The sequence below is a fragment of the Gordonia polyisoprenivorans NBRC 16320 = JCM 10675 genome, assembly GCF_000241325.1.
Lineage (GTDB): Bacteria > Actinomycetota > Actinomycetes > Mycobacteriales > Mycobacteriaceae > Gordonia > Gordonia polyisoprenivorans.
The window spans coordinates 170,272-227,393 of the sequence record NZ_BAEI01000087.1 but is presented as its reverse complement, the minus strand read 5'-3'; the positions used below and the strand labels follow the sequence as shown (position 1 = coordinate 227,393).

52 protein-coding genes (2 of these 52 only partly in view) are annotated in these 57,122 nt (G+C 66.8%); 23 read left to right on the top strand and 29 right to left on the bottom strand.

Features of this window, described 5'->3' with window-relative positions; all coding sequences use genetic code 11:
• Positions 1-414, bottom strand: the 5' portion of a protein-coding gene (locus tag GOPIP_RS24595) for a DUF2505 domain-containing protein (protein ID WP_006372564.1). It extends 81 nt beyond the left edge of the window; the window shows 414 of its 495 coding nt (coding positions 1-414); it begins with the start codon at positions 412-414; the stop codon falls past the left edge of the window.
• A 68-nt stretch (positions 415-482) separates the two neighbouring features.
• On the opposite strand from GOPIP_RS24595, the gene GOPIP_RS24590 reads away from it, so the two are divergent.
• Positions 483-1,562: a UDP-N-acetylmuramate dehydrogenase gene (locus tag GOPIP_RS24590; protein WP_006372563.1), complete on the top strand. Its 1,080-nt coding sequence runs from the start codon at positions 483-485 to the stop codon at positions 1,560-1,562.
• Positions 1,563-1,974: 412 nt separating this feature from the next.
• Here the strand turns inward: GOPIP_RS24590 and GOPIP_RS24585 are convergent, their stop codons facing one another.
• The 3 genes from GOPIP_RS24585 to GOPIP_RS24575 all read right to left on the bottom strand — a co-directional run bounded on the left by GOPIP_RS24585 (position 1,975) and on the right by GOPIP_RS24575 (position 6,333).
• Positions 1,975-3,264 (bottom strand): HNH endonuclease signature motif containing protein, encoded by a 1,290-nt coding sequence (locus tag GOPIP_RS24585; RefSeq protein ID WP_006372562.1) that lies wholly within the window; start codon positions 3,262-3,264, stop codon positions 1,975-1,977.
• A gap of 518 nt (positions 3,265-3,782) precedes the next feature.
• Positions 3,783-4,997 (bottom strand): DUF1501 domain-containing protein, encoded by a 1,215-nt coding sequence (locus GOPIP_RS24580; RefSeq protein ID WP_006372561.1) that lies wholly within the window; start codon positions 4,995-4,997, stop codon positions 3,783-3,785.
• Between the two features lie 31 nt (positions 4,998-5,028).
• Entirely contained in the window at positions 5,029-6,333 is a 1,305-nt protein-coding gene (locus GOPIP_RS24575; RefSeq protein ID WP_035728810.1) for a DUF1800 domain-containing protein, read from the bottom strand.
• Between the two features lie 185 nt (positions 6,334-6,518).
• Between GOPIP_RS24575 and GOPIP_RS24570 the strand changes: the two genes are divergently transcribed.
• Genes GOPIP_RS24570 through GOPIP_RS24560 form a run of 3 tightly spaced genes read left to right on the top strand, consistent with a single transcriptional unit; the run spans position 6,519 to position 9,359 of the window.
• Positions 6,519-7,238 (top strand): DUF5666 domain-containing protein, encoded by a 720-nt coding sequence (locus GOPIP_RS24570; RefSeq protein ID WP_006372559.1) that lies wholly within the window; start codon positions 6,519-6,521, stop codon positions 7,236-7,238.
• A 58-nt stretch (positions 7,239-7,296) separates the two neighbouring features.
• Positions 7,297-7,962 carry a response regulator transcription factor gene (locus GOPIP_RS24565; protein ID WP_006372558.1) on the top strand — a complete coding sequence of 222 codons (666 nt, stop codon included), beginning with the start codon at positions 7,297-7,299 and terminating at the stop codon, positions 7,960-7,962.
• The gene (locus GOPIP_RS24560; protein ID WP_006372557.1) at positions 7,959-9,359 is read left to right on the top strand and encodes a sensor histidine kinase; all 1,401 of its coding nucleotides are present in this window, start codon (positions 7,959-7,961) and stop codon (positions 9,357-9,359) included. Before GOPIP_RS24565 ends, GOPIP_RS24560 begins: the two co-directional genes overlap by 4 nt.
• Here GOPIP_RS24560 and GOPIP_RS24555 read toward each other — a convergent pair.
• From GOPIP_RS24555 to GOPIP_RS24515, 9 genes are all read right to left on the bottom strand, one after another.
• Positions 9,304-10,395: an alpha/beta fold hydrolase gene (locus GOPIP_RS24555; protein WP_006372556.1), complete on the bottom strand. Its 1,092-nt coding sequence runs from the start codon at positions 10,393-10,395 to the stop codon at positions 9,304-9,306. The genes GOPIP_RS24560 and GOPIP_RS24555 overlap by 56 nt on opposite strands.
• Positions 10,396-10,434: 39 nt before the next feature.
• On the bottom strand, positions 10,435-11,376 hold the full coding sequence (locus GOPIP_RS24550) for a MerR family transcriptional regulator (protein ID WP_035728809.1): 942 nt from the start codon (positions 11,374-11,376) through the stop codon (positions 10,435-10,437).
• A gap of 93 nt (positions 11,377-11,469) precedes the next feature.
• Positions 11,470-11,904, bottom strand: coding sequence for a hypothetical protein (locus tag GOPIP_RS24545; protein ID WP_006372554.1), 435 nt, complete (start codon positions 11,902-11,904; stop codon positions 11,470-11,472).
• On the bottom strand, positions 11,901-13,091 hold the full coding sequence (locus tag GOPIP_RS24540; RefSeq protein WP_006372553.1) for a globin domain-containing protein: 1,191 nt from the start codon (positions 13,089-13,091) through the stop codon (positions 11,901-11,903). Before GOPIP_RS24540 ends, GOPIP_RS24545 begins: the two co-directional genes overlap by 4 nt.
• A gap of 54 nt (positions 13,092-13,145) precedes the next feature.
• Positions 13,146-13,628 (bottom strand): RrF2 family transcriptional regulator, encoded by a 483-nt coding sequence (locus tag GOPIP_RS24535; protein ID WP_006372551.1) that lies wholly within the window; start codon positions 13,626-13,628, stop codon positions 13,146-13,148.
• 183 nt (positions 13,629-13,811) lie between these two features.
• Positions 13,812-14,126: a DUF2516 family protein gene (locus GOPIP_RS24530; RefSeq protein ID WP_006372550.1), complete on the bottom strand. Its 315-nt coding sequence runs from the start codon at positions 14,124-14,126 to the stop codon at positions 13,812-13,814.
• A gap of 39 nt (positions 14,127-14,165) precedes the next feature.
• A complete protein-coding gene (locus tag GOPIP_RS24525) occupies positions 14,166-15,326 on the bottom strand; it encodes a histone H1-like repetitive region-containing protein (RefSeq protein WP_006372549.1) in 1,161 nt (386 codons plus the stop codon).
• Between the two features lie 61 nt (positions 15,327-15,387).
• Positions 15,388-15,906, bottom strand: a complete 519-nt coding sequence (locus tag GOPIP_RS24520) for a helix-turn-helix domain-containing protein (RefSeq protein ID WP_006372548.1) — start codon at positions 15,904-15,906, stop codon at positions 15,388-15,390.
• 105 nt (positions 15,907-16,011) lie between these two features.
• Positions 16,012-17,346, bottom strand: a complete 1,335-nt coding sequence (locus GOPIP_RS24515; protein ID WP_014358936.1) for a DUF445 domain-containing protein — start codon at positions 17,344-17,346, stop codon at positions 16,012-16,014.
• A gap of 52 nt (positions 17,347-17,398) precedes the next feature.
• Between GOPIP_RS24515 and GOPIP_RS24510 the strand changes: the two genes are divergently transcribed.
• From GOPIP_RS24510 to GOPIP_RS24485, 6 genes are all read left to right on the top strand, one after another.
• Positions 17,399-18,232 carry a TetR/AcrR family transcriptional regulator gene (locus GOPIP_RS24510; protein WP_244421216.1) on the top strand — a complete coding sequence of 278 codons (834 nt, stop codon included), beginning with the start codon at positions 17,399-17,401 and terminating at the stop codon, positions 18,230-18,232.
• The gene (locus tag GOPIP_RS24505; RefSeq protein WP_006372545.1) at positions 18,229-19,014 is read left to right on the top strand and encodes an SDR family NAD(P)-dependent oxidoreductase; all 786 of its coding nucleotides are present in this window, start codon (positions 18,229-18,231) and stop codon (positions 19,012-19,014) included. Before GOPIP_RS24510 ends, GOPIP_RS24505 begins: the two co-directional genes overlap by 4 nt.
• Positions 19,015-19,071: 57 nt before the next feature.
• The gene (locus GOPIP_RS24500; protein ID WP_006372544.1) at positions 19,072-19,947 is read left to right on the top strand and encodes a PPK2 family polyphosphate kinase; all 876 of its coding nucleotides are present in this window, start codon (positions 19,072-19,074) and stop codon (positions 19,945-19,947) included.
• A 595-nt stretch (positions 19,948-20,542) separates the two neighbouring features.
• Positions 20,543-21,817, top strand: coding sequence for an HNH endonuclease (locus GOPIP_RS24495; protein ID WP_006372543.1), 1,275 nt, complete (start codon positions 20,543-20,545; stop codon positions 21,815-21,817).
• 611 nt (positions 21,818-22,428) lie between these two features.
• Complete coding sequence (locus GOPIP_RS24490; protein ID WP_138944171.1) at positions 22,429-23,544, top strand: DUF3089 domain-containing protein; 1,116 nt, start codon at positions 22,429-22,431, stop codon at positions 23,542-23,544.
• Between the two features lie 107 nt (positions 23,545-23,651).
• On the top strand, positions 23,652-24,101 hold the full coding sequence (locus GOPIP_RS24485; protein ID WP_244421213.1) for a MarR family winged helix-turn-helix transcriptional regulator: 450 nt from the start codon (positions 23,652-23,654) through the stop codon (positions 24,099-24,101).
• Here the strand turns inward: GOPIP_RS24485 and GOPIP_RS24480 are convergent.
• A complete protein-coding gene (locus tag GOPIP_RS24480; protein WP_006372540.1) occupies positions 24,042-25,280 on the bottom strand; it encodes a benzoate/H(+) symporter BenE family transporter in 1,239 nt (412 codons plus the stop codon). The two genes, GOPIP_RS24485 and GOPIP_RS24480, sit on opposite strands and share 60 nt — an antisense overlap.
• 29 nt (positions 25,281-25,309) lie before the next feature.
• Between GOPIP_RS24480 and GOPIP_RS24475 the strand changes: the two genes are divergently transcribed.
• The gene (locus tag GOPIP_RS24475; RefSeq protein WP_035728807.1) at positions 25,310-25,909 is read left to right on the top strand and encodes a helix-turn-helix domain-containing protein; all 600 of its coding nucleotides are present in this window, start codon (positions 25,310-25,312) and stop codon (positions 25,907-25,909) included.
• A gap of 34 nt (positions 25,910-25,943) precedes the next feature.
• Here GOPIP_RS24475 and GOPIP_RS24470 read toward each other — a convergent pair whose 3' ends face one another.
• The 4 genes from GOPIP_RS24470 to GOPIP_RS24455 form a co-directional block, all read right to left on the bottom strand.
• Positions 25,944-26,717 (bottom strand): hypothetical protein, encoded by a 774-nt coding sequence (locus GOPIP_RS24470; RefSeq protein ID WP_006372538.1) that lies wholly within the window; start codon positions 26,715-26,717, stop codon positions 25,944-25,946.
• Positions 26,718-26,917: 200 nt separating this feature from the next.
• Positions 26,918-27,802 carry a 3-hydroxybutyryl-CoA dehydrogenase gene (locus tag GOPIP_RS24465; RefSeq protein WP_006372537.1) on the bottom strand — a complete coding sequence of 295 codons (885 nt, stop codon included), beginning with the start codon at positions 27,800-27,802 and terminating at the stop codon, positions 26,918-26,920.
• Between the two features lie 183 nt (positions 27,803-27,985).
• Positions 27,986-29,272 carry an isocitrate lyase gene (gene aceA / locus GOPIP_RS24460; RefSeq protein WP_006372536.1) on the bottom strand — a complete coding sequence of 429 codons (1,287 nt, stop codon included), beginning with the start codon at positions 29,270-29,272 and terminating at the stop codon, positions 27,986-27,988.
• Positions 29,273-29,765: 493 nt separating this feature from the next.
• Positions 29,766-30,566, bottom strand: coding sequence for a hypothetical protein (locus GOPIP_RS24455; RefSeq protein ID WP_006372535.1), 801 nt, complete (start codon positions 30,564-30,566; stop codon positions 29,766-29,768).
• A 92-nt stretch (positions 30,567-30,658) separates the two neighbouring features.
• On the opposite strand from GOPIP_RS24455, the gene ramB reads away from it, so the two are divergent.
• From ramB to GOPIP_RS24440, 3 genes are read left to right on the top strand one after another with little or no spacing between them, the layout of a single operon-like run.
• Complete coding sequence (gene ramB, locus GOPIP_RS24450) at positions 30,659-32,095, top strand: acetate metabolism transcriptional regulator RamB (RefSeq protein ID WP_006372534.1); 1,437 nt, start codon at positions 30,659-30,661, stop codon at positions 32,093-32,095.
• A gap of 45 nt (positions 32,096-32,140) precedes the next feature.
• Positions 32,141-34,339 (top strand): sensor histidine kinase, encoded by a 2,199-nt coding sequence (locus GOPIP_RS24445; RefSeq protein WP_006372533.1) that lies wholly within the window; start codon positions 32,141-32,143, stop codon positions 34,337-34,339.
• A 1-nt stretch (position 34,340) separates the two neighbouring features.
• Positions 34,341-34,988: a response regulator gene (locus GOPIP_RS24440; RefSeq protein WP_035728805.1), complete on the top strand. Its 648-nt coding sequence runs from the start codon at positions 34,341-34,343 to the stop codon at positions 34,986-34,988.
• Between the two features lie 2 nt (positions 34,989-34,990).
• On the opposite strand, the gene GOPIP_RS24435 is transcribed toward GOPIP_RS24440, so the two are convergent.
• From GOPIP_RS24435 to GOPIP_RS24420, 4 genes are all read right to left on the bottom strand, one after another.
• Positions 34,991-36,238, bottom strand: coding sequence for an arginine deiminase (locus GOPIP_RS24435; RefSeq protein ID WP_006372531.1), 1,248 nt, complete (start codon positions 36,236-36,238; stop codon positions 34,991-34,993).
• A gap of 63 nt (positions 36,239-36,301) precedes the next feature.
• The gene (locus GOPIP_RS24430; RefSeq protein ID WP_006372530.1) at positions 36,302-37,819 is read right to left on the bottom strand and encodes a basic amino acid/polyamine antiporter; all 1,518 of its coding nucleotides are present in this window, start codon (positions 37,817-37,819) and stop codon (positions 36,302-36,304) included.
• Entirely contained in the window at positions 37,816-39,330 is a 1,515-nt protein-coding gene (locus GOPIP_RS24425; RefSeq protein ID WP_006372529.1) for a Na+/H+ antiporter NhaC family protein, read from the bottom strand. The genes GOPIP_RS24430 and GOPIP_RS24425 overlap by 4 nt, the downstream gene beginning before the upstream one ends.
• 144 nt (positions 39,331-39,474) lie before the next feature.
• Positions 39,475-39,942 carry a MaoC family dehydratase gene (locus GOPIP_RS24420; protein ID WP_006372528.1) on the bottom strand — a complete coding sequence of 156 codons (468 nt, stop codon included), beginning with the start codon at positions 39,940-39,942 and terminating at the stop codon, positions 39,475-39,477.
• A gap of 25 nt (positions 39,943-39,967) precedes the next feature.
• Between GOPIP_RS24420 and GOPIP_RS24415 the strand changes: the two genes are divergently transcribed.
• Positions 39,968-40,504, top strand: coding sequence for a carboxymuconolactone decarboxylase family protein (locus GOPIP_RS24415; RefSeq protein ID WP_006372527.1), 537 nt, complete (start codon positions 39,968-39,970; stop codon positions 40,502-40,504).
• Positions 40,505-40,516: 12 nt separating this feature from the next.
• Entirely contained in the window at positions 40,517-41,164 is a 648-nt protein-coding gene (locus GOPIP_RS24410; protein ID WP_006372526.1) for a class I SAM-dependent methyltransferase, read from the top strand.
• Here the strand turns inward: GOPIP_RS24410 and GOPIP_RS24405 are convergent.
• The 5 genes from GOPIP_RS24405 to GOPIP_RS24385 form a co-directional block, all read right to left on the bottom strand.
• Positions 41,115-42,257 carry an LLM class flavin-dependent oxidoreductase gene (locus tag GOPIP_RS24405; protein ID WP_006372525.1) on the bottom strand — a complete coding sequence of 381 codons (1,143 nt, stop codon included), beginning with the start codon at positions 42,255-42,257 and terminating at the stop codon, positions 41,115-41,117. The genes GOPIP_RS24410 and GOPIP_RS24405 overlap by 50 nt on opposite strands.
• Positions 42,254-43,294, bottom strand: a complete 1,041-nt coding sequence (locus GOPIP_RS24400) for an ABC transporter substrate-binding protein (RefSeq protein WP_006372524.1) — start codon at positions 43,292-43,294, stop codon at positions 42,254-42,256. The genes GOPIP_RS24405 and GOPIP_RS24400 overlap by 4 nt, the downstream gene beginning before the upstream one ends.
• Positions 43,295-43,395: 101 nt before the next feature.
• On the bottom strand, positions 43,396-44,148 hold the full coding sequence (locus GOPIP_RS24395; protein WP_006372523.1) for an ABC transporter ATP-binding protein: 753 nt from the start codon (positions 44,146-44,148) through the stop codon (positions 43,396-43,398).
• A 14-nt stretch (positions 44,149-44,162) separates the two neighbouring features.
• Complete coding sequence (locus tag GOPIP_RS24390) at positions 44,163-45,017, bottom strand: ABC transporter permease (RefSeq protein ID WP_035728826.1); 855 nt, start codon at positions 45,015-45,017, stop codon at positions 44,163-44,165.
• Positions 45,018-45,190: 173 nt separating this feature from the next.
• Positions 45,191-46,072, bottom strand: a complete 882-nt coding sequence (locus tag GOPIP_RS24385) for a DNA-3-methyladenine glycosylase family protein (protein WP_006372521.1) — start codon at positions 46,070-46,072, stop codon at positions 45,191-45,193.
• Positions 46,073-46,235: 163 nt separating this feature from the next.
• On the opposite strand from GOPIP_RS24385, the gene GOPIP_RS24380 reads away from it, so the two are divergent.
• Complete coding sequence (locus tag GOPIP_RS24380) at positions 46,236-46,997, top strand: hypothetical protein (protein WP_035728803.1); 762 nt, start codon at positions 46,236-46,238, stop codon at positions 46,995-46,997.
• A gap of 30 nt (positions 46,998-47,027) precedes the next feature.
• Here GOPIP_RS24380 and lpdA read toward each other — a convergent pair whose 3' ends face one another.
• Entirely contained in the window at positions 47,028-48,413 is a 1,386-nt protein-coding gene (lpdA, locus tag GOPIP_RS24375) for a dihydrolipoyl dehydrogenase (RefSeq protein WP_035728824.1), read from the bottom strand.
• Positions 48,414-48,543: 130 nt separating this feature from the next.
• On the opposite strand from lpdA, the gene GOPIP_RS24370 reads away from it, so the two are divergent.
• The 4 genes from GOPIP_RS24370 (at position 48,544) to GOPIP_RS24355 (ending at position 54,665) form a co-directional block, all read left to right on the top strand.
• Positions 48,544-49,125: a TetR/AcrR family transcriptional regulator gene (locus tag GOPIP_RS24370; RefSeq protein WP_006372517.1), complete on the top strand. Its 582-nt coding sequence runs from the start codon at positions 48,544-48,546 to the stop codon at positions 49,123-49,125.
• Entirely contained in the window at positions 49,122-50,372 is a 1,251-nt protein-coding gene (locus GOPIP_RS24365) for an NADH:flavin oxidoreductase (protein WP_006372516.1), read from the top strand. The genes GOPIP_RS24370 and GOPIP_RS24365 overlap by 4 nt, the downstream gene beginning before the upstream one ends.
• 390 nt (positions 50,373-50,762) lie before the next feature.
• Positions 50,763-52,043, top strand: a complete 1,281-nt coding sequence (locus tag GOPIP_RS24360; RefSeq protein WP_006372515.1) for an HNH endonuclease — start codon at positions 50,763-50,765, stop codon at positions 52,041-52,043.
• Between the two features lie 531 nt (positions 52,044-52,574).
• Entirely contained in the window at positions 52,575-54,665 is a 2,091-nt protein-coding gene (locus GOPIP_RS24355) for a prolyl oligopeptidase family serine peptidase (RefSeq protein ID WP_006372514.1), read from the top strand.
• 4 nt (positions 54,666-54,669) lie between these two features.
• Here the strand turns inward: GOPIP_RS24355 and GOPIP_RS24350 are convergent, their stop codons facing one another.
• Positions 54,670-55,173, bottom strand: a complete 504-nt coding sequence (locus GOPIP_RS24350; protein ID WP_006372513.1) for a nucleotide exchange factor GrpE — start codon at positions 55,171-55,173, stop codon at positions 54,670-54,672.
• 77 nt (positions 55,174-55,250) lie between these two features.
• On the opposite strand from GOPIP_RS24350, the gene GOPIP_RS24345 reads away from it, so the two are divergent.
• Positions 55,251-56,927 (top strand): Hsp70 family protein, encoded by a 1,677-nt coding sequence (locus GOPIP_RS24345; protein ID WP_006372512.1) that lies wholly within the window; start codon positions 55,251-55,253, stop codon positions 56,925-56,927.
• A gap of 5 nt (positions 56,928-56,932) precedes the next feature.
• Positions 56,933-57,122, top strand: the beginning of a protein-coding gene (locus GOPIP_RS24340) for a hypothetical protein (RefSeq protein WP_006372511.1). Its footprint extends 1,748 nt past the window's final position; 190 of the gene's 1,938 nt are visible here — the first part of the coding sequence; it begins with the start codon at positions 56,933-56,935; its stop codon lies off the right edge, out of view.

The window sequence follows — 57,122 nt, the reverse complement described above, 5'->3', positions numbered from 1 at the left end:
CTCGATCTTGCCGCCAACGAAGGGAATCCCCACCTTGGCGGTGCCCGTGTACTCGACGCCGGCCGGGTCACCGGAAACCACCAGAGCGCCCTCGACGTCGGCCGGAGCGCCCGACACCGAGGCGTGCATCGTGCCGTTGACCGCGTCCTTCGCCCGGGTGAAGGTCATCGTGCGTGGGATCTCGAGGTCGCCGGGACGCACCTTGGTGACCACCGACGGCAGTCGATCCTCGGGCACCCCTTGGAGCATCTTCACCGTCACCGTGGTGCCGTCCGACGAGAAGGACTCGAGCCTGCCGTGGCTGGAGTTGGTGGCTTCGAGCAGGTCGTGCCAGTACTGCTCGGTCGACACGATCTCCCAGTACCGGTCGGCAGAGAACGGATAGGACACCGAGTGCTTCAGCGGGCTCGCCATGGGATGAGAGATTACTCGACGCCACCGACGTCGGCTGTCGTGCGCCGCCTCGGGTTACCGTTGGCCCCGTGACCGAGACTTCGCTGCAGCCCGGAGTGCCGCTGGCCGGCCTGACCACCCTGCGGGTCGGCGGCCCGGCGCGGGCACTGCTCCGCTGTGAGGACACCCGATCGGTCGTCGAGGAGATCCTCGCCGCCGACGCCGTCTCCGAGCCGGTCCTGGTCATGGGTGGCGGATCGAACCTCGTCATCGCCGACGCGGGCTTCGCCGGAACCGCCATCCGCATCGAGAGCAGCCGTATCGAGTTCGGGACCGGCCGCGAATCGGGCCGGGCCCATGTCACCGCCGACGCCGGGGTCACCTGGGACGATCTGGTGGCCGCGACCGTCGAGGCCGGTTTCGGTGGGCTGGAATGTCTCTCCGGGATTCCTGGATCGACCGGTGCGACGCCGGTACAGAACGTCGGCGCCTACGGCGTCGAGGTCGCCGACGTGCTGCGTGAGGTCCAGGTGCTCGACCGTCGTTCGGGGACCCTGCGATGGGTGGCCCCGGGTGAACTCGGCCTGGCCTACCGCACGTCGCGACTCAAGCATCGCGACGAGATGGTCGTGGTTGCGGTGTCGTTCTGGCTCAACGACGATCGCGCCAGTCAGCCACTGCGGTATCGCGAACTGTCCGCCGCCATGGGCGTCGAGCCGGGTGGCCGCGCCGACGCCGCGGCGGTCCGTGAGGCCGTCCTGGCGCTGCGTGCGGGCAAGGGCATGGTGCTCGATCCCGACGACCACGACACCTGGAGTGCCGGTTCGTTTTTCACCAACCCGATCGTCGGGGCCGACGACGCGCCGGCCATTCTCGACCGCATCGCCGGCCGGCTCGGTGCCGACGTCGCCGTCCCCACCTATCCGGCACCGGATGGCGTCAAGTTCTCCGCGGGCTGGCTCATCGAGCGCGCCGGCTACGCCAAGGGCTACCCCGGCCCCGACGCTCCGGTGCGTCTGAGTACCAAACACACACTGGCCCTGACCAATCGCGGTGGCGCGACCACCGAAGAACTCCTCGCTCTCGCCCGCGACGTGCGCGACGGCGTCGCCGACACCTTCGGTGTCACCCTGCACCCGGAGCCGGTCTTGGTGAACTGCGCGCTGTAGTACCCCGCCCGACGATCGACCCCGCTGGTCGAGGTGCGAAGGAGCGATAACTCCGTAGCCTCGAGACCTCTTGCGCCGATATACATCCGGACCACCGTGGCCCGAATCCAGCACCGGTGCAGGCGGTCTCGAGGATCGCCGCACGCGGCTCGCACCTCGACCAGCGGGGGAAGACGACTCGCCATCGAAGAATGCTCCGCCCGCCTCGCCCGACGGCCATCCCATCCCGATGGTCGAGGTGCCGAGGAGCGCCAGCGACGAGCCTCGAGACTCCTTGTGTCGAAAGGATTCCGGGCCACCGGCGGCGCGACACACCTCGACCATCGGGTGGGTTTCGCTATAGAGTTCTCAAACAACAGATGCGGTCCCGGCCAGGCCGGGTGCAGGGAATCAGGTAGTGGGACAGCGTGGGTCAGGCTGCGGTGTCGTCGAGTCGCATGGTCCGTCGGTGATACGACGGTATCGGTCGTCGTTTCGGGTCGATGCTGGCGGGTGGGATCAGCCAGGGGTGCCGGTCGAATCCCATGATGATGTCCCAGCCATGGTGATGCACATCGTCATGGCAGCTGGTGCACAGTAGGCAGCCGTTGTCGAGGTCGGTGGGACCACCATCAACCCAATGGTGCAAATGATGTCCTTGGCAGCGTCCGGCGTGGGCACCACACTTGATACATCCACGATCACGCACCAGCAACGCTTTGCGTTGTCCGGGGGTGAAGAAGCGTTTCGCCTCCCCAACACTGAGCGGTACCCCGTTGGGATCGAGCATGATCTTGGTGATCGTCGTGTCACACGACAACAACTTGGCAGTCGCTTCGGTGATCGCACCCATGTTCTGCAAATCCCCACCGAGCGCGGGGTTGTCCGCCGACCAGGTCCACAACAGTCCGCTGGTGGGTTTCGCCGAGAACGTGGTGTCCGCCAAACCTTGTGCCGCCAACTCCACGATCGTTTCGAACGCGGCCGCGCAGATCTGTTCGGGTGTCCGCGGATCCGGGGATCCGTCGGGCTGAGGCTTGGGCGCCGACAAGGTTTCCATCAAAGTTCTGGTTTTCTCGCCGGCGACGATGTCGAGGTTCGCCGAGATCTCCAACCGGCCGTCGTCGGTGATGCGGTCGGTGTAGGAGTTGATCGACTTGTCCTCGGCGGCCGGCAACCCGCCCGGTGTTTCGGCCGCCAACTCGTTCCCCAACTGCCGCGCGTAGAGGTTGATCTCGGCGGGGGTGAAACCGGCGAAATAGTGCGACAAGAGTTTCCGCAGGTATTCACAGCGCTGCGCGGTGTCCATAGGTTCGGGGCATCGGGTGTCGATGTGCGCCAACCCGCGGACGATGGCATCGGTGTGTTCGGAGGAGATGGACCCGTCCGCGGCATGCGCCAACAACAGATCGACATCGGTGGTGGCCGAGATCCGCACGTATCGACTTGCGACGGCGGGTGCGAAACCCATGCTGATCAACAACTCCCGAAGCCGGGTGGTCTTGTGATCGGCGACACCCAAGCGATCCATCTCGCCGGTGAGGGTGGTGGCATGGTGATCAACCAGATTACGCAGAAAGAGGACTTGTTTCATCGCACCGAAGGCCTGGGGTCCGGTCATGTCCGGATTCCATTGCAGGTCGCTGAGTCGGGCGACGATGTCGGCGAAAACTGCTTCGGCGTCGACGGTTCCAGCGTCGGGAGCTTCAGTGGTGTCGATCATGGGCCCCTCCCCAGTGGCTGATCGGTGCGATGTATCCAGTCTACAGGAAAGTATGTTCGATGCAAGGGATACTTTCGATCAATTCTGCTTGTGGACAACTTGTTTCGGAGCTGAAGTCTTGTCGGTGGGATGTGGTAAGCGGTGCAATTTCGCCGTGTGAGTATCCGATGTGGTTGGGAGTCCTGTTGTCTTGCCGGGTCTCGAGGCCCGGCGCCGGGGCGCCGTGCACCTCGACCATCGGAGGAAAGGTTCTCGACCATCGGGAGTAATACGTACGCGGCTCCAATGTGCGGGCGCGGCTGGTGCAGCGGGGGCGTCCACAAGTTCGGCTCGCGTTGGGTCATGTGACGGTGGATGTGGTTGGGATGTTTGTTGTCTCGCCGGGTCTCGAGGCTCGCCACACGCGGCTCGCACCTCGACCATCGGGAGGGAAGGGTTCTCGATCATCCGGGGAAAGGGTGGTCTCGAGCAGGACGGTCTCGACAAGTACTCGAAACCCCCTGTGTAGGCAACCCCACCTACAGGAACCCGACCGCCCGCCGTCCAGTCCCCACCGACGGCGTCGGGTCGGTGCCGAGGCCGGTTCCCAGGAGTTCGGCGTAGATGTCGCGGAAGTCCGTGGTGGCCTTGAGATCTCCGTCGTCCAGATCGGTCAGACTCGGTTCGTCACCGTAGAAGCCGCCGCGGACGGGAGAGCCGGCGACGAAGACCGGGCCCGCGGTGCCGTGGTCGGTGCCCTGAGAGGCGTTGGCGCGCACGCGACGACCGAACTCCGAGTAGGCCATGACGATGACGTCGCGGCCGCGCGGGTCACCGGCCATCCGGGTGAGAAACGACGACAGGGCCGAGTCGACCTCACCGAGCAGATTCTGCTGTGTCTCGCGTTCGTCGGCGTGTGTGTCGAATCCGCCGATGCTCACCGAGTACACCTTGGTCGGCACTCCGGCGCTCACGCACCGGGCGACGGTATCGAGTTGTTCGGCAAGCGCTTTGCCCTCTGCACCCGCCGAGCCGGTCGTCCCCTTCGACGCCCGCACCCCACGCAGCGCCGACGCCGCCTTGTTCTCGGCGGCGTAAGAAGTGCAGACCATCTGTTCGGCGGGACTGTCCGGCGCCGACGGTGCTCCCAGTTGCGCCAGCCGTGCGACGACCGGCGCGGCGAGCGGGCTACCCGTAGGGTCGAGTGCGGCTGCCGTCGACTTCGCACCGATCGACAGCATCGGCAGCACCGGCCCGATGTTGAGGGCGCGCAACGGATCATCGCCCGTCGCGTCGAGCCATCGTCCTATCCATCCGCTCGGTACCGCCGACCCCGGCGACGCGGTCTGCCAGATGTCCATGGAGCGGAAATGACTGTGGTCGGGCTGCGGGTACCCGACGCCACGCACGATCGCCAGGGTCCCGTCGCCCCACGCGTTATGCAGTCCCTTCATCGCCGGGTTCAGCCCAAGCGAGTCGTCGAGGTGCAGCACATCCTGTGGGGCGTAGGCGAGTTCGGGCCGGTTGTCGTGGTAGGCGCTGTCCGCGTACGGGATCAGCGTATTGATGCCGTCGTTCCCGCCGTACATGGTGAGGATGACCAGCACGCCGTTGCCCACGACTCGTGGATGGTCCACGCTCGCCCGGTGCAGGTCGTCCCAGGTGACGGTGGTAACCCCGCCCGCGGCGCCGAGTGCGGCCAGCACACCGGTGCCGACGAGGAATGTGCGGCGATTGACGTCGATGGTCTTCATGTGCTCCTGCCTCGGATCGCGCGAATGGTGTTCAGACGGTCAGGTATTCGGGGCTGTTGAGGGCGATCGCGGTGAGCGTCACTGGATTCTTGACCGACCCCTGCATCACCTTCACGGTCCGGTCGGAGAATCCGCCGACACCGAGCAGATGCGCCGCGGCGTCGATACGCTCCCCCGCGGCGGCGTCGTGGATGGTGGTGACCTGCGCGTCACGGGCCAGGCGCATCGCTGTGTTCCAGCGTGTTTCGGCGCCGGCGGTCGACAGCCATGCCTGCCCGGACGGCCAGCCCCCGACGTCGGGTGGGTAGAAGGGCTGCTGGCCCAACGTCTTGAGGGTGGAGGTTGTTCGTTTGAGTTCGGAAGCACCTGGTTTCGGCTGTAGCGCCCTGGTGGCGCCGATGAGCCACTGCACGGGGGAGGCCACTCCCGAGGAGTTGCCGAGCTCGGGGTCGGTAACGATCGCGGCGACCAGACCGCGCAGATCACGGTCGGGGCCGTACGCCGAGGTCAACCGGGTCAGCGCGGCCGCCGACGGCGGCGTGTCCCCGGCCAGGTGCTGCCACACCCTGGTGGCGACGTAGCCGGCGGAGGTCGGGTGATCGAGCACTGCGTCGCAGAAGCTCGCGGCGTCCAGATCGCCGGTGACGCCCAGGACGGTCTTGGTGCCCGAATCATGCAACGTCGGCTTGAGTACCGTGCCCCCGCGATTGTCCGGCCGCCACCCGGTCAGGGCCCGTGCACCTTCGCGGACGTCGGTCTCGGTGTACCCGTTGCCGTGTCCGAGGGCGAACAGTTCCATGAATTCGCGGGCGAGGTTCTCATTCGCGGCACCCTTGACGTTGCTGGCGCCGTCGAGCCAGCGCAGCATCGCCGCATCGGTCAGCATGGTGTAGGCCAGCGGACGGAACTGTCCGAGCCCCATCGTGCGCAGCTTCTCGTTCTGGGCGAGCATCTCCGCGGCAGAGCCGACCTTGGCGATCGACGTGGCGAAGTGGTTGTGCCACATGAAGGTCAGTTTCTCGCGTTCGGGCACCTCGGCGGCGATCATCCGATGTGTCCACCAGGTCACCAATTGCTTTGTCTGCGCCGAACGTTCGGATCGGACGTGCTTGCGCACCGCGGCCGACGCGCTGCGCGGCACCCGCGCCACGATGCCGAAGTGCGGGGCCGGGGTGGCATCGACCCCACGATCGGGTGCGGGGGCGGGTGTGAGCACGCGCTGGAGGTAGGTGTCGATTCCCGAGGCCACCACGGCGTCGACCTGGGTTCCGGTCGCACCGAACCCCAACCGCCGCACCACTCTCGCCGCCGCCATCCAGTCGGCCGATTGCGTCATGGCTGCCAGTCTGGCCAACCCCGGCGCCGGGAACCAGGCCACGCCGCCGGTCCTTCAGGGAGTCTTCAGCACGACCCTCGCAGATCCGGCATCCCGCCCGGCGACCGGCAAACCGTCGGTCCTGTCGTGGCAACCTTCAGAAAGCCTTCAGTTGCCCCGTACTCCCCCGCCCTACGGTGGTCGCCATGTCAGACACCGAGAACCCGCAAGAACCCGGCCGGCAACCGCACGAGGCCACGCCCGACGATCCCACCACCCAGTTCGGTACCGAACCGATGTCGCAGGGGGCGAACCCGACGACTCCGATCGCACCGAGCCCGGGGCAGCCGGGCCCATACGCCGGCCCACCACCCTCCGGACCGCCCCCTTCCGGGCCACCGCCGTCGATGCCACCGCAGGGGCAACCGGGCACTCCCGGTCCGGCACCCAAGCCGTCGTTCTGGCGTAGTCAGCGCACCGCGCTGGTCACCGGGGTCGCCGCCCTCATCATCGGCGGTCTCATCGGGGGCGGTATCGGATGGGCGACCGGACACGACGACTCGCACACACAGCCTGTCGCAGCCACCGCCCAGCACGGCAAGAAGACCCGCCACGAGGCCACCTCCGCGGCGAGCCGACGCGGGGTGACCGGCCAGATCACCGCGATCAACGGCCAGACCTGGACGGTGCAAACCCGCGGCGACAAGACGGTGACCGTCGACATCACCGGCGACACGCATTTCGGGACCGAACGGAAGCCGCAGCAGCAGAGCGACTTCGCCGTCGGCGACCGGGTCGTCGTCGCCGGGACCCGAAGTGGCGACACGGTCACCGCACGGATCGTCGCGAAGCGTCCGACGCCGGCCGGCACTGCGACGCCGCAGACCAGTGGTGCACCGGCCCCGACCTCGGCGCAACCGAGTTGACCGGTACGGGGGTCGACGATGACCGAGACGTGACCGCGGGCTGGCAGAATCACATGACATGAGCGCCACGGTCCTCGTCATCGAGGACTCGACCCCGATCCGTGTCGCGGTGGCCGCGGCACTGACCGAGGCCGGGCATCGGGTCCTCGCCCGCCCCGACGGTTCGCGACTCGAACACGATCTGGCACAGGCGCGCCCCGACGCCGTCCTGCTCGACGTCATGCTGCCCGGTTCGGACGGTTTCACCCTGCTCGACGTGGTGCGGCGGCGCAGCGACGCCGGCATCATCATGGTGACCGCCCGCGACGCCGTCGCCGACCGATTGCACGGCCTCACCGAGGGCGCCGACGACTATGTGGTCAAGCCGTTCGAGATGGCGGAGTTGGTGGCGCGCGTCGGCGCGGTGCTGCGCCGACGTGGCGGGCGCACCGACATCCTCTACGTCGATGACCTCGAGATCGACCGCGACGGCGGGACGGCGACCCGCGCTGGCGAGCGAATCGCTCTGACGCCCACCGAGTTCCGGGTACTCACCTACCTCGCACAGCGCCGCGGCCGGGTGGTCACCAAAACCCAGATCCTCACCGGCGTCTGGGGTTACGACCACTACGATCCGAATCTCGTGGAGGTCAACGTCAGTGCGTTGCGCCGCAAGCTCGAGGCCCACGGTCCGCGACTGTTGCACACCGAACGCGGCCGCGGCTACACCCTGCGCCCGTCATGACGACGATCCGTACTCGACTGACCGGCAGCTCGTTGCGCAGCCGGGTGACGGCTCTGGCCGTCGTGGTGCTCGCGGTGTCGTTGGTCGCGCTGATCGCCATCGGCAGCGCACTGTTCGCCGTGGCGGGCCATCGCGCCGCCGGGGCGCTCCTCAGTGATCGGGCCACCCTCGCCCAGCAGTACGCCCGGACCTCACGCACGCCGGAGATCTTCCTGCAGCGCATCGAGGGCCGCTCGGTGCGGGCCCGACTCGAACTCGCCGACGGTGAGGTGTTCGGCCGCCCGACCCGCGACGCGGTCGCCCGCCGCACCATCACCCTCAAGGCGCCCAACTCATCCTGGGCCGACGGCGCGACGCTGACCCTCGCCGTCGACGGCGATCTGCTCGGCGGGGTGCAGTCACGGCTGCTGATCGGGATGGCGATCACCGGTTCGGGGGCGCTCGTCCTCACCGCGTTGCTGCTGTGGTTCGGGATGCGTTATGCCCTGGCGCCGTTGGACACCATGACCGATGTGGCGCGCTCGATCGCGCGTGGCCGACGCGGTGAGCGCCTCGCCCCGACCCGGACCGACACCGAGTTGGGGCGTACCGCAGCGGCATTCGACGACATGCTCGACTCGTTGGAGGGTGCCGAGGCCAATCAGCGCGCCGCGCAACAGTCGGTCCGGCAGTTCGTCGCCGACGCAGCCCACGAGTTGCGCACCCCGGTCACCGGGGTGCAGGCGATCGCCGAGACACTGCTGCAGATGGATGCCGACGCATCCGCCGAGGATCGAGAACAGTTGCTGCTGTTGCTCATTCAGGAGACCCACCGCGCCGGACGCCTCGTCGGCGACATGGTCGACATGGCCCGCATCGACGCAGGTCTGGCGCTGCATCCCGAGGCGGTCGACCTCGTCGCCCTTGCCGAGGATCAGTGTCGCCGGGTGGCGATCCTGCATCCGGAGCTGACGGTCGTCGCCACCGGTGACGCCCCTCCGACACTGGCCGACCCCGGCCGGATCTCACAGATCCTGGCCAACCTCATCGACAACGCCTGCCAGGCCACACCGGCCGGCGGGCGAGTCGAGGTGGCGGTCGCCCACGCACCCACCGAGTCCGGCGGGTGGGTGACCGTGACGGTCAGCGACACCGGACCGGGCGTCCCCGACGCCGACCGCGAGCGGATCTTCGATCGTATGGTGCGCCTGGATGATTCACGAGATCGGCGCTCGGGCGGCGCCGGTCTGGGGCTGGCGGTGGCGCGTGGTCTGGCCCGCGCCCACGGGGGCGAGGTGCGCCTGCTTCCGCGCACACCGGACGGCGCGACACAGGGCGCGGTGTTCCGCCTGGAGTTGCCGTTCAGACCGACGGGACGTGATCGGTCTGCGGGGTCGGCTGCTCCGCATCCGCGATGACCGCCGCGAGGGCCTCGTCGACGACGGCCCCGGCCTCGATCGTCGACATGTGACCCACCCCGTCGAGAACGACGAGATCACGAAGGGTTCCGTTGCGCCGCAACACCTCTGCGATCTGCTCGGCGTGCGACGGCGGGGTCAGGCGGTCGGCACTGCCGACCACGATCGTCGTCGGGACCGTCAGCGCGTCCAGCCCCGCGGTCACATCCAGTTTGCCCATCGCCGCACCCCAGCGGGCCCGCGCACGGGGCGGGCAGCTCATGATCATGTTGTCCACGAACTCGACGTGCGAGGCGCGAGCGGTGGAGCCGAGCGCGATGTACTGCGACATCCGCGGCCCATAGGAGCTGCGCGGCACCGGAAGTGGCGCCGAGGTGATGAGCTTGGTGACCGCCGGCGCGAACGGTTTGCTGTAGCGCGGCAGATCGAGGGGGATGAGCAGGTGATTCTGCATGACCGCCTTGGCGGCGGTCGAGGCGAGCACCACCGCCGACACGCGATCGGACACCTTGTGCGGGTACTGCGCCGCCCACGACATGATCGTCATGCCGCCCATGGAGTGGCCGATGAGGATCGCTCGGCGCCCGGGCGGGACGACGGCGTCGAGGACGGCGTCGAGGTCCTGGCCGAGGGTCGCGACGGTGGGTCGTTTGCGACCGAGTTCACTGGCTCCGTGTCCGCGCTGATCGTAGGTGATGACGGTGCGTTCACCGGCGAAGGCGTTGATCTGCGGATACCAGTAGGTGGTGTTGCACGTCCATCCGTGCACCGCGACGATCACGTCACCGGTGTCGTCGTCACCGCGTGCACCGGGACCGTAGGTGACCACGTTGAGCCGGGTGCCGTCGGCGGCGCGGACGGTTCTGGTGTCACTCGGAGCCGTGGGGGTGGCCAGCAGATCGTCGGGCCCGTCGTCGACGGCCGGATCGCCGTGCAGGGCTTCGCGTACCAGGCCGGCACCGATGGTGCCCACCCCGACCCCGATCAGACCTGCCCCGGCGGCAACGCCACCGATGGCCCACCCGCGTCGACTCATGTGTCACCCTCTCGCCAGGGCACCGCCCGGGTGTGGCGATCAGGACGATCGCGGAGTCGGACGGTGCGTTTGCGGCGTGTCCACCGACTCCTCGGTGCCCGGCGTCGGACCCTCGGACGTGTCGGGGGACACAGCGTTCGATGTAACACTACCCGTTGTCATGTTCTGGGCGCCATCGCCTGCGGTCTCGGGATCGATGCCCGATGCGGGTCCGTCGGTGACGTCGGCGCCGGGAACATCGGGGGCGGGAACATCGGTGTCGGCGACGTCGAAGTACGTCGACGCCTCGCCGATCGCCCGGGTGATCTCGTCGTCGAGCGCCTTGCGGAAGGTGGTCTCCACGATCTCGTGGGCCATCGGCCGGACCGTCTGGATCAGTTCGGCCATCTTGCTGACCTTGGCCTCGCCGAGGGTCGGCAGGTTTTCGTTGAGGTACTTGTCGGTGATGATCGAGACGAAACTGCGGGCCGCATCCTCGAGGTCGTCCTGCACGCGCACGAAGCGGTCGAGCAGGACGTCGATGTCGACGCCGCTCTTGACCAGCACCTCGGCGCCCTCGAGGACCTCCGGGTTCTTGATCGCGTAATGAGCGCCGTCCTTGACGAGCAGCCCGAGTTTCTGGCTGAGCGCGATGGAGCGCTCGCTGGCGTTGAGCGTCTTGCGCAATTCGGTGAAGGTGATCGTGGCCGCGCGCTTGAAGTTGCGGAATCGGCCGCCCTTGGTGGGCGCGCCACGCAACACATGCTCGACCTTCATCCCGTAGTGGGCTGCATGCAGGAGCTCACTGATGGTGGCAAAGGTGTATCCGCGTTCGAGCATCCGCGAGATGAGATTCAGGCGATTGAGGTGATCGTCGGAGTACCAGCCGGTGCGACCGCGGATCGTCGGCGGCGGCAGCAGCCCACGATCCTGATAGACCCGGATGTTGCGGACGCTGACGCCGGACGCCTCTGCCAGGTCGTTGATCCGATACTCAGCCACGAATGACAGTGTATTCGCCGGATGTCGTACGCCCGACGACCCGCGCCCGACGACTCGCCTCTCCCGTCCGGTCATCCGGCAAAGAGCACCGTGTCATCCGGCCAGCAGCACGACGCCGGTAGCGATCAGCACGCCCACCTTGACGACCTCGGCAGCCACGTACACCAGGTGCGCGTGACTGCGCGGACCGTCGGCGTCTCCGGTGGCGAGCACCTCGTCCGAGCGGCGGTTCAATGCGGGCCGGATACCGACGAGCTGGACCGCCAGCACCACCACCACAGCCACGGCGAGGATGCCCGCGGGTTGCCCCACCCATCCCCCGGCGACCGCGCACACGATGAGCACGATCGCCGCACCCGCCTCGACGGCGTTGAGCGCACGGAACACCAGCCGTCCGATCCCCAGACCCAGCGGAATGGTGATACCCGGAGCACGGAACTTCAGCGGCGCCTCGAGGAACGAGATCGCGATCACCATGCCCAACCAGACAAAGGTGACCGCGGTCGCCACCGCGTACGACACGCTCATCGCGAGGCGCCGGCGCGCAACAATTCCGGCCCGAAGGTCTCGAAGTGGATGCGCTCGGAGGGCACATTCCGGTCGAGCAGCTGGGTGCGGACCGAGTCGAGGAATCCGGTGGGACCGCACAGCATGGCGTGGACGCCGTCGGCAAGGTCGATGCCGTCCAACGACATCCGGCCGGTACGCACCGCGTCGGACACCAGGTGGTCGGCACCATGCTGATACCACTGGTAGAGCCGTGCGGAATCGATCTGCTCGACGAGGGCGCCGAGTTGCCCACGATGAGGTTGGCCGGCCCGCGAGTGGTCGGCGTGCAGGACTGTCACCGGGCGGTCGGTGCCCGACTCGGCGAGCGCGGTCAGCAGCCCGATCACCGGTGTGCACCCGATGCCCGCAGATGCCAGCAGTAATGGCGAATCATCTTCGGGCAGAACGAGATCACCGAACGGCATCGAGACGTGCACCGCGTCGCCCTCGAAGACGTTCTCGTGCAGGAACGCCGACACCTCGCCGGCGAGTTTGACGCTGATCCGCCACTCCTCGCGCGCCTGCGGCGTGCCGATCAGGCTGTACTGGCGGATCTGATGCGCGCCGTCGGTCAGCGGCACCTGCACCGAGATGTACTGCCCGGGAGAGAATGCCGGAAGATCCGCACCGTCGGGCGCGGCCAGGATGAACGACACCGCGTCCGGGGCCACCTGATCGCGTCGGGTCACGACGAGATCGCGCCACACCGCACCCGGTTCGACGCCGGCCGCGGCGTAGAGGCCGGCTTCTTCACGGATCAGCACATCGGCCATCTCCCAATACAATTCGTCCCACGCATTGGCGACCTCCGGGGTCACCGCGGCACCGAGCACCTCGACGATCGCGGCGAACAGGTGCTCGTGGACGATCGAGTACTGATCACGCGTGACCCCGAGGGACGCATGCTTGTGCGCGATGCGGTCGATGATGAATCGCTGCCGCCGCAGATCGGGCTCGAGTTGCAGCTTGGCGAATGCCGCGATCGACCCCGCCAACGCCATCGGCTGTTCACCGGACCGCTGATGGGTGCGGTTGAACATGTCGTCGAGCAACGTCGGGTGGGCTGCGAACATCCGCGCGTAGAAGTTCGGGGTGATCTCCCCGAGTGCTCCGTCGACGGCGGGCAGGGTGGCCGCGATGACCTCGCGAGTGGGCATGGTGAGCACGACGACTCCGATCTGATCTGTTCCGCCCGGTGGCGAAATCGTTTGTTGCCGAACCTATTCGGCTTGACTGTGAGATTCCGCTCGACCGTGGGGCGTCGCCTCGGCGCGACGCGGGGGGTCGAGGGAGAGCAGGACCGCTCCGGTGGGGTCGGTCACGAGGTCCCCGACGGTCACGTCGTCGAGGCTGTCGAAGAAGGCACGACGGGCGGCGGCGAGCGCACCGCGCAACCGGCACGCCCGACGCAGCGGACACGGCGTTTCGCCGTCGCAGTCGACGACTTCTCCTTCACCTTCGAGACTTGCTGCGAGCCAACCGATTCGGGCCGTACGGCCCAACTCGGTGATCACCAGCCCACCCGCGCGACCCCGCCGGGAGTGGACGACGCCGAGTTCAGCGAGGCGCCCGGTCACCTTGGTGACATGCGTATACGGCACGGCCATCTCCTCGGCGAGGACCCGGGTGGTCATCGACCCGTCCGAGACGGCCAGGCGCATCACCACGCGCAAGCCGATGTCGGTGAAGCGGGTCAGTTGCATGTGATCATCAGATCATAATTTGCATCTGAGATGCATATTAAATGCCTGTGGCGCTCGTCACTCGTCGGTGCGGGCCATCGCCGGCGTCGTGTCATACGAGAGCCGCCCGCGACCGTCACGAGGACGGTCGCGGGCGGCTGGTGAAACCTGCGCGGCGCACACGGGCGCGGACCCGGGTTCAGCTCACCGGATCTTGCGGAACCAATGCTTGTTCTGAATGGAGTCGACGCGCGGCCGGACGTCGACGAGGTAGACGATCAGCGCGACGACGCCGATGAGGTAGAACAGCGTCGGCGCCTGGAACAGCCAGATGAACAGGGTCGCGAGGGCCAGCAACGACACCCAGAGCACCTTGCTCTGCTTGTCGACCGCCGGGAAGGCGTCTTTGCGCTGGAGGGACGCGTGGACGAGGGCGACGATGGCCGCGACACCGGCGACCACGGTCAGCACCCACAACACGAGGTTCTGACCGGCGGCGAGGACGTTGACGAAATTCACGCGACCACTCTAGCTCTCCATGTCGGTTTTGTCGGACGCTCAGGAGCGCGGCGACTTGCGTGCGGTCGTTTTTTTCGCGGGGCTCTTCTTGGCTGCGGTGGTCTTGGCTGCGGTTTTCTTTGCTGCGGTGGACTTCTTCGCCGGGGTCTTCTTGGCTGCTGTCTTCCTGGCTGCTGTTTTCGTGGCCGGGGTCTTCGTGGCTGCCGTCTTCTTTGCCGGAGACTTCTTGGCAGCGGCTTTGTTGGCCGGAGCCTTTGTTGCAGCGGCCTTCTTCGCAGCGGTCTTCTTGGCCGGTGTCGCAGTCTTCTTGGCCCCCGGTGTCGTGGCCTTCTTCGCCGGAGCCTTCGTTGCTGCCGACTTCGTTGCTGCCGACTTCGTGGCCGCCGACTTCTTCGCCGCCGACTTCTTCGCCGCCGACTTCTTCGCCGCCGTCCTCTTCGCCGCAGCCTTCTTCGCGGGCGCCTGCGCGACGACGGCAGCCTTCTTCGCCTCGGCTTCCTTGGCCGCGACCTTGACCGGCGCGGCCTGCTTCGCCGGCGCGGCCTTCGTCACGGCAGCCTTCTTCGCCGCGGGCAGCGCCTTGGTGGCCGAACCCTTTGCGCGAGCGGCCTTCTTGGCGGTTCGTCGCGAGGTCAGTTGTCCCACACCGGTTCCGCGGGCGGCTTGGCCGCTGATCAGTTTGGTCTGCGTCGCCAGGGTTCCCAGTGCGTCTTCGGTGAGGGCGACGGCGTCGTTGTAGACCTTCTCCAGTTTCGGCAGGTTCTCACCGACGAGAGGTTGGGCCTTGAGTCGGTCGACGACCTCTTCGGTGCGTTCGGACAACGATGCCAGCAGCGCGGCCGCGACCGCGAGGTAGGCGTCGGCGACCTTGCGCAGTTCTTCCGGGGAGAATCGCGCGCGCAGTTCTTCGATCTCGGCGGGCAGTTCGACGGGCAGGGCGGCGAGTTTGCTCTTGGCCTCCTCGAACGTCGCCAGCGCGTTGGCCAGCGTCTCGTCGAGGGTGGACTGCGCGGAATCGACTCGCTCGGCGACGCGTTCGGTGAGGTCCTCGCGCGACTCGGTGATCCGTTCCTGCGCCGACTCGATACTCTCGGCGATCTTTGTCTGGGCCTGCTCGGTGGCGGCCTCACCGCGCTCACGAAAATCGTTGAGCAGGGCCGACACTTGACCCAACGCTGTCGACAACGGGTTGTCCGGCATGATCGGAACTCCTCGATTCGCTTGTGCGGGTGGTGAATCGACCGCCCGAGTCACCCTGTGGTCACTCGTCGGGGATCGGCTCCTCGGTGGCGTTCTCCTTGCGGAAGGACTCGTAGATCTCGAGCAGCATCTGCTTCTGGCGTTCACTGATCGAGTCGTCGGCGATCAGCGCATCACGCACCGGGCTGGCCGGCCGTTCTTCGAGGATCCCGGCCCGAACGTACAGCACCTCGGCCGACACCCGCAGGCCCTTGGCGATCTGCGCCAACACATCTGCCGAGGGTTTGCGGAGTCCGCGCTCGATCTGACTGAGGTACGGATTGCTGACGCCGGCCCGTTCGGCCAACTGCCGCAACGACACCTCTGCGGCCATTCGCTGGGATCGGATGAACCCACCGATGTCCTGTGCCGCGGTTGCGACCGCATCCGAGGCCACCGCGGTGACGGCGGTGACGGCTTCCACGGTGTGTCCGACGCCGCCGGTGTCGCGATCGTCCTCGTCGGGGCTCGACGCCTCATCGACGGGATCGTCGCCCGAGCGATGCTCGGATGTGCTGTTGTGGGGCCTCTTCGCTGTCATGTCACCTCCCGTGGCTCACCGAGCCCAGTATCGACCCCAGTGCTAACACGTGCAAGCACAGTGCATGCAGCGCGGCGCGGCGTCGAAGCCCTCCCCTCGGGCCGGTCAGGGGAAGATGAGGACCGAGATCGTGTAGATCACCAGTCCCGCCAGCGATCCGACGACGGTGCCGTTGATGCGGATGAACTGCAGGTCGCGGCCCACCTGGAGCTCGATCTTGCGGCTGGTGTCCTCGGCGTCCCAGCCGCGCACGGTCTCGGTGATGACGGAGATGATCTCCCGCGAGTAGTTGGTGGCAAGGTGATTGGCGACACGTGCGACCCACCAGTTCATCTTCTCCTGCAGCGGCCGGTCGTCGCGGATCCGTATGCCGAGGTTGATCGCGGCATCGGTCAGGGTGTTGCGCAACGTGCTGTTCGGGTCGGCGAGCATCTGCTCGATGACGGCCTTGCCGGTGTTCCAGGCGGTCGACGCCGCGCCGGCCACTTCCTCGCTGCCCACGAGTTCACGTTTGATGTTCTCGAACCGGGCGACCATCTCGGGGTCGTTCTGCAGGTCGTCGGCGAACTGCTCGACGAATTCGTGCATCGACCGGCGCATCTCGTGATTCGGGTCGGCACGGACCTTGTAGGTGAAATCGACGAGCTCGCGGTAGATCCGATCGCCCATGAGGTTGGTCACGAACTTCGGTTTCCAGGCCGGTCCGACGTCGCTCTCCACCACCCGGTCGATGAGGTCCTGGCTACCGAGCGCCCAGTCGTGGGCGCGGTCGCACAGGAGTTGGAAGACCGGCTCGAGACGGTCCTCGGCGATCAGCTGATGCAGGATGCGCCCGATCGGCGGCGCCCATTCGGGTTCGGCCGCCCACCGCAGGGTGGCCTGGATGAACTGCTCGATGTCCTCGTCGCGCAACATCTCTGACGCGAGCTTGATGGCGCGGGCCGCCTCGTCGGACACCCGTGGGGCGTTGTTCGGATCGGCCAGCCAGGTCGCGACACGACGTGGCAGGTCCAGCTGCTCGGCGCGCTGCACGATCACCTCGGGCGTCATGAAGTTCTCTTCGATGAAGCCACCGAGCTGATCGCCGATGTCGTCCTTCTTCTTGCGGATCAGGGCGGTGTGCGGGATCGGGATGCCCAGCGGGTGCCGGAACAGCGCCGTCACCGCGAACCAGTCGGCCAGCGCGCCGACCATACCGGCCTCCGACGCCGCGCGCACATAGCCAACCCATGCGGCGACGTCGGCGCCGTCGCGGTGTTCGAGGTAGCGGGTGAACAGGTAGATGACGGCGGCGACGATGAGGAAGCTGGTCGCCAGCAGTTTCATCTTGCGCAGATCACGGCGACGGCGGTCGTCGGACGCGGAACCGCCCGAGGAGAACCCGGGCGCACTTGTCGGCGCAGCCCGATGCCTGCCGGTACCGGAAACGTCGGTCGTCACAGTTGACACCCATCCATTTCTACCCGCCGGCAGCGACTACGCTGGCCGGGTGATCGCAAATCGTCCCAGTCCGGCCGCGGCGGCGCGCGCTGCGGTGTCGGCGGCGACGAACGTGACCCGCGGAATCGAGCAGGCGTTGCTCGGCGGGGCGGTCGAGGAGCGCTCCAAACCCGATGGTCGCCGGCAGCGCTGGGAAACCCACAAGCGGGAGCGCCGCACCGAACTGACCGACGGCACAATCGCTGCGGTCCGTGAACTCGGCGCGGACGTCGGGATGGACGAGATCGCCCGGCACATCGGCGTTTCCAAGACGGTGCTCTACCGCTATTTCACCGACAAGAACGATCTCGGGGTCGCCACGACGGTGCGGTTCTTCGAGACCACCCTGATGCCCCGGCTGATCGAGACCATCACCGACGACGTCGACGAGTACACGCTGACCCGGACCGTGATCAGCGTCTACGTCCATGCCGTCGCCGACGAGCCCGCGTTGTATCGGTTCGCGTTGTCGGCGTCGCCGAGTTCGTCGGTGACTTCCGCGGAGTCGGAGAAGCTGGTGGCCCAGCTGCTCACCTCGACCATCGTGATGCGTCTGGGCGAACGCGACGGTGATGCCGCGGGAGCCCAGGTGTGGGCCTACACCCTCGTCGGCGGTATCCAGCGCGCCGTCGATTGGTGGATGGGTGAACGATCCATCGGCGTCGACGATCTCATCGACTACCTGACGATGATGGTGTGGAGTTCGATCGTCGGGGTCGCCGCGGTGAACGGCTCCCGCACCGCATTCATGGCCGACCCTCCGCCGCTGCCCGAGCCCGCAGCAACCGAGGGAGACCGGGACGATCACGAGCCCGGTTCGGCTGACGACGAGACGCCACTCCGGTGAGTCGGGTGGCGTTGGTGACCGGCGCCAGTCGCGGCGTCGGTCTCGGGGTGGCCACCGCACTTCTCGACGCCGGATGGACCGTCTACACCACCGCGCGCAGTGGACGCGGGCCCGACAGGGCCCGGGTGATCACCTGCGATCACACCGATGATGCCGCCGTCGGCGAGGTCTTCGAGACGATCGACGACGCCGAGGGCCACCTCGATCTGCTGGTCAACAACGTGTGGGCGGCACCCCGCGGGTTCGGCGGATTCAGCGAACCGTTCTGGCAGCGACCGGTCGGCGACTGGGATTCGTTGATCGGGGTCGGCGTGCGCGCCCATTACGTGGCCTCGGTGCATGCCGGCCGACTCATGGTGGCCGCCGGGTCGGGTCTGATCGTCAACATCTCGTCGTTCGGGACACGCGGTCACCTGCACTCGGTGCTCTACGGCATGAGCAAGGCGGCACTGGACAAGATGGTCGCCGACATGGCCATCGAACTGCAGGGCACCGGCGTCCACGCGGTGTCGTTGTGGCTGGGCCTGATCCGTACCGAGTTGCTGCTGTCCCTCGGCGTCGAGGAGTTCGCGGGGTTCTCGTTGGAGCGCGCGGAGGACCCCGAGTTCGTGGGTCGGGTCATCGCGGCGCTCGCCGACGACCCGGCACTGCCGAACCTGACCGGACACACCCTGATCAGCGCGGAGTACGGGCGCGAGCACGGAATCGTCAACAATGATGGCGCGCAGCCCGATTCGCATCGCGACGCTTTCGGCGGCGGTCCACTCTACCCGCCAACCTGACCCGCGGCCCTGGTGGTGTTGGGTACCCTCTGGACCACACGACGAGGAGGTTGCATCATGGGCAAGCGCGGCGGAGGTTCGACGAAGGGCTGGGCACAAGAACCGATCGACGCATTGCGCGTGGGTACTGTCGGCCCGATCGCCGATTTCGACCCGGACAGCACACCGGGATTCGACGGCGACCGTCGTCTCGGCGAGGAGTTGCTCACCGAACGCGGTGAGATCCTCGCAGGTTTGCAGGAGTTGCTCTTCGCCAACGGCAGAGCCGGCGACCACCGCTCCGTACTGCTGGTCCTACAAGGCATGGACACCGCAGGCAAGGGCGGGATCGTGCGACACGTCGGCGGACTGCTCGACCCACAAGGCCTGAGCATCAAGGGATTCGGCAAGCCCACACCCGAGGAGCTCTCCCACGACTTCCTATGGCGCATCCGCAAGGCGCTGCCCCCGGCCGGACGCATCGGCATCTTCGACCGCTCCCACTACGAGGACGTCCTGCCGGTGCGCGTGCATTCCCTGGTACCGCAATCGGAGTGGGAAGCACGCTACGACATCATCAATCGATTCGAGCACGAACTCGTCGACGCCGGCACCACGGTGGTGAAATGCGCTCTGGTGGTGTCGAAGGACGAGCAGAAGGCCCGACTGGCCGAACGCCTCGACCGTCCCGACAAGTACTGGAAGTACAACCCGGCCGACCTCGATGAGCGCGCCTATTGGGACGACTACCTCGAGGCCTACCAAGCGATCTTCGACCGCTGCGACTCCGACGCCACCCCGTGGTACCTCATCCCCGCCAATCGGAAGTGGTTCTCCCGCCTGGCGATCTGCGAACTACTCATCGATGCCCTGACAGGTCTCGACCTCGATTGGCCCGCCGCCGATTTCGATGTCGACGCCGAGAAGAAGCGCCTGGCCGCCCTCCCCGACTGACCTCCCGTTGGTCGCGCAGCTCCCCCTCCCGATAATAGAGACCCTCACCCGATGGTTCCCTCCCCCCACGGTCGAGAGAGCCCTTCCCCCGATGGTCGAGGTGCGAGCCGCGTGCGGCGGGCCTCGAGACCCGGCGAGACAACAAGCCTCCCAACCACATCCACCGTCGCACGACCTGAACGCGAGCCGAATTCGCAAACGCCCCCGCTACACCAGCCGCGTCTGCACAGTGGAGCCGCGGACGCATCACTCCCGACGGTCAAGGCGCCCTCCTCCGGATCGTCAGCACTTCCCTGCTGGTCGAGACCCCCCGATGGTCGAACAACCCGCCCTTCCGATACTCGGGAGCCTTCCCCCCGATGGTCGAGGTGCGAGCCGCGTGCGGCGAGCCTCGAGACCCGGCGAGACAACCAGCCTCCCAACCACATCGAGGACAAGGCGAACGAAAGCCGCACCCTTACCACACCCCACCGACAGAAAGTCGTCGCCGAAACACGTTGTCCACAAGCAGAATTGATCAAAACAACTCTTGCGTCGAACACCCTGGCGATGTAGACTGGACCCATCACACCGATCAGCCACTGGGGAGGGGCCCATGATCGACACCACCGAAGCTCTTGACGCCGAAGCGGTTTTCGCCGCGATCGTCAGCCAACTCAGCGACCTGCAATGGAATCCGGAGATGACCGGACCCCAAGCCTTCGGCGCCATGAAACAGGTCCTGCTACTGCGGAACCTGGTTGATCACCACGCCACCACCCTCACCGGCGAGATGGATCGCTTGGGCGTCGCCGATCACAAGACCACCCGGCTCCGGGAGTTGTTGATCAGCATGGGTTTCGCACCCGCCGTCGCAAGTCGATACGTGCGGATCTCGGCCACCACCGATGTGGATCTGCTGCTCGCGCATGCCGCGGACGGGTCCATCTCCTCCGAACACACCGACGCCATCGTCCGCGGGTTGGCGCACATCGACACCCGATGCCCCGAACCTATGGACACCGTGCAACGGTGCGAGTTCCTGCGGAAACTCTTGTCGCACTATTTCGCCGGTTTCACCCCCGCCGAGATCAACCTCTACGCGCGGCAGTTGGGGAACGAGTTGGCGGCCGAGACATCGGGCGGGTTACCTGCCGCGGAGGACAAGAAGATCAACTCCTACACCGACCGCATCACCGACGACGGACGGTTGGAAATCTCGGCGAACCTCGACATCGTCGCCGGCGAGAAAACCAGAACTCTGATGGAAGCGCTGTCGGCGCCCAAACCTCAGCCCGATGGGTCCCCGGATCCTCGGACACCCGAACAGATCTGTGCCGCCGCGTTCGAGACGATTGTGGAGTTGGCGGCACAAGGATTGGCCGACACCACGTTCTCGGCCAAACCGACCAACGGCCTGTTGTGGACCTGGTCGGCGGACAACCCGGCGCTCGGCGGGGACTTGCAGAACATGGGTGCGATCACCGAAGCGACCGCCAAGTTGTTGTCGTGTGACACGACGATCACCAAGATCATGCTCGATCCCAATGGGGTACCGCTCAGTGTTGGGGAGGCGAAACGCTTCTTCACACCCGGCCAACGCAAAGCACTACTCGTCCGGGATCGCGGGTGCATCAAATGCGGAGCCCACGCCGGACGCTGCCAAGGACACCACCTCACCCACTGGAGCAAGGGTGGTCCCACCGACCTCGACAACGGCTGCCTACTCTGCACCAGCTGCCACGACGACGTCCACCACCACGGATGGGACATCATCATGGGCTTCGACCGCCACCCCTGGCTGATCCCGCCCGCCAGCGTGGATCCGAAACGACAACCGATACCGTCGTATCACCGGCGGACCATGCGACTCGACGACGCAGCCGCCTGACCCACGCTGCCCCACAACCTGATTCCCCGCACCCGGCCCGGCCGGGACCGCATCTGTTGTTTGACAACTCCATAGAGAACTACCCCACCCGATGGTCGAGGTGTCGTGCCCGTGGCCCGGAATCCCGTCGGCACAAGGGGTCTCGAGGCTCGTCGCTGGCGCTCCTCGGCACCTCGACCATCGGGATGGGACGGCCGTCGGGCAGGTAGGGTGGAGCATCACAGATCGATGGTCGAGGTGCGAGCCGCGTGCGGCGAGCCTCGAGACCGCTTGCGCTGGCGCTGGATTCGGATCACGATGGCCCGGAAACCCGTCAGCACAGGGGTTCTCGAGGCTCGTCGCTGGCGCTCCTCGGCACCTCGAACACCGGGCATTGGAGCGTCACGCCGACAATCAGGCACCCCGATCACAGGTGTCCGCTCACGCGACTCACGAGGTCCGGGTCGACCGGCACACAATCAGATCGCACCACTAATTGTTTCCACCACGAACAATGAGCTATGGTCCAAGACACACTTAGGTGCGTGTATGTGCCACGTCATACTACTCAGGGGGTTCCGTTGAAGAGTCAGACATCGGCTCGGCTGCTCGTCTTTGTCGTCTTGACGAGCATGGTTGCAGCACTCAGCGCGCTCGCGGCGCCTGCCGAGGCGCAACCACCAGGCTCGGGCACCACCTGGCTGTGTTCGCCGTCGATGACCAACGACCCCTGTGACCTACCCACCGACACCACCGATCTGTCCACCGGAAAGCGGACAGTCACCCCGGTACCACCGGAAAACCGCAAGCCTGTCGATTGCTTCTACGTGTACCCGACCGTGACCAGCGATCCTGCACTCAACGCTCCCATGGTGGCCTCGCCGGTGGTGAAGTCGATCGCCGAGTACCAGGCCGCCCGCTTCCGATCGCAGTGTCGTATCTTCGCGCCCGTCTACCGGCAGGTCACGCTGGGCGCCCTGGCCACCCAGGCGTTGGGCTCGCGTGCGGGTGATCTCGCGTATGAAGACGTACTACACGCATGGCGTGATTACCTTGCCAACGACAACCACGGGCGAGGAGTTATCCTCATCGGCCACTCGCAGGGAACGCTCATGCTACGCAAGCTCATTCGCGAGAACATCGACAACAACCCGACCGTGCGCAACCGGCTCGTCGGCGCATTCCTGATGGGCGGAAACGTGTCGACCGCACCGGGACGCACCACGGGTGGCGATTTCCGCCACATCCCCCTCTGCACACGTCGAGGCGAAAGCGGTTGCGTTGTCGCGTATTCCACGGCAGTGACCGACCCGCCGACCGGACTGAGCCTGTTCGGAAACGGCAATCTGGACATTCTCAGTGCCGCCTTCGGGTTACCGGCGGGATCGGGAAGCGAGATCGCATGCACAGACCCGGCCGTGTTGAGCGGTGACCGACAACCGGTCGGCATCACCGTTCCCTCTGACCCTTATGCATTCGGTGTCATCTCGGTGCTGATGGATTACACCACGTTCCCGGAGGGGCTACCCCGCTCTCGGTCCAGTTGGACGACCAGCAAAGAACGCGCAGTCGGCCGTTGCGTCGACACCAACGGCCATCACCTGTATCGGTTCGCGGTCATCGACGGCGGACGCCAACCCAACGAACTCCCACTGTTCAACACGCATCTCGTCGACATCAACCTCGGTTATGACCGTCTCATCTCCATCGCCGCACAACAGATCACGAGTTGGTCCCGTGAGCACTGACCCCGCAGAGGGCGAACTCTGCCGGACGCCGATATCATTCGCGACATCGGCTTGTGCGCATCGGAACGGCCGAGACATGTATCCGAGACAAAGGAGATGTGATCGCGGTGGCGCTGGTACCCGAGCCGGTCTCCCAGCACGACAGTTGCGTCTTCCTGCGACTGGGGCAGGAGATGTTCCGGATGACCGAGCACAGGCTCGCCGAACTCGGCATCCGCACACGGCATTTCACCATCCTGGCGGTTCTCGATCACTCGGGGCCTCGTTCTCAACAACAACTCTCGGTGGAGACCGGCATCGACACGAGCACGATGGTGGCGGCCATCGACGAACTCCATGCGGCCGGCCTGGCGGTGCGCGCCAAGGATCCGTCCGACCGACGGCGATCGATCGTCACGGTGAGCGATCGCGGACGCGCCACGCTCGCCGACGCGAACGCGATGATGGAGTCGATCTCGGTGGAGGTGTTCGGCTGCCTGTCGGCATCGGCTCACAAGTCACTGAGCGCTACGCTGGCGATCCTCAACTCCGCGATGCCCGTCGGGTCCGGACGCTGACCCTCGACGACGCAACACCCCGTGGGACACAAGCCCGACGACGATGGCCCAGAAGGCGCCGCTGATCCCCCAGAACGTCACGCCCGCAGCTGCGGTGACGAACGTCAGACCCGACGCGATCCGAAACTCGTTGTGGGTGAACGCACCAAGTAAAGCGTTGGCGAACGTTGCCAGCAATGCGAGCCCGGCCACGGACTCCAGCAGTCCCTGCGGCGCAATCGCGGTGATGGTGACCAGCGCTCCGGAAGCCACCGCCAGCACCAGATAGCTGATGCCGCCGGACACACCGGCAATCCATCGCCGGGTTCGGTCGGTGCCCGCCTCCTCGCCCGCGGCCAGCGCCGCCGACAGCGCGGCCAGGTTGATGGCATGCCCACCGAACGGTGCGCCGACGACCGTACCCATCCCGGTCACGAACATCGCAGGACGCCAAGGGGTGTCATAACCGAACGACTTCAACACCGCCACGCCGGGAACATTCTGCGACGCCATCGTCACCACATAGAGCGGGATGGCCAGCCCGACGATCGCCGACACATCGAATCTCGGAGTGGTCCAGGCGATTTGCGGCCACCACTGCGTCGTCACACCCGCGCCGATACCGTGTACCGCGACGTAGATGCCGATGACGACGAGGGCGGTCACCAAGGCCAGCGGCAACGCCCAGCGGGTCAGCCATCGAGTCGCGATGAGCCACACGGCGAGAATCGGCAGGGTCAGCAGCGGCTGCGCTGCAAGCGATTTCATGGGTGCCAGACACAGGGTCAACAGGACGCCGGCCAGCATCGCCTGAGCGATCGGAGTAGGTATCCGGCCGATCAGATCACCCAGAGCCGGGATCAGCCCCGTCGCCAGGATCAGGATTCCGACGACGAGGAAAGCCCCGACCGCAGCCCGCCAGCCGGCGTGATAGTCCGCGCCCGCGGCCACCAGCATCGCCGCTCCCGGCGTCGACCAGGCCAGGGTGATCGGCTTCCGCGTGGCGACGCACAGGACGATGATCCCGACCGCGAAGGTCACGGTGAGCGCGAGCAGACCCGACGCCGCCTGCCCGGGATCGGCGCCGACCGCACGCAACCCGGCGACCACCACGACGAACGACGACGTGAAGCCGACCAGCGCGGTGATGATTCCCGCGGTGATCGGCTCACTGATCGACGATGCCGGAGAGGTGGTCATCAGGCCACCATAACGCTATCGTTCTGTTTATGGAACACCCGGGGAGATCTGCGGTCGGTGCGCGTATCACCGCGGCCCGCGAGCGGCGCGGCATGAGTCTGTCGGCACTCGCCCGCGCCGCCGGCATCGGCAAGGGATCGCTGTCCGAACTCGAATCCGGCAGGCGCAACCCGACTCTCGACACTCTCTACGCCGTCGCCGGCCCGCTCGGGGTACCGCTGACCGCGTTACTCGGCGAGGAGTCGGGCACCGAGGGCTCGGGCCCGCACCTCTCGGCGCGACTCCTGCACGTCGAACACCATCTCGGCGGTGCCACCACCGAGGTGTTCTGGCTCGCGGTTCATCCGGGCGGCACCACGATCTCCCCCGCCCACGGACCCGGCGTCGTCGAACATGTCCGGGTGGTACGCGGGCACGTCACCGCCGGCCCGCTCGGGGCCGAGAACACCGCCGGACCCGGCCGATCCCTGCAGTGGATGTCGGATACCGACCACAGCTACCGAAGTGACGACGGCGCGCTGGCGGTGCTCACCATCGACTCACCCGAGACGCCCGACTCACCCGATACGCCCAACACCCCGGATACACAACCACCCGACAGACAACGACCCCCACGGCCGAAGCCGTAGGGGTCGTTGGGAATTCGGTTCAGCCCGGGTCAGCTCAGCTGGTCGCCCGACCGGGGGCCTTCTTGGCCGGGGCCTTCTTCGCCGGAGCCTTCTTGGCGGCGGCGATCTTCTTGGCGGGCGAGTCGTTCGCGGTGCGCGCCTTGCCCTCCACGGTGCCTGCCGCCCCGTCGATCTTGGATGCAGCGGTCGCGGCCTGCGCCTTGACGGTCTCGCCGGCCTCGGTGACGGCCTCGGCGGCCTCGTCGAGCTTCTCGCCGGCCTCGAGTGCAGCCTCGTCGACCTTGTCGCCGATGGCATCGGCGGCGTCGTCGAGTGCGTCGCCTGCCTCACCGACGCGGGCTCCGACCAGACCGGCGATCTTGGCGGCCTGCTCGCCGACCGAGCGGGTCTGAGTCGACACGACCCCGAGGGCGTCCTCGGTGAGGTCAACCGCGTCGTTGTAGGTCTTCTCGGCGCGGGTCAGACCCTCCTGGACGAGCGGCTGCTGACGCAGGCGCTCGAGGGTCTCCTCGCCGCGCTCGGCGAGCGAGTTGTAGAAGGTGGTGGCCAGCTCGACGTAGGGCTCGGCAACCTTGCGCAGTTCTTCGGGATTCAGCTTGGCGCGCAGCTCGTCGATGCTCGGGACCTCATCGGGCAGGCTGTTCAGCCGGCTCTTGGTCTCCTCGAAGCGGGTGCTCGCGGTCTCGGTGGCGGTTTCGGTGCGCTCGCGCAGCTGCGCGACAACATCGGTCACCTGCGCGATGGCCAGATCGCCCGCGCCGACGACTGCATAGAAGGGGTTTGCCAGGGTTCGTTCGGCGGTGCTCATTGCGGCCTCCTTGGTGGGGTTGTCAGAAGTTCAGCAGCGCAACGAATGTCGATTCTCGAGATCAATGAATGATCGTCGGGACGGTGAGAGCTGGTCGAGATCGTCGGTGTTGCGGCGCATCCATCTACCAGTATCCACGCTTCGCTAGCAATTGCAAGCGCTTTGTTAGCACGGTCATAGCGACCCGACCGTCCACAGCGCTACGCGTCGGTGACCCCATCGGGGTAGGAGTAGAAACCTCGCCCGGCCTTCTTGCCGATCCGACCTGCCTCGACCATGCGCAACAGCAGAGGTGGTGGGGCGTAGAGCGGTTCCTTGAACTCGTCGTACATCGAATCGGCGATCGCCTTGACGGTGTCGAGGCCGACGAGATCGGCCAGCCGCATCGGACCCATCGGATGCGCACAACTGAGCACCATGCCCTTGTCGATGTCCTCCACGGTCGCAAAACCGGTATCGACCATCCGGATCGCCGACAACAGATACGGCACGAGCAGCGCATTCACGACGAACCCGGAGCGATCGGCCGATCGGATCACCTGTTTGCCCAACACGTCGTGGGCAAAGGTCTCGGCGCGCTCGCTCACCTCGGTCGCGGTCTCCAACGTGGTGACCAGTTCGACGAGCGGCAGCACCGGCACCGGGTTGAAGAAATGCATGCCGATCACCCGTCCGGCGCAGTGGGTTGCCATGCCCAGCTTCATGATCGGGATCGACGACGTATTGGAGGCGAGCACCGCAACGGGATCGGTGACGACCTTGTCGAGTTGCGCGAACACCTGGGTCTTGACCAATTCGTCCTCGACGATCGCCTCGCACACGATCTGCCGATCGGCGAAATCCCCGAGATCGGAGGTGAATCGCAATCGGTACGAGGCTTGTTCGCGTTCGCGCTCGGTGAGCTTGCCGCTCGACACACCGCGGTCGAGGGAGCGCAGGATGCGCGACCGCCCGGCACTGGTCAGTTCCCGCGTGGCCTCGTAGACCAGGACGTCGGCGTTGGCGCGAGCGCACACCTCGGCGATCCCGGCACCCATCTGCCCCGCGCCGACGACACCCACGCGCGAGATGATCTCACCGGACATTGCAGCACTCCTAGCGACAGATCAATAAGAACCCAGCACTCGATGTCGTTACACGACAAAGAATTCGGCGACGACGCGTGACCCCCGGGGGGTCGACCACACCCCGCCCGTACAGGAACAGGCGGCCCGCAACGTGAGTCGCGGGCCGCCTGTCTGGTACGCACAATCGCGGACAGTCGAGTCCTAGTGGAACTGACCTTCCTCGGTCGAGCCCTTGAGGGCTGCGGTCGAGGTGTTGGGATCGACGGTGGTGGCGATCTTGTCGAAGTATCCGGCACCGACCTCACGCTGGTGCTTGGTGGCGGTGTAACCGCGCTCCTCGGCGGCGAACTCGCGCTCCTGCAGCTCGACGTAGGCACTCATCTGGTTGCGGGCGTAGCCGTAGGCCAGATCGAACATCGAGTAGTTGAGGGCGTGGAAGCCGGCCAGCGTGATGAACTGGAACTTGAAACCCATTGCGCCGAGCTCGTTCTGGAACTTCGCGATGGTTGCGTCGTCGAGGTGCTGCTTCCAGTTGAACGACGGCGAGCAGTTGTAGGCCAGCAACTGGTCCGGGAACTCGCTCTTGACGGCCTCGGCGAACTTGCGGGCCAGCTCCAGGTCGGGCTTGCCGGTCTCCATCCAGATCAGGTCGGAGTACGGGGCGTAGGCCTTGGCGCGGGCGATGCAGGGCTCGATGCCCTTCTTCACACCGTAGAAACCCTCCGCGGTGCGGGTCCCATCGAGGAACGGCTTGTCGCGCTCGTCCACGTCGGAGGTGATCAGGGTGGCGGCCTCGGCATCGGTGCGGGCGATGACGACGGTCGGCGCGCCGGCGACGTCGGCGGCCAGACGAGCCGAGGTCAGGGTACGGATGTGCTGCTGGGTGGGGATGAGCACCTTGCCACCGAGGTGGCCGCACTTCTTCTCCGAGGCGAGCTGGTCCTCCCAGTGGGTACCGGCGGCACCCGCGGCGATCATGGCCTTCTGCAGCTCGTAGACGTTGAGCGCGCCACCGAAGCCGGCCTCGCCGTCGGCGACGATCGGCACGACCCAGTTGTCGACCGAGGTGTCGCCCTCGACCTTGGCGATCTCATCGGCACGCAGCAGCGCGTTGTTGATGCGGCGCACGACCGACGGCACCGAGTTGGCCGGGTAGAGCGACTGGTCGGGGTAGGTGTGACCGGAGAGGTTCGCGTCACCGGCGACCTGCCAGCCGGACAGGTAGATGGCCTTGAGGCCGGCGCGCACCTGCTGAACGGCCATGTTGCCGGTGAGGGCACCGAGCGCGTTGATGTAGTTGTCGCCGTTGACACCCTCCCAGAGGATCTCGGCGCCACGACGGGCCAGGGTGGGGTCCTCGACGACCGAGCCCTGCAGCTCGACGACCTGGTCGGCGGTGTATTCGCGGGTGATGCCCTTCCAGCGCGGGTTGGTGTCCCAGTCCTGCTGGATCTCCGCGGCGGTACGGGGCTTTCCGACGTTGCTCATTAGCCACTTCGCTTTCGTTGTACTACTCGGCCCGACGTGACCGATGGTGGTCCGGCCCGTGCGTGAAACCCGAGCCGAATCCCTTGCTGACAGACGCCCGGTTTCGGTGAGTGGTGCAATCGATGGCCGGGACCCGAGGGCCGCAGTCACTTTTGCGAACTCGCCGAAGCGATCCGGTTGTGTCTGCAACCAAGAGTGCCACAGGGCAAAGCCGCAGGTCCAGTGAGGTTTGTGGTGTGAACACTGGCCATGATTCCCCTGGGTTTTGCAAATTTTGCGAAAGGCGATGTGTGAAGGCCGCGCGCGTTTCATAAAAAAGTACGCGCGTACTGGGATTTTCGACGATCCGACCGACGCCCTCGATGCGAGGGCGGACGACCGGCGTGAGCGCCGGCCGGCCTCGCCCGGCCATAGGGATGTGACGACCTTCACACAAAATCGGACAGCCCATCGCCGGCGGGCCACCGCAGAATGCCCCGGCGCGACGCCGTCGTCAGCTCTTGCGGCCCGCCGCGGCCACCGACAGCGCACTGCCGAACAGCGTCACGAAGTCCTGCTCGGCGAGCGGGGGCTGGGCGGCGGGTGGCGCCGCGGGCGGCGCGACGGCGTCGGTCGGGTCACCGGACACCGTGAGACTCACCGAGACCGGTGCGGCCCCACCCGGACGGGCGACGATCGCGTAGCCCACGTAGTCGATGCGGGTGCGGACCGATCGATCCGCCAGGGTGGTCGTCGTCGCCGACTTCACGAGCAGCATCTGCTCGACCTTCTCGGCGTCCTTGCCGAGTTCGGGTGTGGCCATCTCGGAGTGCTCGGTGACGATGCTCGTCCCGGCGAGGTTGCCCGTCGTGATCATCGTCTGCGTGCGCGCGCAGGCGCCGGTCATGGCGGCCACGTCGGCGCCGATGTCGCGCATCTGTGTGGTCACCAGCTCGACGAGCCCACCGAAGGAGGCCTGCGCGGCCAGTACCGCCGAATTCGCCTCGGTCAGGGTCGGATTGAGCTTCGCATCGGCGGTGGGCCGGCATTGCGGAGGAGTGATCTCGGTGGCGTCGGAGGCCTTGAGTTGCGTGGAGTTGGCGTCGACGAGCTGGGGCACCGACAACTCGGTGGCGGTGAATCCGACCGGCAGCGTCGACGGATCGAGCAGCAGGTCGGCCGGCGCGGCCGCCAGATCGGGGACGGTCGTCGGCGCATGACCACACGCCACCGTCACCGCCGCGACGAGGCCCACCACCAGCGTCGCCGGCCCCGCCGTCGTCCCCCTGCGCCGATGAGCGCGCCCTACCCGCACGCCGTCACCGTACCCTGAAGCTCATCGACTCCCCCGGGATCGGGCGCATCGGCCGGGCGGGTCCCAGCGACGGTGAGCAGCGGAGGTGTGCGGTGACCAAGACCTATGCGGGTGCGCGAACCTACGTGGGTTCACGCCTGCGCCAGTTGCGTTCGGAGCGCGGCCTCTCGCAGGTGGCGTTGGCCCAGACACTCGAGATATCCCCGTCCTATCTCAACCAGATCGAGCACGATGCGCGGCCGCTCACCGCCAAGGTGCTCGCCCGGATCACCGAGACCTTCGGCGTCGACGCCGGATTCTTCGACTCCCAGGACGACGTCCGCCTCGTCGCCGAGCTCCGGGAGGTGCTGCTCGACGACGACGTCGAGGCCACCGACACCGCGCTCGACCCGCAGGAGATCAGTGCGATGGTCGCCGGGCACCCCGACATCGCGAACGCGATGGTCACGCTGTACCGGCGCTACCGCAACTCCTCCGATCAGCTCGCCGCGGCAACCGACGAACGCGGCGACCGATCGATGCGCGGCGCGATCACCGCACCGCACGAGGAAGTGCGCGACTACTTCTATCAGCGCCGCAACTACATTCACGAACTCGACGTCGCCGCAGAGGAGATGACCACCCGGATGCGCATGCACTCCGGTGATGTGCGCCGCGAGATCATCGATCGCCTGGAGAAGCGTCACGGGGTCACCGTCGTCCGCCGCGTGGACCTGGGTGACTATGTGCTGCACCGGTTCGACCCGGACACCCGCCGACTGGAGGTGTCGGCGGCGCTGTCGTCGGGGCAGCGCGCCTTCAAGCTCGCGACCGAATTGGCGCTGCTCGAATTCGGTGATCTCATCGACGAGCTCGTCGAGGCCGGCACCTTCACCAGCGACGAGGCCCGCTCGCTGGCCCGGTACGGCTTGGCCAACTACTTCGCGGCCGCAACCCTGTTGCCCTACAGCCAGTTCCACGGTGCGGCCGAGGATTTCCGGTACGACATCGAACGGCTCTCGGCGTTCTACGCGGTCTCCTACGAGACGATCTGTCACCGGCTCTCGACGTTGCAACGACCCAATCTGCGGGGCATCCCGTGGTCGTTCGTGCGCGTCGACCGGGCCGGAAACATGTCGAAACGCCAGTCCGCCACCGGATTCCACTTCTCCTCCTCCGGAGGCACCTGCCCGCTGTGGAATGTGTACGAGACGTTCGGATCACCGGGCAAGATCCTCACCCAGATCGCCGAGATGCCCGACGGCCGTGAGTATTTCTGGATCGCGCGGACCGTGGAGCGCCGGGCGGCACGCTTCGGCCAACCCGGTAAGACCTTCGCGATCGGCATGGGGTGCGAGCTGCGACATGCCGCGCGCGTCATCTACTCCGACGGGCTCGAGATCGGTCCGCAGGCGCGGATCACCCCGATCGGCGCGGGATGCCGTGTGTGCGAGCGCCAGCATTGCGCGCAACGTGCCTTCCCCTCGCTGGGCACGCGTCTGCGGGTCAACGAGCACGGGAGCACCGTCTCGCCGTACATGAACATATGACCAAAGTCCCGGGCGTCGGCGGGGACCGCCCCGCATAATGATCACGTGCGCAGCGGCGGAGCGGTCGACACGCGGGCGGCCGGGCCGCTCCGGGACGCCATCTGGCACCGTGCCGACCCCCACCGCACGACCTCGATGTACGCCGCGGGTGTCGACTCCGCCCTCATCCGTCTCGCGCTGGGTATGGCCGTTGCGGCCCCACTCGTCCCATTGTCCATTCGGCACGGCGCCGACGATCACATCGGACTGTGGTGCGGCTACGCGATTCATCTCGTGGTGGGTGTTCTCGCGATACGGGGGTACGCCCGTCCCGGCGCCGCCCTGCTGAGCTGGATGGGATTGGTGGTGGCAATCGCAGCCACCACCACGGTTCCCGACACCGCGCACCTTCGCGCTGTGGTCGACGCGTGCATCATGTTCGGCATCGGCGCCGCTCTCGTCTTGCCCGCTCGTCGAGCACTGGCGGCCGCGGCATCGACCACGCTGGCGGCGACGGCCTGCACCGCGGCGCTGCTACCCGCAACCACAACGGTCCTGAGGTATCAGCTCGCCACACCCGTCTACTCATTGTGTGGCGCCGCGGCCGCCGCGGTGATCGCCGCGTCACTGCGGCGGGTGGCCCTGCTCTCCGACCGCGCCGCGCGCGCCGGTCTCGACGCCGACCGCGCACTCGCCGAGACCCGGCTCGCGGCCCGGCGTTCACGGCTTCTCCACGACACGGTCATCAACACGCTGGGAGCCATCGCGCGAGGACGCCTCACGGGCCGCGAGGACGCCGTCGTCGCCCGTTGCCGTGCCGATCTGGAGGCCCTCGCCACCGTCGGCGATGTCGGCACGTCGGTGCTGCGCACGCTCGACGAGGTCATCGAGGACGCCGCGGCCCTTGGCGTACGGGTGCTGATCGCCGACCGGACCCCCGTCGACGCATTCCTCGCCGGTCTACCACCGTCGCGCCGCTCAGAGATTCTCGCACTCATCCGCGAGGCTCTCACCAACGTTGCCAAGCACGCACAGGTGCCTGTGGCCCGCGTGTGGTCGGCACCCGATTCGACCGCGGTGCACGTCGACGACGACGGTGTGGGCTGCGCAGACCCCCAGGCGCTTCGCACATCGATGGACGCACGCGCCGCACACACCGGCGTCGCGATCACGGTGCACACCCTCGCCGGCACCGGCACCTCGGTGACGATCACCCCCGAGATCGATCGGCCGGGCTCGCAGGCCGGCACTCTCGTCGCGAGCACCGGGCCACTTGCCGCTTCGGTATCGGCCATCATGCTCACGCAGTTCGCCCTGATCTCGATCATCATGTTCGTCGTCGACCGCCGCGACACCCCGCCGGGCGCGGTGTCGACCGCGGCCCTCGTCTGGACGCTCACCGCGGCATGTCTGGTCGCGGTCATCGGCACCGCGGCACGGTCCGGTCGACTGTCATCACCGGTCCTGGCGATCATCGGCGCAACGGTGACCGCCTCCGCTGTTCTCGTCGGCACGCACGGCATGCCCGCCACCTGCGGTACCACGTCGATCGTCGGCTGGTCCGGCGACGCCGCGGCGACCCTGTGCGTGGTGGTGATCCTGGTGGACGGGCGCGTTCGCGTCGTCGGACCGGTCATCGCGATGGTCGTCGCTGCGACCACGCTCCTCACCCTTCTCGGGCCACAGGGCTGTGCATCCTCCGCGCCGGTGCTGCTCGTCGCCGACGTGCTGGTCGTGGCTGCCGTCGTCTGGCTCCGCCACCGCCTGGTGACGATGTCACGGGCCATCGACCACCGGCAGATGCGAATGCGGTCCATCCGCATGGCCCGTGATCAGGCGGCGGCCACCGAGGCGTTGCGCGCCGACGGTGTGGGTGACACGCTGATCGCCGCCGCCGCACTCCTGCACCGGATCGCCGCCGACCCTGCTGCCACCGAGCATGCGAGCGTGCGGGCCGACGCCGAGCGCGAAGAAGGGTACCTGCGCTGCATCGCCGGATTACCCACCGCCGCACCGATTCTGACGCGGCTTCTGGTGGATCTCATCGCGATCGCCCGTCCGCACGAGGTGCGCCTGTCGATCATCGCCGCCGCTGATGTGGACGAACGCACCGCCGCACGGGCTCGGGAGGTCGTGGCGCGGGTGATCATCGAGTCCGCACCGCACGATGCGGTGTCGATGGGCTTCTTCGACGATGAGGACGGACCGAGCCTGACCGTCGTCGCACCCGGCGTCCCCGATGGTGTTCTGGAACAGCGGGTGTGAGATGCCGGTGATGGCCCTGGTCGACGACCACGAACTCGTCCGTGAATCGATGGCCGCTCAGCTCTCGCGAGAGGGCCACGAGATCGTCTGCAGCACAGACAGTCTCGATGACGTCGTCGAACGCACCGACCTCGACCTGGTGATCGTCGACCTGGATCTCGGACCGGCCGGCCTGGTCGACGCCGACAGCGTCGCCCGGATCATCGGCGCGGGAACCCCGGTCCTGGTCGTCTCCGCGCTCGGCAGTCCCCGACACGTACGTCGCCTGGTGGCGCTCGGCGTGTGCGGCGTGGTGGGCAAGAACGAAGGCATCGTGGATCTGCTTGCCGCGGTGCGCGCGGCCTGTCGGGGCGAGCCGGCGACGAGCCCGCTGCTGGCCCGGGCGTTCATCGACGACACCGCATCCGACCGTCCTGCGCTGTCCGACCAGGAGGTGCGTGCACTGCAGCTCTATGCCTGCGGGCTCAAACTCGACAGTGTCGCCCGCCGCATGGGGGTGGCACCGAGTACGGCGAAGCAGTACATCGATCGTGTCCGCGCCAAGTATGACCGGGCCGGGCTGCACGCGCGGACCAAGTCCGAGCTGTACGCGGCCGGCGTCGCCGACGGATTCATCCCCCGCGGATCCTCCGCCGACGCCGATCGGTGATCTCAGGCGGGCAACGGATCCCGGATGATCGGGCAGGTCATGCAATGCCCACCGCCACGTCCACGTCCGAGTTCGGCACCGACGATGGTGATCACCTCGACGCCCTCCTTGCGCAGCAGCGCGTTGGTGTGGGTGTTGCGGTCGTAGGCGAATACGACTCCCGGCTCGACGGCGACGAGGTTGTTACCCGAATCCCATTGTTGCCGTTCGGACGCGTACTCCGTACCGCCGGCCTCCACCACGCGCAACCGGTCCAACCCCAGTGCCTTCTCGACCACCTCCACGAACGGCCGGTCCTCGGTGGTGACATCGATGCCCACGCCGGAATCGTTGGGCCGCAACATGAACGTATCGATGGAGTTCACGATCTTCGGGTACACACTCACCACGTCACGATCGGCGAAGGTGAACACCGTGTCGAGGTGCATCGCGGCCCGCAATTTCGGCATCCCGGCGACGATGACCTTCTCGGCAGCGCCATTGGCGAACAACTCCGCGGCCACCTGGGTGACCGCCTGCCGCGAGGTGCGTTCGCTCATACCGATGAGCACCACGCCGTTACCCGGGACGAGAACATCACCACCCTCGATCGTCGCTGCGCCCCAGTACTTCTCCGGGTCACCCCACCACACGGTTGCGCCGACGAAGTCGGGATGGAACCGGTAGATGGCCTTCATCAGCAGCGTCTCGTCATGGCGCGCAGGCCAGTACAGCGGGTTCAGGGTGACGCCGCCGTAGATCCAGCACGTGGTGTCACGGGTATAGAGCGTGTTGGGCAGTGGCGGCATCAGATACTCGGCGGGACCGGTCTCCTCACGCGCCAGTGCAATGTAGTCCGAGCGCAGGTCCGACGGCAGGTCCCGGGTCGACATCCCGCCGATCAGCAGAACCGCCAGCTCCCTGGCGGGTAGTTCGTCGAGGTAGCCGCGAGTCTGTGCCACGAGTCCGAGACCGACCTCGTTGGCGACGATCTTGCGGTCCAGCAGCCACGCGCGCGCGGCGGGGTCCTCCATCGTCTCGGCCAACAGATTATGCAGTTCGACCACCTCGACACCCCGGTCACGCATCTTCGTCATGAAGTCGAAGTGGTCGCGCTTGGCATTCTGCACCCACAGCACGTCGTCGAAGAGCAGGTCGTCGGCGTTGGTGGGGGTCAAGCGTTCGTGGGCAAGCCCAGGGGCGCACACCAGGACCTTGTGCAGGCGCCCCACCTCGGAGTGGACACCATAGGCGGCAGAAGCGTTGGCCATCGGAACAATTCCTTTCTCACAGCAGAATCGGGACAATCGGGGACGACGCCGATCCGGGCGGCGTCAATGCGCGGGCTGGTCGGCGCCCTCGACGTAGGTCGCGTGACGCTCATGGTCGGGGTGTTCGTGGATGTCCTCCGAACCCGTTGCCAGATAGATGATCCCGCCGATTGCGCCCACCAGGACCACCCCGAAGACCATCGCCTCGACACGAGTGAAGATCCGCAGACGTTGTTCGCGTCGCGCGAGCACGTACAGAACGGTTCCCACCGCGTACAGAATGCAGGACAACAAGAGTTTGTCCAGGCCGGCCGCCCACACCAGGAACGCCGTGTAGACGACCGCGACACACGCGATGATCATGTCGGGGGTCCGCGATCTCCCGGACTCGTAGGTCTCGCGGGTCACGGTCAGTTTCAGCATGAATGCGGCGGCGAGCAGATAGGGCAGCAACGCCAGCGCGGAGGTGAGGTCGAGCATGAAGTCCAGCCCGTCGTCGACGAACAGAACGACGATCAACAGGATCTGCACGAGTCCCGAGGCGAGAACCAGAGCCCAAATCGGTGCACCCGCCTTGTTCTCACGGCCGAGGAAGGCGGGCATGTCCTTGCTGCGGGCCGGGATGAACAGGATCTCGGCGGCCATCAGGGTCCACGCGAGGTAGGCGCCGAGCACCGACACCACGACGCCGATGCGAATGAAGATCGAACCCCAGTCACCGACCAGATGCGCGAGCACCGAGGCCACCGACGGCTGATCGATCGAGGCCAACTCACCCTGCGGCATGGAGCCGTAGGACACAAGCGTCACCAGCGCGAATACCCCCAGTACCCCGAGAAACCCGAAAACGGTTGCCTTTCCGACATCTTCACGCTTCCTGGCGAATCGCGAATAGACGCTGGCGCCTTCGATTCCGAGGAACACGAACACCGTGATCAGCATCGTTCCGGTGACCTGGTCCCACAGCGAACCGACGTCGATTCCGTTTCCGCCCCAAAAGTTGTCGGCGAAGTATCCGGCGTCGAACATGACCAGCGCCAGCACGATGAAGACCACCAGCGGGATGATCTTGGCGATCGTGGCGATGCGATTGATGATGGCTGCCTGCTGCACTCCGCGGCTGATGAGCAAGAAGAACAGCCAGACGCACACGGACGAGACGATCACGGCCGCAACAGTTGTACCGTCGCCCAATCCGGGGAACAACGCACTCGTGGTGGTCATGATGAGCACCCAGTAGGAGCAGTTGCCGGCGCACGCCGACGCCCAGAAACCGAATGCCGACGCGAAGCCGACGTAGTCGCCGAAGCCTGCCTTGGCGTAGGCGTAGATCCCTGCGTCGAGATCCGGCTTGCGCGTGGCCAGGCGTTGGAAACAGAACGCCAGCATCAACATTCCGGTACCGGCGATGGCCCAGGCGATGATGGCGCCGAACACCCCGGTTTCGGTGCCGAATCTGCGGGGCAGCAAGAAGACCCCCGATCCGACCATCGAGCCGACGACCATCGCCGTCAGGGTCGGCAGATTGACCTTGCCGGCTTGCTCACTGCCGGCGTGCTCACCGGTTGCGTTCTGGCTCACGCCGAGGTCTCCGTTCCGATGGTGGGCTGGTGGACGATCTTGAATCCGGTGAAGCCGTACACGATGCTGAGCAGCGGGCTGAAGATGCAGAACAACGCGAATGGGAGATACGACAGCGTGGCCACCCCGAGGACCGCACCCATGAATGCACCGCACGAGTTCCAGGGCACCAGCGGGGAGGTCACCGTCGCGCTGTCGGCGCACAATCGCGAGAGGTTCTGCGGTGCCAACCCACGTCTGCCGAACTCGGCGCGGTAGATGCGGCTGGGCAGGACGAGCGCGATGTATTGATCCCCGGCGACGAGATTCAGCCCGAATGCGGTGGCGAACACCGTCAGATACAGGCGGCCACGGGTTCGAGCCGCGGCGATGGCGGGCACGATGAGGCGATTGATGAGTCCGAAATGCTCGAGAAGCGCACCGAAGGTGACCGCACCGATGATGAGCCAGATCGTGAACAACATGCTGTCCATACCGCCTCGCGACACCAGACGGTCGATGTCGGCGATTCCGGTGTTGACAGTGAGTCCGTTGGCCATCACCTTCCAGATGGCCTGCATCGCACCGACAACCACGTTCGGCGACCCGCCGATGTCTCCGACGAACTCGCGAACCAGCGACGCCTGGGTGAATGGCGCAAGCACTCCGGCCACCAGGGCCGCGCTCAGCAGAGCCAGCGACGCGGGGACCTTGCGCGCGGACATCACCACGAGCACCAACAGCGGAATCAGATTCACCGGGCTGATCCAGTAGATCTGGTCGAGTTTGGCCAGTTCGACCTCCTCGCCGGGGGTCGCGGTGACCGCTGGTCCGGCGATCCCGAGGATCATGAAGACCACACACGCGAGCCCGAAAGCCGGCAGCGACGACCATGCCTGCGAGCGGATGTGGGTGTAGAGGTCGACCTTGACCATCTGCGCGGTGAGGATCGTGGTCTCCGACAACGGCGACAGCTTGTCACCGAGGTAGGCGCCGGAGATGACGGCGCCGGCCGTGATCGCCGCCGACACCCCCAGCAACGTGGCGATCCCGACCAGCCCGACCCCGATCGTGCCGACGGTGGTCCACGAACTCCCGATGGACATCGCGACGATGCCGCAGATGACGGCGGTGGCGATGTAGAAGTATCCGGGGGCGAGTACCTGGATGCCGTAGTAGACGAGGGTTGGGATGGTGCCGGACAGATTCCACGTCCCGATCAACGCACCGACGGCGAGCAGGATGAAGATGGCACTACTCACCGATGACAGCGCGCCCTGCCCGGCAACCTGCACCTGCGACCACGGATGGCCGTTCTTCAACGCGATGAGTGCGGCGACGGCACACGCGAATATCAGCGCAACCTGGATCGGACCGTCAAGTGCGTCGAGTCCGAAGAGCGCCAGCGATCCGGCGATCAACACGGCCAGTGCGAGCATCGGCACGACGGCGTCGGCGACGCTGGGTTCCCTGGTGGGTGCGGCCTGGCCGTTGGGCTCGTCGGGTTCGGATCGTTGCCCCTCGTCGTCCATACGCGCCCTCTCCGAGACCACGGACGCGATTGCGCCGCAAGACAATAGTGCTCGGAGAAGGGTCACGGCGCCGACGGTCCGCCGTCCCCTCTTCGGGGGTCACGATCTGCGTGACGTGGCCACGCAGCCGTGAACGCGCCGGGGTCAGTACACCATCACCCGGACGTTCTCGGCGACGCATGCGGGCTTGTCGGCGCCCTCGATCTCGACGGTGTTGCGCACCACCATGGTCACGCCCTTGGGACCCTCCTCGACGGAGGTGATCACGGCGTTGGCGCGGATGCGGGACCCGACCGGTACCGGATTGGGGAAACGCACCTTGTTCATGCCGTAATTGATGACGAGCTTGGGGCCCTCGACGGTGAAGATCGACCCGGCGAGCATCGGCAGCAACGAAAGCGTCAGGAAGCCGTGTGCGATGGGCGCACCGAACGGCCCGGCCTTCGCGCGCTCCGGGTCGACGTGAATCCACTGGTGGTCGCCGGTGGCCTCGGCGAACTGGTTGACCCGTTCCTGGGTGATCTCGAGCCATTCCCCGGAGCCGAGGTCTTCGCCGATCGCGGCCTTGAGGTCATCGAGGGAGCCGAACACGCGCGGTGTGATAGTCGTCATAATCGCCGTAGTCTACCGTGATGCCATGAGCACCCCTCGGATCGCTCCCGGCGGATTCCGTGACCTCGGTCCCGCCAATTGGGCCTTCACCCGCCTCGCCGCGCGCGTCACCGGTGTCCATGACACCCACATCTTCTCCACGCTGGGCCGCACCCGTGGTCTGTTCCGGGCGTGGCTGTACTTCGGGGCGCGGCTGATGCCGTTCGGGACGTTGTCGCGCAAGGACTCCGAGATGGTGATCATCCGTGTCGCGCATCTGCGCGAGTCGGCCTACGAGCTCGACCACCATCGTCGGATCGGCAAACGCGCGGGCATCACCGATGATGAACTCGCGCGCATCCTCGACGGTCCCGACGCCGGATGGGGGGATCGCGAGCGCGCCATCCTGCGCGTGGTCGACCAACTGGTGACCACCCGCGACGTCGACGACGTCGCGTGGGAGGCGCTGCGCCGCCACCTCGACGAGCGCCGCACCATCGGCCTACTGCTGCTCGTCGGTCAGTACGACATGCTCGCCACCACCCTGCACACCTTGCGGGTGCAGCTCGACGTCCGCGCCTGAGGGCGTTCGGCGATGGGGTCGTTTGCCGCGCGGATGATGCGTAACCCGCTGTTCTCCCGCGTCTACGAGCACGCGTGGCGCCCGGTGTTCACCCGCGGCTTCAGTCTCGGCAGTCCCGAGACCGCCGACTACGACACCGCACTACGCGCCTACCTGTGCCGGCCCGGTGAACGCATGGTCCTCGACATCGCTTGCGGGCCCGGCAATTACACCCGGGACATTGCTGCGGTCCTCACCGGCGACGGACGGGTGGTCGGCATCGACTACTCACCGTCGATGTTGCACACCGCGGTGGCCACCAACAGCATCGACCGGGCGAGTTACCTCCGTGTCGACGCGCACGCGATCCCGTTCGCCGACAACACCTTCGACGAGGTGATCTGCCTGGCCGCGCTCTACCTGATCCCCGACCCGCTCCCCGTGCTCGACGAGATGCTGCGGGTGGCGTTCCCCGGTGCGCTGCTGGTGGTGTTCACCTCGGTGGCCGGACCGGTGTCGACGGTGCCCGGCGTGAAGACACTGGCGGCCATCGGCGGCTACCGCGTCTTCGGGCGCGACGAGATCACCGGCGCACTGCGCCGTGGCGGCGCCGAACACATCGAGCAGACCGTCATCGGCGAGGGGCAGTACGTGCTGGCGCGGGCTCCCGGTGGGAACTGACCGAACGCACCAGCGGCGCCACGCCTTCGGCGAACCAGAAGGCCTCCTCGATGTGCGGTTGCCCGGACAGGATGAAGTGGTCGATGCCGATCGCCCGGTACTGTGCGATGAGGTCGGCGACCTCGGCATGGCTGCCGACGAATGCGGTCCCGGCTCCCGGGCGAACCAGACCATAACCCGCCCACAGCCCCGGGTACACCTCGAGGTTGTCGAGGTCGGCGTTGAGGGCGAGCTGCCGACGTTGTCCCTCGGACTCCGACTGCGAGAGACGTTGGCGGGCAAGCTCGATCAATGCCGGGTCCATCCGCGAGACCAACTTGCGGGCCTCGGCCCAGGCCTCCTCGCGGGTGTCGCGGGTGATCACGTGCGCCCGGATTCCGAAGGTCAGCTCCCGGCCGTGCCGGGCGGCGCGGGCACGGACGTCCTCGACGAGTTCGGCCACCTTCTCCGGCGGTTCGGTCCAGGTGAGATAGGTGTCGACGGTGGCCGCGGCCACCTCGCGCGCGTACTCGCTGGCACCACCGAAGAACACCTGCGGCACCGGGTTCGGCGGATGGCCCACCACCGCACCGGTGACGTCGTAATGCTCACCGGAGAAATCGAACGGCGTTCCCGTCCAGGCATGCCGGACGATCTGCAGGAATTCCCCGGTGCGGGCGTAGCGCTGCTCCTTGGTGAGCCGGTCACCGAACCGCGCCTGCTCCTGCGCGTCACCGCCGGTGACGATGTTGAGGGCGAGACGGCCGCCGGAGAACTCGACGAACGTGGCGGCCTGCTGGGCGGCAAGCGTCGGGGTGATCAGCCCGGGTCGGAAGGCGACGAGAAACTTCAGACGGCTCGCCTCCCGGATGAGTGCGGCGGTGGTCAGCCACGCATCGTGGCACCAGGTTCCGGTCGGGGTCAGCACCGACTCGAAACCCAACCGTTCGGCGGTCTTCGCCACCAGCGCGAGATAGTCGAGATCGGGTGGCCGGATCGCGGACGCGGTGCCCAGGATGCCTGCCGACTGCAATCCGCCGATGACCTCGCGTCCGTCGCCGGAGGTCGGCAGGAACCAGTGGAAGTGCGCCTCGCGCTGGGCTTCTGCGGTCATTGCGTACTCACTGCGTAGGGCGCCACGGTGGAGTTGAAGCGCTTGTCGACGAAGTCGGCGATGACGGGCTTGTGGTCGAGCTGGCCGGCGGCGGCGAAGGCGTCGGCCAGTTTCTGCTCCGAGGCGACCACGGTGTCGTCGATCTCGATGGCCGGCCGGACGCTGCGCTGCTGTGCCGCCAGTGCGGCCTGCGGGTCGATGCCGATCGCCTTCGCGTACTGCTGCGACCAGGTCTCGACGTTGGCTGACGCCCACTTGCTGGCCTTGGCCAGGTGTTCGACGAAGATCCGCAGCGCGGTGTTGCGCTTGGCGTCGGCAAGGGCCTCATTGGACGCGATGCCGAAGCCGTAGCCGTTGACCACCCCGGTCCCCGAGGCGAGGATCTTCGCACCCGAATCCTTTTGCACGATAGCCGTATACGGGTCCCAGATCGCCCACGCATCGACGGCGCCGCTGGAGAAGGCCGACAACGCGTCGGCGGGCTGCAGGAAGACCGGGGTGACGTCGGTGCCGAGCTTCAGGTTCGCCTTGCTCAACTGCTCGAGGAGATTTCCGTGGGCCGAACTTCCCTTGGCCACAGCGACTTTCTTGCCCTTGAGTTGTTCGACGGAGGTCAGGGTGGAGCCGGCGGGCACGAGTATGACGTCACCACCGGCGTTGTTGGTGTAGGCGGAGACGATCTTGATCTTCGCGTTCGACGCCGCACCGAAGATCGGGGGCGTGTTACCGGTGACGGCGAAGTCGATCTTGCCCGCGGTGGCGGCCTCGATCTCGGGCGGACCCGAGGTGAACGTCGAGAACTCGACCTTGAACGGCAGCGAATCGAGTTCTCCCGCAGCGCGCATGAGCGATTCGGTACCGCCCTTCTGGTCGCCGACGCGCAACGTCAGGCCGGCCAACTGTGCGGGATCGACGCTGGCGTCGGCGACGGCGCCGGTCGAATCCTCTTTGCTGACACAGCCGCTGAGCGCCAGCGCGAGAATCCCGGCCAGGACGACGAGTACGGTCGCACGTCCGCGGAACCCTCCGGCGGACATGCCTGAACCACGAGACATTTCTTCCACGAGCCTTTCGATGATGCCGACCCGACAGACGTCGGGCCAAGAAAACTGGTGAGCGGGAGGTTGCGGTGAGTGCCCTATTCGCCGAGAGCGTCGAGCAGCCGGGTCCGCAGATGCGCGGTCTGCGCTGCGCCGTCGGGATCACGTGGCGCGTCGACGGTGACGTCGGCGGCGATGTGCCCGTCGGCGAGCACGACCACCCGGTCCGCGAGGCGCAGCGCCTCGTCGACGTCATGGGTCACGACGAGAACGCTGAATCCGTGGGCCTGCCACAAGTTGATAAGCAGCCGGTGCATGGCCGCCCGGGTCAAGGCGTCGAGAGCGCCGAAGGGTTCGTCGAGCAGCAACAGTTGCGGATCGGCAACCAGGGCGCGCGCCAACGAGACCCGTTGGGCCTGACCGCCGGACAGCTGCGCCGGCCACGCGTCGGCCTTGTCGGCCAGCCCGACCTCGGCGAGGGTGTCGCTGACCCGCGCTGCGGCGGCCGCACCCTTGAGTCGTGAACGGACGACCCCGAATTCGACGTTGCGACGCACCGTGCGCCACGGGAACAGTCGGGGTTCCTGAAATGCCACCGCAGGCGCCCCGGACGTGGTGACCTCCCCTGTCGAGGGCTGCGACAGGCCGGCGAGCAGCCGCAGCAGGGTCGATTTGCCGCTGCCGCTGCGGCCGATGATGGCGACGATCTCGCCGGTGCGCACGGTCAGGGACATGTTGCGCAGCACCGGTTCCGCGTCGCCATAGGCGAAGGTCGCCGCCGACACCTGCCCGGCGATCTCGGTCGATTGCGTTGTCCGCGTGGCGCTCGCGGCATCGATGGTGGCAGTCATGGGCCGGCCCTCCTTCAGTTGGTCTGTTGGTAGCGCGTGGTGTACTTCTCCAACGCGCGCACGATCGCGTCGGTGATCAATCCCAGTGCCGCATAGATGATCAGGCCGAAGAACACGACGTCGGTGCGGAGGAAGTCGCGCGCGTTGTTGATCAGGTATCCCAGCCCGGAGGTCGCCGCGATCTGCTCGGCGACGATCAGACTGAGCCAGGCGATCGCCAGTGACTGCCGGAGTCCGACGAGGATCTGCGGCATGGCGCTGGGGATGACCAGCTCCCGAATCGTCTGCAGGCGGCCGAATCCGAGGACCTTGGCGTTCTCGCGGAGCTTCGGGTCGATCTGTCGGATCGCGGCCGAGGTGTTGAGATACAGGGGGAAGATCGCACCGAGTGCCACCAGCAGGATCTTCGGGGTCTCCTCGATACCGAACCACAGGATGAACAGCGGGATGAGCCCGAACAGCGGAAGCGCCCGGATCGCCTGCATGTTCGGGTCGATGATCGCGTCCGAGAGCCGGCTCAGTCCGACGATCACCCCGAGCCCGATGCCGATGACCACGCCGAGTCCCAGGCCGATCGCCACGCGTTCGGTGGAGGCGACGATGGCGTCGGTGAGTTCACCGCTCTGCAGCTTCTCCCAACCGGCCTCGGCGATGAGCGACGGTGCGGGCAGCTTGTCCTGCGGCAGGACCCCCAGGGCGCTCCCGAGTTGCCACAGTGCGAGCACGCCGATGGGTGAGAGGACCCGGATCCACGTCAGCATGCGTGAGCGTCGTGCCGCACGGATCTGCGCCGCCGACCTGGTGCCCGACGGTCGCCCGGATGACGACGCCGCCGAGGAACTGGAACCCGGGATAAGAGAAATTGCCATGATGGTGGGCAATGATGCGGCAGTTCCGGAGCGGGCAGAACGGTTGCGCTCAGCATGACGCGAAGTGCCCTCAGCCGGTTCCGGACTCGACACCGACGTGCGCAATGTGCGATGGGTGCATCACGCGATGGTTCGGCGCCGGATGATTGTGGCGCCGGGTGATTGTTCTGCGTTCAGAACGTGCGATAGTCGCGCACGCTCATCCGGTTGCCCCGTCGCTGGGGACGCGAGCCGTGCATCTCGACCATCCGGATGATCCGATAGCGGTGTCCGGCATAGGGTTCGAGGAGTTCGAGCATGCGCGCGTCATCCACCGGTTCCCCGATGAGCGTCTGCCCGACCGCCGACGGAATGTGGTAGTCGCCGACGGGCACCGCGTCGGCGTCGCCGACCGCACGCGCCCGGGTCTCGGCGACGGTCCACGGGCCGACACCGCGCAGGATGTCGAGCCGACCGGCGTGCCGTTCCACATCGAGTGAGGTGGCGCCTCGGATCGTGCGCATCCGCACCGGCTCGGCGCCGCTGCGGTGCCAGTCCCACACCGGGATCGAGGGCCACAGCTCCTGCGGCGGCGGCACCCGCATGTCGTCGGGCACCGGCCCCGGCGCCCGGGAACCGTGGCGGTGCACCAGGTATCGCCACGCCCGCCAGGCCTCGGCACCGACCACCTTCTGTTCGAGAATGGCCGGCACGAGCGCCTCCCACACGCGCCCGGTGGCCCCGATGCGCAACCCGCGCGAGCGGGCGACGAGTCCGGCGACCACGTCGTCGTGGACGGGCATGGACTCGGGGGCGTCGTCGCCGCCGAGCATTGCGGGCATCGATTCGAGCAGCCAGTCGGCACCGTCGCCCCACGCGCGGCCGACGATGCGCTCACCGTCGACACGCACCGTCAGGGTTGCCGCTCCGTCCGGGGTGTGGCTCGCGCGCCACACCGACCCGTCGCGGCCGTAGCGGAACGCGGGGTCACCTCCGCCGCGCCGGTGCAGTCCCAGCGTGTATCGCAGATCCACCGGTCCCGGCGGCGTCCACACCCTGGTGCGCTCGGCGTTCATCGTCCTCGACTGTATCCATCGTTCCCGACACTCCCGGGCGGGGACGAACCACCGCGGACGAGGCGTTCACGCGAACGACCATCCGTGGAAAGGACGCCCAGCCGGCCGTTACCCTCATCGGTGGCTCCGGTGTGCCCGGAACCATCGACACAGGGGGCACTTCATGCGCAACACGGTCATCCGCAGTTCTCTGGCGGCCGCAACGGCCACCACCTCGGTCCTGTTGATCGCCGGCTGCACGACGTCGGGGACGCCGCAGGCCGCTGACGCGTCGTCGGCAGGTCCGTCGACGGCGTCGAGCACCGCATCGACGAGCAGCGGCGATCCCGCGAAGGTCAAGGCCCTGGTGGTCACCGCTGCCGATCTCCCGGCCGGATTCACCCTCACCCCGCTGCCGGAGGATCAGTTCCGGCAGGCGGTGTCGCAGTTCCAGGGCACCACCCGCAACGCGACGATCACCCCGTCCGCGTGTGCCGATCTGCAGAAGCTGCCGGACGTCGATGCGTCGAAGCTCGGTGTCGCGGTCGCGACCTCGACGAGCGGCGGCATTCTCAGCGAGGGCCTCGCCGCGCAGTCGAGCGACGTCGCCGCGGCACGGGCGAGAGCAACGGGACCCTGCAAGAACTTCTCGATCACGATCAACACCGGCGCGGCCGCAGGCACCACCGCGACCGCGACCAACACTGTGATACCCGCACCGGCCACCCGGGCGGATCCGGGCGACGTCCTGGTGCTGCGTCAGGACCAGAAGGTCTCCACGGCCGGCCAGGTCGTGACCGTGACCACCTACACCGGTTTCGCGTCGGTGAAGGGATACAGCGTCTCGGCCCTCTACACCGCGACCACACCGGGCTCGGCCCCCGACGACGCCGCGTTCCGTCAGTTCTTCACCGCGGCGGTGAACAAGGTGGCCGCCGACGGCTGAGCGCTCCGGCGTCGAACACGACGAAGTGACTCAGAGGTTGATCATGTGTCCGATCGCGCCGTGGAACGTTTCCTGCAGCGCTTCGCTCATCGTCGGGTGGGTATGGACGTTGCGTGCCAGTTCACGCGCGGTGAGGTCCCACTTGTGGGCCAGCGTCAGCTCGGGAAGCATCTCGGAGACGTTGTCGCCCACCAGATGTCCGCCGAGGAGTTCCTCGGTCTCGGAGTTGGTGAGGAGTTTGACGAAGCCTGCGGTCTCGCCGAGTCCCTGTGCCTTGCCGTTGGCGGAGAACGGGAAGGTCGACACGGTCACGTCGTAGCCTTCGTCCTTGGCCTGTGCCTCGGTCAGGCCGAACGAGGCGACCTGCGGCTGGCAGAACGTCGCGCGCGGCATGAAACGGTAATCTCCCAGCGTCATCGTCTCCGCGCCGGCCATCGTCTCGGCGGCGACCACGCCCTGCGCCTCGGCCACGTGTGCGAGCTGCAGCTTGGCGGTCACGTCACCGATCGCGTAGATGCCGTCGACGTTGGTGCGCATGTGGTCGTCGATCGCGATGGCGCCGCGTTCGGTGAGTTCGACGCCGGTCTTCTCGAGGCCGTAGCCGTCGACGCGCGGGGCGAAACCGACCGACATCAGGACCTTGTCGACGGTCAGTTCGCCGTCGTTGTCCTTGGCGTCCTTGTAGGTGACGGTCACGCTGTCACCGTTGTCGGTGACGGTCTGCACCTTGGTCGAGGTCAGCACCTTGACGCCGAGCTTCTTGTACTCCTTGGCGATGGCCTTGGAGACGTCGACGTCCTCGTTGGGCAGGACCCGATCGAGGAATTCCACGATCGTGACGTCGACCCCGTAATTGGCCAGCACGTACCCGAATTCCATGCCGATCGCGCCGGCACCGACGATCACGATCGACTCGGGCAGCTCACGGGTGAGGATCTGGGTCTCGTAGGTGACGACGTTGTCGCTCAGCTCGACGCCCGGCAGCAGCTTGACGGTCGATCCGGTGTCGATGATGAGGTTGTCCCAGGTGATCTCGCGATCCCCCACCTTGAGGCTCTTCGCGTCCTGGAACACACCGTATCCGTCGATCTCGGTGATCTTGTTCTTCTTCATCAGAAAGTGGACACCCTTGACGATGCCCTCACTGACCTTGCGACTGCGGTCGAATGCCGGACCGAAGTCGAAGGAGACCTCACCGGACATGCCGAAGGTCTTCGCCTGATGGTTGAAGATATGCGCCAGCTCGGCGTTCCGGAGAAGTGCCTTCGACGGGATACATCCGACGTTCAGGCACACACCGCCCCAGTACTTCTCTTCGATGACGGCGGTTTTCATGCCCAGCTGGGCGGACCGGATCGCGGCCACGTACCCACCTGGACCAGCACCCAGGACAACTGTTTGGAAGTGTTCAGCCACGGCCACCACCCTACGACGGCGTCGGGTACCAGCGCAGAGCGTCCCCGGTACTGGCCGGTAACCACCTCGAACACCGACGGTTTCCATCACTGATTGAATCAGTGATGGGGGTCTGCTTTGATCGACAGGTATGGCACCGACACGCGCCCAGGTGACGCGCGAACACCTGCTGATGGCCGCCGAGCGACTGTTCCTGACCGACGGACCCGACACCGTGTCGGTGCGGGCCATCTGCACCGAGGCCGGGGTGAATCCGGCGGCCGTGCACTACCACTTCGGATCCAAGGACGACCTGGTCGCGGCCCTGCTGGAGGACCGGTTGGCGCCACTGTGGGCCGACGCCCTCGGCGACGACCTCGCCGGTCGCACCATTACCGACCTCATCGCTCTCGTCGTCGACCCGCTCGTCCGACTTCGGGCCGATCCCGTCGGCCATCTCCATCTGCAGCTACTGGCACGCTTCGTCGACGCCCATCCCGACGCCGCGTGGACGCGCCGCTGGTTCCGTCTGGACGACTGGGTGGATCTGCTCACGCCGCTGGTGCCCGGCCTCGACACGCGCGCCGCGCGACGCCGGTGGGCGCTCGCGTTCACGCTGATCCTCCACCGCTTCGGTGGGAACGGGCCCCTCTCCGACGACGCGATCGCGGCACTGCGCGCGTTCGTGGTCGCCGGACTCGGCGCACCGGTTGTCTCGAAGGAGTTGTCATGACCACCAACATCACTGCGCCGGACTCATCAGCGCCGGACCCATCAGCGCCGGACCCCTCAGCGCCGGACCCGTTCGCGCCCGCCCGACTCGGTCCACTGCACCTGCGCAACCGCCTCATCAAGTGCGCGACCTTCGAGGGCCGCACCCCCGACGCCCTCGTCACCGACGATCTCATCGAGTTCCACCGGGAGGTGGCGGCAGGCGGGGTCGGGATCAGTACCGTCGCCTACTGTGCGATCTCCCCGGAGGGCCGCACCGACCGGCATCAGATCTGGCTACGGCCCGAGGCCGCGCCCGGACTGGTCCGGCTGACCGAGGCCATCCATGCCGAAGGTGCTCGCGCGGCAGCACAATTGGGTCACGCGGGCCCGGTCGCCAACTCGGTGTCGAACAGGGCCCGGGCGCTGGCCGCCTCACCGATCCCGGCGCCGATGGGGATGTCGATGACGCACTCACCCACCGTCGAGGAAATCGCCGCGCTGCGCACCACATTCGCCCGCGCGGCTCGCATCGCGGTCGATTCCGGCTTCGATGCACTCGAAATCCATTGCGGCCACAACTATCTCCTCAGCAGCTTCTTGTCCCCGCTACTCAACCGCCGTCGCGACGGGTATGGCGGCTCGTTGGTCAACCGCGCCCGGCTGGCCCGCGAGGTACTCGAGTCGGTGCGCGAAGAGGTCGGCAGCGATGTCGCGATCTGGGTCAAGCTCAACATGTACGACGGCGTCGGAGCCGTCGGCGCACCCGCACGCCGGTGGCGAGGCTTCAACGTCGCCGAAGCGTGCGCGGCGGCGCGGCTGTTCGAAGCCGACGGATACCTTGACGCCATCGAACCCACCGCGGGCAGTTCACTTCTCAACCCGATGTACCTGTTTCACGGTCAGGCGCCGCGGACCGCGTTCGCCGACGCGTTCACCGGACCGATGCGCTGGGGGCTGAAGGCCGCAGGCCCGTTCTTCCTCAAGCACTACGAGTACCACCCCGGTTATCTGCTGCCGTTGGCACGTCGGCTGCGGGAGGCGGTCGACCTACCGATCATCCTGCTCGGCGGCATCACCGACCGTGCCACCATGGATGCGGCGCTCGCCGAGGGCTTCGACTTCCTCGCCATGGGACGCGCCCTACTCCGCGAACCCGATCTGCCACAACGGATCAGCGCCGACCCATCGACGACGTCGCAATGCATCCACTGCAACCTGTGCATGCCGACGATCTACACACGCACCGAGTGCCCGGTACGTGGGTGAGACCACCGCACACGATGTGACTCCTGGAAATCGGCGATGAGCGACACCATGGTCATGTGCCCCTTCCCCCGCTGGTCGAGACTCCCCGATGGTCGAGGTACACGGCGCCCCAGGCGCCGGGCCTTACCCCCGATGGTCGAGGTGCACGGCGCCCAAGGCGCCGGGCCTCGAGACCTGGTGAGACAACACCCTTCTCAACCACATCGAACAGCCGCAGCGAAAGCCGCACCGCCTACCACATCCCACCGACAGAAAACTTCCGCCAGCCCACCACCGAAACCTGTTGTCCACAAGCATATTTCCCCCACAGAACCATCGAACACACTTGCCCTAATCCACATGTTCGAGTAGAGTGGATCCATCACACCGATCAGCGACCGGGGAGGGGCCATGATCGACACCACCAAAGCTCTTGACGCCGAAGCGGTTTTCGCCGGGATTGTCAGCCAACTCAGCGACCTGCAATGGAATCCGGACATGACCGGGTCGCAAGCCTTCGGCGCGATGAAACAAGTCCTCTTGCTGCGGAACCTGATCGATCACCACGCCACCACCCTCACCGGCGAGATGGACCGGCTGGGAGTGGCCGATCACAAGACGACCCGGCTACGGGAGTTGTTGATCAGCATGGGTTGCGCACCCGCCGTCGCTTCGCGATATGTGCGGGTTGCCGCCACCACCGATGTGGATCTGTTGTTGGCGCACGCGGCGGATGGGTCCATCTCGTCCGAACACACCGATGCCATCGTCCGCGGATTGGCGCACATCGACACCCGATGCCCCGAACCCGTCGACACCGTGCAACGGTGTGAATACCTGCGGAAGCTGCTGTCGCATTCGCATTACTTTGCCGGTTTCACCCCCGCCGAGATCAACCTCTACTCGCGGCAGCTGGGGAACGAGCTGGCGGCCGAGACACCCGGTGGGTTACCGGCTGCCGAGGACAAGTCGATCAACTCCTACACCGACCGCATCACCGACGACGGCCGGTTGGAGATCTCGGCGAACCTCGACATCATCGCGGGGGAGAAAACCAGAACTCTGATGGAAACCTTGTCGGCGCCCAAACCTCAACCCGACGGCTCCCCCGATCCGCGGACACCCGAACAGATCTGCGCGGCCGCGTTCGAAACGATCGTGGAGTTGGCGGCACAAGGTTTGGCCGACACCACCTTCTCGGCCAAACCCACCAACGGGCTGTTGTGGACCTGGTCAGCCGACAACCCGGCACTCGGCGGGAACTTGCAGAACATGGGTGCGATCACCGAAGCCACCGCCAAGTTGTTGTCGTGTGACACCACGATCACCAAGATCATGCTCGATCCCAACGGGGTACCGCTCAGTGTTGGCGAAGCGAAACGCTTCTTCACCCCCGGCCAGCGCAAAGCGTTGTTGGTGCGTGATCGCGGATGCATCAAATGCGGTGCGCACGCCGGACGCTGCCAAGGACACCACCTCGAGCATTGGAGCAAGGGTGGGCCCACCGACCTCGACAACGGATGCCTGCTGTGCACCAGTTGCCACGACGATGTCCACCACCACGGATGGGACATCATCATGGGATTCGACCGACACCCCTGGCTGATCCCACCCGCCAGCATCGATCCGCAACGGCGACCGATACCGTCCTATCACCGACGGACCATGCGACTCGACGACACCGCAGCCTGACCCGAAGCGCCTCCACTACAGCCTGATTCCCTGCAACCGGCCCGGCCGGGACCGCATCTGTTGTTTGAGAACTCCATAGCGAATTCCCCACCCCCGATGGTCGAGGTGTCGTGCCGTCCGTGGCCCGGAATCCCGTCGGCACAAGGGGTCTCGAGGCCCGGCGCCAGGGGCGCCGTGCACCTCGACCACCGGGAGGGGAGGCCACCGGGTGGAGAGGGCGTCAGCATCGTTCGAGGGGAGCGCATACCCCGCTGGTCGAGGTGCGAGCCGCGTGCGGCGAGCCTCGAGACCGACTGCTACGGTGCTAGATTCGCACCACCGTGGACCGAATATATTTCGGCGCACGGTGTCTCGAGTCTCGTCTCTGGCGCTCTTCGGCACCTCGCCCATACCTCGACCATCGGGAGTGGCACGGCAGGTGCATCCCGTTGCGGGTCACCTCGACCATTGGGTTGGGGAGCGCCCGGCATCATTGGACGAGACGGACGGGGTCGGAAAGTTCGTGGTCATCGTGTGAGCTCAGCATGTGGCATGCAGGACGCGCCGGCTGAAGCCGGGTACGTTGGCGAGGTGACCGACAGCAACACCACCACCTCCGCCGACGACCCCTACCTGTGGCTCGAGGACGTCACCGGCGACGAGGCACTCGCCTGGGTGCGTGACCACAACGCACCCACCCTTGCCGAACTCACCGACTCGGACCGGTTCTCCCAGCTCGAAGCGCAGGCCTTGGAGATCCTCGACACCGACGACCGCATCCCCTACGTGCGTCGCCGGGGCGAGTACCTCTACAACTTCTGGCGCGACGCGGCGCACCCCCGCGGACTGTGGCGGCGGACCACGCTCGAGCAATACCTCACCGACTCCCCCGAGTGGGATGTCCTCATCGACGTCGACGCCCTCGCCATCGCCGAGGACGAGAACTGGGTGTGGAAATCGGCCACCATGAACCGGCCCGGGTACGACCGCGCCCTGATCTCGATGTCGCGCGGCGGTGCCGACGCCGCCGTCGTCCGGGAGTTCGACGTCGCGACCCGTAGCTGGGTCGACGACGGCTTCACGCTCCCCGAGGCGAAGTCGTCGATCTTCTGGATCGACCGCGACACCGTCTATGTCGGAACCGATTTCGGGATACAGCCCGATGGCGACGGATCACTGACCACCTCGGGGTATCCGCGCGTCATCAAACGGTGGACGCGCGGCACTCCGGTCGATGCGGCGCCGACGGTGTTCGCCGGCTCTGTCGACGATGTGGCGGTGAGCGCCGGGTACGACCACACGCCTGGATTCGAGCGTCATTTCGTCTCGCGCGCAACGGATTTCTTCAACGAGCTCACCTACGAGCTCCGCGGCACCGAGGAGATCTTGCTCGACGTGCCGACCGATGCCCACGTCAGCGTGCACCACGATTGGATGTTTGTCCGCCCCCGTTCGGACTGGGAAGTCGGCGGAACCGATTATCCGGCAGGCACTCTGCTCGTCTTCGACTACCCGTCCTACCTCGCCGGGGCGCGCGAACACACGGTGCTGTTCACCCCGGACGCGCACACCAGCCTGCAGTCATTCTCCTTCACTCGGTCACACCTGATCGTGCTCACCCTGCACGACGTGCACACCGAGGTGACCGTGCGCACTCTCGGCGACTGGACGGTCGTGCCACAACCCGGGCTCCCCGAACTCGCGACCGTCTCGGTCCTCGACACCGATCCCGACGACAGTGACGAGGTGTTCTGGTCGGCGACGTCGTTCACCGCGCCACCGAGCCTGCTGCACGGCAACAGCGGCACCGAGGTCACCGTGATCAAACAGACCCCGCAGTTCTTCGACGCGGAATCGGTGGTGGCCGAACAGTTCTTCACCCCGTCCGACGACGGCACCCCGATCCCCTACTTCGTGATCCGGCGCCGCGACGTGACCAGCGGCCCCACACTGCTCTACGGCTACGGCGGCTTCGAGAATTCGCTGACGCCGGGCTATCTGGCGCTCTCGGGACGCAATTGGATCGAACGCGGCGGCATCTATGTCATCGCCAACATCCGTGGCGGCGGCGAATACGGCCCGGCCTGGCACACCCAAGCCCAGAAGGCCGGTCGTCACCTGGTGTACGAGGACTTCTCGAGTGTTGCCAAGGACCTCGTCGCAGGTGGACTGACGACCCCGGCCCAACTCGGCGCACAGGGCGGTTCCAACGGCGGCCTACTGATGGGCGTGATGCTCACCCGATATCCGGAGTTGTTCGGCGCGTTGGTGTGTCAGGTCCCGCTGATCGACATGCGTCGCTACCACCTGCTGCTGGCGGGCGCGTCGTGGATGGCCGAGTACGGCAACCCCGACGACCCCGACGAGTGGGCCTACATCGGTGAGTACTCGCCGTATCAGAACCTCACACGCGAGAAGACCTACCCGCCGATTCTCGTCACCACCTCCACCCGCGACGACCGCGTCCATCCCGGGCACGCCCGCAAACTCGTTGCGCGACTCGAGGAGTACGGTCACGACGTCCGCTACTACGAGAACATCGAGGGCGGGCACGGCGGTGCCGCCGACAACAAGCAGGCGGCCTTCAAGTCGGCACTGGCGTACGAATTCCTGTGGCGCACCATCGGATCGGCCGACCACTGAGCGGTCAACGGTAGACGACGACCGCCGCGGGCCGCACCGACCGCGGCCCGACGTTCAGTCCCGGCCGCAGAACGTCGGCGACCGTCCGTGACCGGTCGGCCGCGCCGGTCTCCCGGGTGTCGACGGCGTCCATGGTGACGGCGTCGAAGTCGTCGCCGATCCGCGGTGTCACGAGCGTGCCCCCGCGGCCGACGATCACGCGTTCCAGGCCGTCGGCCAGCGCGGTGAACGCGGCGCGGTCGGCGGCGTCGGTCGACGCTGAGGCACAGCCCGCGGCGTCGCCGTAGAGCGCCAGCAGGTCCACCAGCAGGGCCAGGTCTGCGCCGGCCGCATCGCGCGCCGACCGCTTCTTCTCGGCGTCGAGGAGCCGGTCCAGCGACTGCGACTGCCGGACAATCACCCGCCCGAGATCCTCGAGCCGCTCGTCGAGACGGCGGAACGGCTCGGCCACCTCATCGGCACCACCCTGGCTCTCCGCACCGGCGACGTCGTCTGCACCCTCGGTCATCCGACCAGCGTAGAACCCGGCGCTCGCACCATCGAGACGCCTGCCCGGCGCGCGTCGCGCTGTTACGATCCCCGACCGTGGGCGTATTCGGCATCGATCTGGGCACGACGAATTCGGCGATCGCGGCGATCGACCGCGACGGACGGCCCGAGGTGATCGGCGACTGGAATGGTGCGCCGACGACACCGTCGGTCGTGCTGTTGCCGTCGGCGCACGACCACGTCGTCGGCGAAGGTGCCCGCAGGCAGGCACGACTGGACCCCGACAACGTGTGCGCGCTCGTCAAACGTCGTATGGGTGAAGCAGATTGGCGGTTCGTCGCCCACGGCCGGAGCTGGTCGGCCCCGGCGATCTCGGCGCTCATCCTGAAATCGTTGGTCTCCAACGCCGAATTCGCCGGCGAGAAGGTGGAGCGCGCGGTGATCACCGTGCCCGCCTACTTCGGCGACGAGGAACGCCGCGCCACCATCCAGGCGGGTACCTACGCCGGACTCGACGTCGCCGGGGTGTTGTCGGAGCCGATCGCGGCGGCGCTGTCCTACGGATTCAGCCGGTTGACCGACACCGTCGCCACGGCCACACCCGACGAGACGGTCCTCGTCTACGACCTCGGCGGCGGCACCTTCGACGCCACGGTGATCGAACTCGCCGACCGGCGCATCTCGGTGCTTGCCGTCGACGGCGACCATCAGCTCGGCGGCGCCGACTGGGACGAGCGACTCGCCCTGCACCTGTCGCGGAAGTTCTGCGAGGAGCACCCCGACGCCGAGGATCCCCTCGACGACTCGGCCGGTTCGCAGGCCCTGATCATGGCCGCCGAACGTGCGAAACACGAACTCAGCGAATCAAACTCGACATCGGTGATCGTCTCGCACGACGGCGTGCGGTCGGTACTGACCGTGACCCGCACCGAACTCGAGGAACTCACCGCCGGACTCCTCGCACGCACCCTCGATCTCACCGACTCGTGTGTGGCCGGCGCCCGCCGACGCGGGGTGGCACAGGTGGATCGGGTGTTGCTGGTCGGCGGCTCGTCCCGGATGCCTGCGGTGACACGCGAGATCACGGCGCGGCTCGGGATCACCCCCGAACTGCGCGATCCGGATCTGGCGGTCGCGCGTGGTGCGGCGATCTACGGGGAGAAACTCGAGATCGAGCGTCTGGTCACCGCCGACCTGATCACCCGAGGTCGATTGGCGCCCGGTGCGACGCTCGTCGACGCCGCGCCGGCCGATGTCGACGAGGCCGCCGCCCGGGTGGCCGCGGCGTTCGCGATACCGGTCGCCGGAGTCCGTCGAATGCTCCAGATCAGCGTCGACACCGTGGTTTCTCGCGGCTTCGGGGTACTCGCGGTCAGCGGTCGCAACGGCGAACTCGAGGTCACCTGGCTGGTGCATCGCAACCAGCCCTTGCCGATCCGCGTCCAGCGCTCCTTCGGGACGGTGCGCGCCGACCAGCGGCGCATCGAGCTGACCGTGGTCGAACAACTCGGGCAGGAGGCCTCGCCCTCACCGCGCGACGCGAAGATGCTGATCGAGGGCGCCATCGAGGACATCCCGCCCGGCCACGACGAGAACAGCGAGGTGCGGGTCACCTTCGAGATGGGATTCGACGGCGTGCTGCACGTCAGAGCCCATCATGTCGAGGCGGACATACCGCTGACCCTCACCGCGAAAACCGGTGCGACGCTGTCCCAGTCGGAGGTCGCGCGGGAACTCGACCAGGTCCACCGCAGTCGACGCCGGGACGTCTGAGCGCCGTGGAACCCTTCGTCGGCAACGACTACCGCAAACGCGTCCTCGCCGCGGTGGAACGCCGCGGCGGCGTCGAGGAATCCGACCCCTTCGAGCTGTACGACATCCCGATCGCCGAGGCCGCCACCCTCTCCGACCCCGAGGTGGCCGCCCGGATCGACGAGGTGTGGGCGTTCTGGCAGAAACAACGCGATC

Coding starts and splice junctions, on each gene's coding strand:
- GOPIP_RS24365 (WP_006372516.1), top strand. CDS start 49,122: ATGACCACCAACATCACTGCGCCGGACTCATCAGCGCCGGACCCATCA.
- GOPIP_RS24390 (WP_035728826.1), bottom strand. CDS start 45,017: ATGGCAATTTCTCTTATCCCGGGTTCCAGTTCCTCGGCGGCGTCGTCA.
- GOPIP_RS24380 (WP_035728803.1), top strand. CDS start 46,236: ATGCGCAACACGGTCATCCGCAGTTCTCTGGCGGCCGCAACGGCCACC.
- GOPIP_RS24360 (WP_006372515.1), top strand. CDS start 50,763: ATGATCGACACCACCAAAGCTCTTGACGCCGAAGCGGTTTTCGCCGGG.
- GOPIP_RS24580 (WP_006372561.1), bottom strand. CDS start 4,997: ATGAAGACCATCGACGTCAATCGCCGCACATTCCTCGTCGGCACCGGT.
- GOPIP_RS24440 (WP_035728805.1), top strand. CDS start 34,341: ATGCCGGTGATGGCCCTGGTCGACGACCACGAACTCGTCCGTGAATCG.
- GOPIP_RS24575 (WP_035728810.1), bottom strand. CDS start 6,333: ATGACGCAATCGGCCGACTGGATGGCGGCGGCGAGAGTGGTGCGGCGG.
- GOPIP_RS24495 (WP_006372543.1), top strand. CDS start 20,543: ATGATCGACACCACCGAAGCTCTTGACGCCGAAGCGGTTTTCGCCGCG.
- GOPIP_RS24535 (WP_006372551.1), bottom strand. CDS start 13,628: ATGCAACTGACCCGCTTCACCGACATCGGCTTGCGCGTGGTGATGCGC.
- GOPIP_RS24350 (WP_006372513.1), bottom strand. CDS start 55,173: ATGACCGAGGGTGCAGACGACGTCGCCGGTGCGGAGAGCCAGGGTGGT.
- GOPIP_RS24500 (WP_006372544.1), top strand. CDS start 19,072: ATGGGCAAGCGCGGCGGAGGTTCGACGAAGGGCTGGGCACAAGAACCG.
- GOPIP_RS24545 (WP_006372554.1), bottom strand. CDS start 11,904: ATGAGCGTGTCGTACGCGGTGGCGACCGCGGTCACCTTTGTCTGGTTG.
- GOPIP_RS24470 (WP_006372538.1), bottom strand. CDS start 26,717: ATGAGCACCGCCGAACGAACCCTGGCAAACCCCTTCTATGCAGTCGTC.
- GOPIP_RS24395 (WP_006372523.1), bottom strand. CDS start 44,148: ATGACTGCCACCATCGATGCCGCGAGCGCCACGCGGACAACGCAATCG.
- GOPIP_RS24370 (WP_006372517.1), top strand. CDS start 48,544: ATGGCACCGACACGCGCCCAGGTGACGCGCGAACACCTGCTGATGGCC.
- GOPIP_RS24490 (WP_138944171.1), top strand. CDS start 22,429: ATGGTTGCAGCACTCAGCGCGCTCGCGGCGCCTGCCGAGGCGCAACCA.
- GOPIP_RS24435 (WP_006372531.1), bottom strand. CDS start 36,238: ATGGCCAACGCTTCTGCCGCCTATGGTGTCCACTCCGAGGTGGGGCGC.
- GOPIP_RS24585 (WP_006372562.1), bottom strand. CDS start 3,264: ATGATCGACACCACTGAAGCTCCCGACGCTGGAACCGTCGACGCCGAA.
- GOPIP_RS24475 (WP_035728807.1), top strand. CDS start 25,310: ATGGAACACCCGGGGAGATCTGCGGTCGGTGCGCGTATCACCGCGGCC.
- GOPIP_RS24480 (WP_006372540.1), bottom strand. CDS start 25,280: ATGACCACCTCTCCGGCATCGTCGATCAGTGAGCCGATCACCGCGGGA.
- aceA (WP_006372536.1), bottom strand. CDS start 29,272: ATGAGCAACGTCGGAAAGCCCCGTACCGCCGCGGAGATCCAGCAGGAC.
- GOPIP_RS24400 (WP_006372524.1), bottom strand. CDS start 43,294: ATGTCCGCCGGAGGGTTCCGCGGACGTGCGACCGTACTCGTCGTCCTG.
- GOPIP_RS24425 (WP_006372529.1), bottom strand. CDS start 39,330: ATGGACGACGAGGGGCAACGATCCGAACCCGACGAGCCCAACGGCCAG.
- GOPIP_RS24355 (WP_006372514.1), top strand. CDS start 52,575: ATGCAGGACGCGCCGGCTGAAGCCGGGTACGTTGGCGAGGTGACCGAC.
- GOPIP_RS24415 (WP_006372527.1), top strand. CDS start 39,968: ATGAGCACCCCTCGGATCGCTCCCGGCGGATTCCGTGACCTCGGTCCC.
- GOPIP_RS24410 (WP_006372526.1), top strand. CDS start 40,517: ATGGGGTCGTTTGCCGCGCGGATGATGCGTAACCCGCTGTTCTCCCGC.
- GOPIP_RS24405 (WP_006372525.1), bottom strand. CDS start 42,257: ATGACCGCAGAAGCCCAGCGCGAGGCGCACTTCCACTGGTTCCTGCCG.
- GOPIP_RS24385 (WP_006372521.1), bottom strand. CDS start 46,072: ATGAACGCCGAGCGCACCAGGGTGTGGACGCCGCCGGGACCGGTGGAT.
- GOPIP_RS24555 (WP_006372556.1), bottom strand. CDS start 10,395: ATGAGTCGACGCGGGTGGGCCATCGGTGGCGTTGCCGCCGGGGCAGGT.
- GOPIP_RS24420 (WP_006372528.1), bottom strand. CDS start 39,942: ATGACGACTATCACACCGCGCGTGTTCGGCTCCCTCGATGACCTCAAG.
- GOPIP_RS24565 (WP_006372558.1), top strand. CDS start 7,297: ATGAGCGCCACGGTCCTCGTCATCGAGGACTCGACCCCGATCCGTGTC.
- GOPIP_RS24520 (WP_006372548.1), bottom strand. CDS start 15,906: ATGACAGCGAAGAGGCCCCACAACAGCACATCCGAGCATCGCTCGGGC.
- GOPIP_RS24525 (WP_006372549.1), bottom strand. CDS start 15,326: ATGCCGGACAACCCGTTGTCGACAGCGTTGGGTCAAGTGTCGGCCCTG.
- GOPIP_RS24560 (WP_006372557.1), top strand. CDS start 7,959: ATGACGACGATCCGTACTCGACTGACCGGCAGCTCGTTGCGCAGCCGG.
- GOPIP_RS24570 (WP_006372559.1), top strand. CDS start 6,519: ATGTCAGACACCGAGAACCCGCAAGAACCCGGCCGGCAACCGCACGAG.
- GOPIP_RS24465 (WP_006372537.1), bottom strand. CDS start 27,802: ATGTCCGGTGAGATCATCTCGCGCGTGGGTGTCGTCGGCGCGGGGCAG.